Here is a 57,671-nt window from a genome sequence, read left to right as displayed (position 1 = left end):
TTCATAATGATGTAGTGTTAGTATTGTCTTTTTGAAAGTAAATGTAAATGCAGTAATAGCAGATTAAAATTCCAGAAATCGGAATTACGAGATAAATAATCCCTAGTGGGATACTTAGTGCAGCTGAGTTTTGCTCGAATTGAAACGAAAGTATACATAAACGAATTCCTCCTATAATCATTATCGCAAAAGCAAATAGACAGATAGCGCCATAAACAATACCATCATAAAGAGACCTTTTTTGTTGTACAATTGCAGTCGGAATTAAATCAATAGCTAGATGTAATTTTTGACCGGTAGTATATGCCGCTCCAAGCAAGCCGAGCCAGATTAAGGAAAAACTAGAAAGTTCATCAGTAATCGTACTTGGTGATTTTAAAATGTATCTGGAAAAAACTTGCCATACTACACTAACTAGCATAACAAACAGTAAAAAAATTACTGTTTTTTCTAAAATAATATCTATACGATTTTTCATTTAATACGCTGATTTTATAATTTTGACGAGCTTTAAAACCTCTGATTGATCTTTAAAAGTTGTAATGACTTCTTGGGTTTTTTGTTCAAAAAGAGATTTATCGGGACGTGTAATTTGCACTCCGGCTTCAATCACTGCATCTAATGATTTTTTTTCTGATGCGGCCCAAAGTTTACGTTGTTCTATTTTAGATTCGGTACTGGCTTCTTGTACCCATTTTTTTTCTTCGTCGCTTAATCGTTCCCAGGTATCAAGACCAATTAATAACACATCCGGAATAGTGGTATGTTCATCTAAACTATAATATTTACAAATTTCGTAATGTTTTGAAGTGTAGAAACTAGGAGGGTTGTTTTCTGCGCCATCAACTACGCCTTGTTGCAAAGCAGTATATAACTCTCCCCAAGAAACAAGAGTAGGAGCTCCTCCCAATTGATTAACCATATCTATGGCCATATTACTTTTCATTACACGTATTTTTTTACTCTCTAAATCTTGGGGTGTAGTAATTGGTTTTTTTTTGGTGTAAAAACTTCTACTACCAGCATCATAAAAAGTGAGTCCTCTTAATCTGAATTTTTCTCCCTGAGTTAACATTTCTTCTCCTAGCTTACCATCTAATACAGAAAATGCATGTGACCTATCTCTAAATAAATATGGTATTCCAAAAACACGATATTCCGGAATGAAATTTTCTAACACTGCAGCTGAGACTTTGGTGATATCTAAGCTTCCTATTTGTAGCAGCTCTAAACATTCACGTTCGCCTCCTAATTGACTACTTGGATATATTTTTAATATTAGTTTTCCGTTAGATTTTTTTGCCAGGCGTTCTCCCAAAATTTCCATGGATTTATGCACAGGGTGTTGGGTGTCCAAAATATGAGCTAATCGCAGTACTTTTACCTTTTTTGAGCCACTGCAGGAGATTAGTACTACTGAGAGTATAATAAAAAAGAGCTTCTGTATTCTATATTGATATAAACTCATCTTATTTTATGATTATGGGATGAGAAAGTTGGTCTAAGGTCTCTGCTATCTTTTGTGTAAAACCTTCTGGTTTTGCGAATTCTTGACTTGAGGCTTCCCAACCTGATAAGAAATAGAAAGGGATAGTAGTATTGTTTTCAGTATTAAAAACTACATAATGAGTATTTGTAATTCCATTTTCTTTTTTAGTAATAGTCTTATGAGTATGGTAAAGATCTTTGTTTAATAGTAACGCCATGCCAAGATGATCTCCGTTTTCAGATTGCTTACCATGAGAATATAGACTGAACAGGCTATTACGTTCTTTGATATATAGTTGATTTGGTTTTAAATTTACGATCCCTGCAACCAGTTTCATTTCTTGAGTTATTCCTGATAAAGAAACTTCACTTTTATAATACCATTGTCCCTTATAAATCGAAATCTTATGGTGTACCTGTATAGGAATTCCATGAATAGTATCATTGATATAATTCATTTCAAAAGAAGCTTTAATAGGACCTTCTTCTATAACTTTATACCTAGCACCATTTTTACCTGTTATTCTATACAATGAATCATTTAATTGTATGGCAATAGATCCTGCCCCTAGAGAATTACCAACTTTAAGGATATCCATTCCCCAAGTTTCTTTAGTATGATAGTCTCCATTAATTCCAACTTGGGATAAAACTAAATCCTCTGTTGTTTTACCAAAAATATCAATCCCATTTCTTGGGTCAAAATACATACGAAACCCAACTTTATCATTTTCCCAGGCTGGCCCTTCCATTTGAAAGAATTTTTTGTCTGCTGCATTTCTGGGATCTCCATTACGTTTATAATTTTTTACTTCTGTAACGTCTCTTGAGTTTGAGCCAACTCCAAAATGTATGTCTGTAGCTTTAGATACTATGGGAGTCTTTTCTCTTTCTATAACATCAAAGTATATTTTTTTTATCTCTTTTGGCTTAAAATCAGTAACAAAAATTAATTGATCCCATTTCTTATCATTATCAATATCTTCTAATTGAAATGGAATAAATTCCTTATTTTGGTTATAAATAGCAAGTATAGATTCATCTTTGATGTCTAGAATATGAGTGTCAAACTTCGCTATCGGAATACGCACTAATTCATCTATACGTTCTATGTTTAATGTGTTCTCAATAGTGATCACATTTTTTGAAGAAGGGCTGCATCCAGATATGGTGAATAAGGTGGTCAAAGAAATAAGAATATATAGTTTCATCTACAAAATTTATTTGATCGTGATTGTAAATTAATCTTCATTAGAAGGTTTACCTATGGTTGCTAAGATCCCACCATCAACATATAAAATATGGCCATTTACAAAGTCGCTTGCTTTTGAGGATAGGAAAATAGCTGCTCCTGCAAGGTCACTTGGATCACCCCATTTTGCTGCCGGAGTTCTACCTACTATGAAATCATTGAAAGGATGACCATCTACTCGTATAGGAGCAGTTTGAGAGGTAGCAAAATATCCAGGACCAATACCATTAACCTGGATATTGTATTTGGCCCATTCTGTAGCCATATTTTTGGTTAACATTTTTAATCCACCTTTTGCTGCAGCATATGCGCCAACTGTATTTCGGCCTAATTCTGTCATCATAGAACAGATATTGATAATTTTTCCTTGTTTTCTTTCTATCATTCCTCTAACTACATGTTTAGAAACAATAAAAGGGCTAACAAGATCAATATTAATGACTTGTTTAAAGTCATCTACTTCCATGTCAATTAATGGAGTTCGTTTTATAATTCCGGCATTATTAATTAAAATATCAATGTAGCCTATTTCGGTTTCAATTTTTTTAATGGTAGAGATAACTTCTTGTTCATTAGAAACATCAAATTTGTATCCAATAGCATGTATCCCTTCATTTTTATACTCAGTTACGGCGTTATCGATTTTTTCCTGGGATGAATTCCCGTTTACTATTATAGTGGCTCCGGCTTGACCTAATCCCTTTGCCATAGCCATTCCTAGTCCGTGTGTGCTTCCTGTGACTAATGCTATTTTTCCTGAAACATCAAATAATGAATTTGTCATGATAAGAGTGATTATTTTAGCTCTGTAATTTTTGCAGTATCCATATCGCTATAGTCCAGATTTTCACCTGCCATTCCCCAAATAAAGGTATAGTTACTTGTTCCGGATCCAGAATGAATAGACCATGGCGGAGAAATTACAGCCTGATGATTTTGCATCCAGATGTGTCGTGTTTCATTTACAGGTCCCATAAAGTGACAAACAGCCTGTTCTTCGGGGATTTCAAAATAAAAATAGATTTCCATTCTACGATCATGAACATGGGCAGGCATAGTATTCCATACACTACCTGGTTTAAGCTCTGTCATTCCCATTTGTAACTGGCAAGTTTCTACCACTCCGCTAAGGATCATTTGGTATACTGTTCTTGCATTAGCAGTTTCCATCGCTCCAAGTTCTAACTTTTTAGCTTGTTCTTTAGTTACGGATTTGGTAGGGAATGCATGATGTGCAGGAGCTGAGTTTAGATAAAACCTAGCCGGATTATTAGCGTCATCACTATTAAAAACTACATTTTTACTGTCCTTTCCAATATATAATGCGTCTTTATACCCTAGTGAATAGGTAGTTCCATCTACATTTATAGATCCTGGCCCTCCTACATTGATGGCTCCAAGTTCTCTTCGATCCAGAAAATTTTTAGCTTTTAAAGGATCGATTGCTTCCAGTGTTAAGCTTTTCTTTATAGGTACGGCAGAACCAACCATATAGCGATCATAATGAGTGTATACCCAAATAATAGTATCTGATTGCATGAGATTATGTATCAAAAACTCATCACGTAATGCTTTGGTATCATAATGCTTTACAGATGCAGGTCCGTTGGCGTATCTGGTTTCATATATTGTATTATTCATAATATTTTTTATTCGAATGAAATGATATGTTTAGAATTATCATTTTTCATGATAATTATTTGCTTATTGTTTTTTTCTGATTCTATTTTTTTGATAAAAGATAATTCTTCGATGGTAAAAGGTGTTCCCGACTTTTTCCATAGCATTATGGTGATATAGGTATTATCTTTTTGACTAGGTTTATACTTTGCTCTGGTGTTGATTACTGTGCTTTCTTTTGCTTCTGGATGTAAACCAGAAGTAGTTTTGGTAGTTACAACATTCCACCCTTTTATTGGAATTACAGCAAGTTGATATTGACCGTTATCAATAATCTGAATCTCTTTGTTTTTTATCTTTTGAACTGATTTTTTAATATATCCATTAATATGGGGTAGACTATAATGCCCTAAAATAAAATCCAAAGGTTTTTTGGCATTGATTTTATCTACTCGTAAAATTCCATTTTTCAAGGGAATATCTGCCAGGTTAATCAGAACGTCCTCAATGATTTCAGATTTTAAATCTCGATAGTAAACACCATTTTTAAACTTTTTAAAAGTATATAACCTTCCAGGTTCATATGGGATAGTATCCACTTCGGTCTTAAACATATAATTCATTGATACAATACCGCTAGGATCATCAGCTTGCCATGGAAAAGCACTATTATACGCTAGTTTATTATAATTTTCGCTTCCGCGGAAAGGCTCTTTAACTCCAGTAATGGGAACATTACACCAGGCTCGGATTTCTGTAGCTCCGATATCGGGATAATTGGTTAACATAATTTCTGAAGTTTTGAAAAACTTGTTATATGCCTTTCCTTTGGTTAATTTGTTATCCCATGCACCATCGTTTTCTGTAGCATTCCAAAACTCATTATCTTTAGGTAATAGTAAACTAAGAAAGGCTTTTCCCATCCAGTATACACTTCCTCGACAACTGTAATATTGAGTAGCAGGGTCAAATTCTCCATAAAACCCTAATGTTGGGACACCATCTTTTAAAAACTTGGGATGTTGTAAAAATTGAGATAATACTCCAGAAGAAATACGTCGCATCCATCCCCAATTTATACCTTTAGTTTCTTCTGGATAGAACCCTAAAAAAGGAAAAGGACTTATAGATGCGATGCGATAACTTATACTTCGTCCCCACATAATCATTTTACCATCTTTACTAAACATATAAGGATAGCTATCTTTTATATCTAGAAAATTTGTTTTGAATTTTTTAGCAATTTCTGGATAGTATTTATTGCCAAATACTTCAGACCAATAGGCTGCATACATCTGAAACGCCCACATACTATAATAATCATACGCGGGATTATCATTGTACCAGCCATCTCCGCGATAATGATTTAAACTCTTATTGAGATAGTCAACTAATAATTTTTCATTAACATCATAGCCTTGACTTTTAAAAAAACTGAGAACAAAAATGTTAAAAAATTTCCAGTTAGAAGGTACGGTTGCTCCATCCCCGTAACTAATCATTTTACGAGCTAAAATATCTTTTTGCTCTTGTGTGAGTGGCTCCCAAACGACTTCGGGGATAGTAAAAAATGAAATGGCCAATGCACCAAACTCAACTAAGGTTTGTCCTGGCCAATCTTTTTCCTTGTCTTTTATAAATGAGGGGTGGTTTTCATCAATTAGGTTTAATATGTTATGACGATAATAATCTGCAATTTTGATGTTATTAATGGTTAAGTCTGGATTTTCTTTTAATAAAGGAGCAGCAACAAAAAGTGTTCTACATAAACCTTCTAATTTTTCTACCGGTATTTGCCAATCACCTCTTGGATAAGATACATCCCCTAATTTTGGAAACTTAAGAGGGTCATCGATATCGTTTACATATGAAAAAGCACCTTCTAAAATATATTGTGCCATATCTAACCAATGTTCTCTAGTCATTCCCGTTTTTGGACTTTTTATATAATCAGGATTTGAAATCTGGTATATTTGTTGTCCACCATACATGGTGTACACCTCAGAACCTGCAGCAAGAAAAGCTCCGGTACCATACACTTCAGTTTGATCTTTAAATGATTTATCGGGACCAGCTCCTATAGGTTGTACATAACCTAGCATACCCTCGGGGGTAATATGACTGTTTAATGCATTCCATGCTTTTTTAATATGCGGTTCGTAGGTTGCCCTATCCAATACACCGTGATTTACACCCCATGCAAGTCCAAATGTAAAAAATGATGTCCCGCTGGTCTCAGGAGTGGGGTAGTATTTTTGATTAAGTAAACTCATGGACCAGTGGCCTTGTGGCGTCTGAATCTGAATGAGCTTTTTTGCCATTTTCAGGTAAATTTCCTTAAAGTATTCATAGGGTTTAGAACCAGGTTCATATTCATCCATTAACAGTGTTAAACCACCAAACACCCATCCGTTGCCTCTTGACCAAAATATCTTGTTATCATGATCAAGTTTATCAATAAAACTATTGTCTCGATAAAATAAATGATCTTCTTTGTCAAAAAGATGTTGTCTGGTAACCTCATACTCTTTAAGCATCCAATCTGTATATTTTTGTTCGCCTGTGATTTTTGCGAGTTTAGCCCAAACAGGAGGTCCCATAAATAGGGCATCACACCAGGTCCATCGCTCTAGATGTTTATAGTTATCTAAAGTAATAGGTTGCTGACTTGGGTTTTGCATGATCCAGTCTAAACGTTCTTTTGTAGGGGTTATCATAGTGGAATCTTTAAACTTTTTGAAGGATTCCAAAAACATTTGACCTACAACATGATCATCAGCCATATATTTTCTCCAGTGTAATTGCCATTTTTGTGTTGTGCCAATTTCTTTTAACCATTTCCAATATCGATCATCCTTAGCCATTTTGGCAAATTTGGTCATACCCACATAGAGCGCTCCATTTGTCCAATCAGCAATATGATGAGGTTTATCCCTTCCACTGTATTTCTCACGAAAATGTATGATTTGCCAATCAGCAACCCGTTGCATTTGCTTGTATACTGATGTTGGAGTTATCTCTTGTTGATGATTTGAATCTATTATTTGGGCATTACTAACAAAGCAAAAACAGATAAATAAAATGAAGGTTATTTTGAGAATTATCTTTGTTGTATTTTTTTTCATATTTGTTGTATTTACTTTCATTTCTGAGTAGAACATCATTAATATTTAGTATTAATGAGTTTATAGATTTCGGTAGCTGCAAGGAGAAAAGCTCCACTTCCATAAGATTCTGAATCATCAAAACTCACGTCTGTAGGAGAATCTCCTACTTCTTGTACATATCCAAATGTCCCATCAGTGTGTATTGCCTCAGTCAAAAAATCCCACCCCTTTTTAATTATAGGCATGAATTGATCTTTTGGTAATAATCCATTATTGACTCCCCAGGCCATTCCATGTATAAAAAATGCAGTACCACTGGATTCTTTCTGTGGGTAAAATTTAGTATCTAGAAGGCTTTGACCCCAATATCCTCCTTCGGTTTGTATTGCACTCAGACGGGTACACATTTCGATGAATTGTTGTTCGAATTTTTTACGTTCAGGATGATTTTTTGGCATATAATCCAATACTCTGGTTAATCCTCCGATAACCCATCCATTACCGCGAGACCAATATATTTTAGATCCGTTTTTTGATTTTTTATTAAAAAAACGGTCATCTCTAAAGTATAAATGCTCTTTTTTATCATATAAGTAATCTGATGTGTCCCACCATCTTTCTGTCATAAAGTTCAGGTACTCAGGGTTATTTAAAACTGCTGCAGCTCTTGCATATGCTGGAGGAGCCATAAATAGAGAATCACACCAACTCCACCATTCCCACCAGTATTTATTTCCATCGAATGTGACATCATTTTCAAGTCTTCTTCTTAAAGGCATTTCTAACATAAAATTTGATCGATCAATTATATGTTTATCTTCTTTTATTTCATAAAGTTCGTAGAAGACCTGTGTAATTGCATATACATTCGCATCATATGGTCGTGCTCTTGGAGTCCAATTCACGCTATCTCCCATTTCTACAATTGCATTGAGGTATTTTTCATCTTTGCTTATTGTATATAATTGCATTAATCCAATATAAAATGGAGCATAATCCCAAGTGTTTAATCCTTTACCTGTTGGATTAGCTAGTTGCCAATCTGCTACTTTCTTCATGAGTTGAAGCACTTGGTTTTGATCTATTGAACTTCTTTTTTCTATGCAATCTTTGGTGTTTGCAGATAGATGAGTAGTTGTACAAAAACTAAAAAGTAAAAGGCAGATAGTACCTGATAATGTTTTGACTAAATAGTTTTTCATGAAATTTTGATATTCGTTATAGTTTAAAATTATTGGTGTTATATTGATGTATAGAAGGAACAAAAAAGCTTTGATGATTCCTTTCATTTTTGTTGCAATTAGCTTCGGATTATACAACAATCTTATCCTTAATGGATTTCTTAATCTTTTTAGAAAAATGCTATAAGATTCTTAGCCAAATTACTTAAAAGTCATAATAATAGTTATATTTAACCTTCAGTTAACGGTATTTGTAACGGTTAAATCTTACTATTTTTGGATGATAAAATTTTGTAGTGATGAAAGATCTCTTAGATGATGAGAAAAAAAGAATACTCGAATGTATTCTTAGTAGTAAGGGTTTTTCTAAGTCTCCTACAAGTACAAATTTGCTTCGTTTTCTTGTAGAAGCAACATTGTCCAAAAAACAATTGAAAGAAACAACAATCGGAATCGAAATTTTTGGGAAACAATTTCTTGAACAAAATAATTCTTCCAGTATTCGAGTGAATATCTATAACCTGAGAAAAAAATTAGAAAAGTATTATCAGACAGAAGGAAAAGATGAACCATGGAAAATAGTAATAGATAAGGGACAATATTATACTTCATTTATTCAGAACACTACATTTAAATCCGAGGAGAAAAATTACAAGAAGTATTATAAAATACTTGGATTTACTTCTATCTCATTATTTGTAACACTAGTATTTGTTGTATCTAATTTGTTATATAAAAAACCAGTTGCATTATGGAATTCATTTTTAACAAATGGAAAAGAAACCACTTTGGTTGTTGGAGATTTCTTTGGATTTATGGCAAAAACCAAAACAGGAAGAATAGGCTGGAATAGAGATTATGAAATCAATTCATTAGATGATTTTTATGAACTACAAAAAAAGAACTCTGAGTTTAGAGATAATGTATTTCCTGCAAATTACTCATATGTAACGGGTATGGGATCTATTGCTGTATATCATTTAACTAAACTTTTTGAAAGTAATGGTAGAGATTTTTCTATTCGATTTTCTACCAAATCAACCTATGATGATATTAAGGAACATAATTCTGTATATATAGGTCCTACAAAGAATAATAATAAGTTTATTCAATATTTTAACGAACAAAATGCGCATTTCTCTATTCAAGGTAGAAAACTTAAGTATAAAAATCGTATTAAAAACAGAGATACCATATTTAATCTTGACATTGAAGGATTAGCTTCTGAATATGCTATTGTCTCTCGGTTAAAAGGAGTGGATGGTACAGAACAGTTTTTATTTTTCTCTGATCATGATATAGGGGTAATTGCAACAGTAGAACTTTTTTGTGATCCCCAAAAGGTAGAACAATTTAAAAAAGAGTATATGAAGGATTTAGATACTTTTACCGCACTTTTTAATGTAACAGGTAAAGAAAGAACAAATCTCAATTTGGAACTAATAGCTATAGATGATACTAGTTTTAATACAGAAAATTAATACCTAGTAAATGCATGCTTTTGGTTTGTTTTTTACAAAATAGCTTTTATAATTTTTTGCTTTAATATCCATGCAACCACACAAATCCAGTAATTTAATGTTTTTAAAATCTATGGGGTGACTTTCTGCTTGCAATGCGATGTAACCTTCTGTTAATATGGTACCTGCTTTTGACATCCAGTAGTCTAGATCTCTTTGGATTCCGAAATTTCCTAAATTCGTTTCAGAACTATTAGCACTGTATTTTCCACCTGTTATTTGTGGTTTTGTGAATTTTAGGACAGAATCACCATTTACCATAAATTCCATATACTCGCCACCCATAATTATTGCATCGATGTGTACCCATTGATCACCATGATAGGTTTTAGAGGTAGAGTTTATACAATGGGTATAATCAACAGTGCTGTTAATTTCTACTGCGGTTCCCGGAGTACAAACATTAGCTGTCGTGCGCTCTCCTTTATTTAACCCTCCTAAGGTTTGTAGTTCTATCGAAATAGGAAAATCTTGTTGGAGTTCATTACTTTCTGCAGATTGCGAATGTAGCATCACACCGCTGTTCCTTATATTCCAATGCACACCACCTTTTAATTGTTCTCCTGTAAACCGATAATCAAAGCTTAATTTATAATAAGAAAAAGGTGTTTTGTAATATAAATGCCCAAAAGCATCATCAAATGTTTCATAATTGTCATATCGAATTCGAATCATACTATCCTGAACTATAAAAGTTTCTTTATAATTGTCATTTAATTCGTAACCAGAAATTTTTACATCCCATCCAGAAAGATCTTTACCGTTAAAAAGAGAAATCCATTCCTCTGTATTGATATCTTTTTCTGATTTGGCAGATGTACATGAATTTAAAACAGATAGTATTAATATCGAAAGGAGTATATATTTGAACATTTTGAATGAATTATTTACATATTGGTATTTATATATTTTTATTGATTTTGTATCTATACATTCAATTCTTCCTTGCGAAAATTCCCAGGAGTTTTTCCTGTAAAACTTTTAAAAACCCTGGAGAAATATGATAGATTTTCTAAACCAACTTTTTCGGCAATTTGCTTTAAAGAATTATCTGTAGTAAGCAATAGCAATTGAGCTCTTTCGACTCTTTTTGATTGGATATATTTATTTGGTCTCATACCAAACTTTTGTTTGAATATTCGGGAAAAATAATCTGTACTTAAATGACAGTATGAAGCTAGTTCGTTTATGGTAAGTTCTTTGTCTAGATTTTCACTGATATGACTTAATACTTGACTTAAATTATTACGAGTAGTATTTTTTATAACCAGACGATTATGATCTTTAATAAATTTTGATAGAAGAATACGCAGCAATCCATTAGTTTCAAGGTAAAAAGCAGATGATAGTTTTTCGTTTTTCTTTTTAAAGGTTTGTAAAGTAGGTCTGTTATCATAAACCTCGGGATCATCATTGACTAATGCACGATTAGGATTAATTTCTAGTAAACGTTTAAAATAGGCAATATCAGTGTCTTTAGCTTTGAGTTCATAGACGAAGGATTTTAAATTAAAAATGGATAATCCATTTTTTATCTCCTCAAAGAAACTTATATAATATTGTTCATGATATTCATCACACTTATATCTACTATAAGTAAAACTAGGTATTAAATACATATACCCCGGTTTTAAATCAAAAGTCTGATCATTGTGATATACCTTGGCAGAACCTTTAGAAATATAGTACATTCTGGTAAATGGACTTACTACATTATCATAATTCCAATGTTTGTCCAGATGTGCATAACCAACATTGAGTAAAGAAAGTTGTAAAGATTGTAAGACTTTATGCATTAAATAAATTTCATCAACCGTAATATACAGGGAAAAATAAAGAATTTTCTGATAAAAGTCGTTTTTGTTGTAAAAAAATATAGCTTTTTATATAATTATGTCGGAAATGTACATTGTATAGTCTTTTTTGAGCAAAGATTTGTTGAACTTAACTTTTAAATTTGGAAGTATATAAAAAATTATAATTTTAATGTCGTTTTTTAAAAGTATACCCCTATTCTTATTTACTGTTGTTATTATTTCTTGTGGAGGTCCTGATTTGCCAGAATTGGTTGAGATCGAATATCAGCAACTTCCAGAAAAATTAGATTTTAATCAACATGTAAAACCTGTATTATCGGATAAGTGTTTTTTGTGTCATGGTCCGGATAAAGCAAAAATATCTGCTGGTCTGCAACTTCATAGTTCAGAAACGGCATATGCAGAACTACCAGAGACTCCAGGTAAGTTTGCTATTGATCCAGGTAATCTTAAGAACTCTGAAATGTTTAGAAGAATCATGACAGAAGATCCAAAAGAAATAATGCCAACACCAGAGTCGCATTTGAGTCTTACAGAACGAGAAAAAGCGATTTTGATTAAATGGATTGAAGATGGAGCAGAATATAAAGATCATTGGGCATTTATTCCAATTCAAAAAACGACACCTCCCAAAGTAAAAAAGAAAGGATTAATCCAAAATCCTATTGATAATTATATTCTTTCGGTTTTAGAAGATCAGAAATTAACATTTGCTCCCGAAGCAGATAAAGAAATTATATTACGTCGTTTATCATTTGACCTTACAGGAATGCCGCCAACAGTAAAAGAGATAGATGATTTTTTAGTTGATAAAAGCGAAGATGCTTATGAAAAACAAGTCGATCGTTTGCTTGCCTCAAAACGATATGGAGAACAAATGGCTCTAGAATGGATGGATGTAGCTCGTTTTGCTGATACTCATGGATATAGTGTAGATCGGTATAGAGATATGTCTCCCTGGCGTGATTGGGTAATTGATGCATTTAATAAAAATCAACCTTATGATGAATTCGTAACATGGCAGCTTGCAGGAGATTTAATGGAGAATCCTACACGTGAGATGAAGTTAGCAACAGCTTTTAATCGTATTCATCCTCAAAATATGGAAGGAGGTATTGTAAATGAAGAGTTTCTTATCGAATATGCTGGGGATAGAGCAACTACAACAGGACAGGCCTTAATGGGGCTTACTGTAGCTTGTGCAAAATGTCACGATCATAAATATGATCCTGTTTCCCAAAAAAACTATTATGAAATGACCACTTTTTTTAATAATGTAAATGAATCTGGTCAAATTTCATGGAATGATGCAATGCCAACTCCAACCATGCTATGGACTAATGAAGAAGAGGAGAAAATGTTGACTTATATGGAGAATCTGGTTAAAGAAACAGAAGTTGATATAGAAAATACAATACAAGAAATCTCGCCAGAAATTGATACGTGGATTGCCAATAAAAAATATGCTTCGGTAAAGCTTTCTAAAAAAGGCTTAATAGGCTCATATAACTTAAATAATAATTCCTTGACTAATAGTATAAATCCATCACAAAAAGCTACAATGAAACGTGAGTATACTGAAGGTCAACCGGTGGATTTGGTCGCTGCTAGAAAAGGAAAAGGAGTGCAGTTTAATGGAGATACCTGGTTGGACCTAAGAGAAGTAGGTGTTTTTGGTCGTCATCAACCATTCACTGTTGGAGTTTGGGCAAAAATTCCTAAAGAAGTGACAGACGGAAATATTTTTCATAAAAGTGATGGAGCAATTCTACATGCCTGGAGAGGATATCATTTAAAAATTGTGAATAATAAGCTAGAATTATTAATGGCACATACCGGACCAGATAATGCAATTAAGGAACATACTAAAATTGATATTCCTAAAGAAGTATGGACACATTTTGCAGTAACATATGATGGATCAAGTAAAGCTGCGGGATATAAAGTTTATGTAAACGGAAAAGAACTTGAAACAGAAATTATTGATGATAACCTCTATAAAGATATTCTTTTTGGCAGAAAAAAAGAACCTGCACTTCAGTTTGGAGCACGATTACGAGGAAAAGGTATTGCCGGTGGAATCATAGATGATATCAATGTATATAACAGAGAACTATCTGGTATAGAAATGCTTCAGTTAGCAGAGAATGCAGGAGTGAATACATTATTAGCAAAAGTTCCAGAAGCATTAGATGTATCTGAAAAAAAACTTTTACAGCAGCATTATATCATGCATGCTCGTCCAATAAAAGAACAATATACAAAGCTTGTTAAAGTAAGAAAAGCCTATGTTGATAGTATAGAGCCTATAAAAGAGGTTATGATTATGAAAGAATCAGAACCAGTACAGGCATATGTATTAGAAAGAGGAGTTTATGATGCACGAGCAGAAGAAGTGTATCCTAATACTCCAGAATTTTTGCCTCCAATGGTAGAGGGTGCTCCAAAAAACCGTCTTGGATTTGCACAATGGTTATTTAAAAAGGAGCACCCTTTAACTTCTCGAGTGACAGTAAATCGTATGTGGCAACATTTCTTTGGTATGGGGTTAGTGAAAACTTCAGAAGATTTTGGAAATCAAGGAGAAATGCCAAGTCATCCAGAGTTATTAGACTATTTAGCATCACATTTTATGGAAAAAGATTGGGATATGAAAGCATTTAACAAGATGATTGTTATGTCTCGCACATATCGTCAGGATTCAAGAGTTTCTGAAGAGTTAAGAATGATGGATCCAGAAAATAGACTATTAGCACGAGGACCAGCAAAACGCATGACAGGTGAAATGTTAAGAGATAATGCATTAGCAGCAAGTGGTCTGTTGAATAATGAAATAGGAGGTGAAAGTGTAAAACCATATCAACCAGAAGGTTTATGGAAAGTGAACAATGCGACATATGAAGAAGATACAGGAGAAAAATTATATCGCAGAAGCATGTATACCGTTTGGAAACGTTCTGTACCACATCCTACACTAGCCACTTTTGATGCTCCCGCAAGAGATGTATGTACAGTTAGAAGACAAGAAACAAATACTCCACTACAGGCGCTAGTGCTTTTAAACGACCCTACGTACATAGAATCGGCCAGGGTTCTGGGAAAGAAAATGACTGATTCTGCTGATGCAAAAAAAGGGATTATGAATGTTTTTAGAAGTTTGACTGGTAGGAAACCCACAAAACAAGAATTGGACCTACTACTCGAACTAAAAAATAATGAATATAAGAAGTTTGCTTCCAACGAAGCTAAAATGAAGGGGTGGTTAAACTCCGGAGAATTCCGAATAGAAGAAAATGACGATAAAGCACTAATAGCAGCTAATGCTGTGGTTGCAAGTACGATTATGAATTCGGATGCTACAATAACAAAAAGATAAGCTATGTGTGATCACCATGACAAATTAAGGTCAAATAATAAGGACCTCCAGGAAGTAGAAAAAATGTTTGATCGTAGAGAGTTTTTAACAAAAACCTCTTTAGGATTAGGGGCTATTGCTTTTGGATCATTACTCAATGCCGATAAAGCATGGAGTAATGTTAAAAATAATAGGAAACCAGACCTCGAGATGTTTAGTAGAAACAGTCTTGGTTTACCCCATCATATGCCAAAGGCTAAGCGTGCAATTTATTTGTTTCAAAGTGGAGGACCATCACAATTAGAATTGTTTGATTATAAGCCAAAGCTAAAGGATATGTTTGGTAAAGATTTACCTGCTTCAATCAGAAAAGGACAACGACTTACGGGTATGAGCGCTGATCAGACATCATTTCCGATCGCTGCTTCAACATTAGAATTCAAACAATATGGAGAATCACGTGCCTGGGTAAGTGAAGCAATGCCGTATTTATCAGAGGTAGTTGATGATATTTGTTTTATTAAATCAATGCAAACAGATGCGATCAATCATGATCCGGCAATTACCTTTTTTCAAACAGGTAGTCAGCAACCAGGTAGACCTTCAATAGGTTCCTGGTTAAGTTATGGTTTAGGTTCTGACAATGAGAATCTACCTACTTTTATTTCGTTGGTCTCAAAAAATGGAGGAGGACAGCCATTATATTCTCGTTTATGGGGTAATGGTTTTTTACCAACAGAGCATCAAGGTGTACAATTCAGAAGTGGAAAAGATCCAGTATTATACTTATCAGATCCAGAAAATTATGATGGGCATGATCGTCGTCATATGCTGGATTATCTGGGTAAGCTAAATAATATTCAGAATGATTCTTATGGTGATCCAGAGATTAATGCAAGGATGTCACAATATGAAATGGCATTTCGTATGCAAACATCAGTACCAGAGGTTACAGATATGAGCGACGAACCAGAGTATATTTTTGAAATGTATGGCGAAGATAGTCGTGATCCTGGGACCTATGCAGCCAATTGTTTGTTGGGAAGAAAATTGCTAGAAAAAGATGTAAAGTTTGTACAGTTATATCATCAGGGATGGGATCAGCATTTAGGATGTCCAGGAGGGGTAATGATGAATTCGAGAAAAACAGATCAGGCAAATGCGGCTTTGATAAAAGACTTAAAACAGCGCGGAATGTTTGAAGATACTCTGATCATTTGGGGAGGAGAATTTGGGAGAACAGTATATTCTCAAGGAAAATTAACCGCAACTGATTATGGTCGAGATCACCATCCAAAAGCCTTTACTATGTTTATGGCTGGAGCGGGTATAAAACCTGGATTTACATATGGAGAAACCGATGATTTTAGTTATAATGTCGTAAAAGACCCTGTGCATACACATGATTTTCAAGCAACATTAATGCACTTGTTTGGTATTGATCATGAACGTCTAATCTATAAACATCAAGGACGTCGTTTTAGATTAACAGATGTACATGGACATGTAGTAAAAGATATTCTTTCTTAGATGAATAAAAATCTATAAAAGAACATACCATTTAAATGCTAATGATTAGCTATAAATAGTACAATAAACAAACAATATACATGAGCTCAAGAAGAAGTTTTTTAAAGAATACGATTTTAGTAGGAACAGCAATTTCTACTGTACCTTCTTTTGGATTTAATATTATAAAAGGAATTGCTCCAGACGATAGTCAGATTATTGGGCATGGTGATTATAAATATAAAATACATCGAGACTGGGCAAAGATGAGCGTTAGTCAGAATCCTATTTTCAATTGCCACGAAATGCAAATGGATTCAAAAGGCCGTCTATTAATGCTTGGAGATCATACAGCAAATAATATGTTTGTTTTTGATAAATCAGGAAAATTACTAGATGCGTGGGGAACAAGATATCCGGGTGGACACGGACTCACTTTGCATGATGAGGGAGGAGAAGATGTGCTCTATATATGTGATTCTGGTTGGGGACAAGATAAAGGCGGCGTATGGTTCGAACAAGCAGGAACTGTACATAAAACTAAGATTGATGGAAAGTTGATATTTACTTTTCCAGATCCAAGAACAATAGGTGTATATACTCATGATATGAAATATATGCCAACAGAAACATGTGTTGGGCCCAATGGAGATGTTTATATAGCTGATGGGTATGGATCAAATTATGTATTACAGTTTAGCCATAAAGGTGAATTCATTCGCAAATTCGGAGGAATGAAGAATGAAAATAAAGAGCATAATCTAAATCAGACACATGGTGTAGCGATTGATTATCGAGATAAAAACAATCCAGTTTTGGTATGTACTTCTCGCAATGAACATTCATTTAAGTGGTATACGTTAGATGGAAAATATATAAAAACAGTTCATATGCCTGGTGCTTTTGTATGTCGACCGGTATTAGATGATGACAATATCTATGCAGGAGTATGTTGGTCAACAACGCGCGAAGGAAAAAATTGGGTTCGAGATACAGGATTTGTGACCATTTTGGATGGAAATAATAAAGTAGTTTCTAACCCGGGAGGAGAAGCACCTGTATATAAAGATGGGGTTTTACAACAAATGTATCAAGCGCCAAAGCCAACTTTTAATCATGGGCATGACGTATTTGTTGATGAAGATAAAAATTTATATATCTGCCAGTGGAATGCGCATAGAACACCACCAATAAAATTAGAAAGAGTATAATAATTTAGATGTATAGGTCTTTAAAGATCTAATATGACCCAAAATATAAATTACGAAATGAACGAAGTATCAGATATCATATTATTTTTCGGTAGATTTCACCCACTAGTTGTACACTTACCCATTGGATTCCTTTTTTTTGCTTTTATCCTGGAGGTTTTTGCTCGTTGGAAGAAAAATGATACTATTACGGCTGCTGTGCCATTAGCATTATTGTTGGGAGCACTTAGCGCTTTGGTAGCCTGTATTTTGGGATATATGTTATCACTTAGTGGTGATTATGAAGAAGGAGCATTAGATACCCATTTTTGGTTTGGTGTAATCACAACTATTATCGCCTTTTTAGCTTGGTTAATTAGTGCTGGAAAACTGAAGATAAAAGCTTTAAAACAAGGAAAACCATATATGGCTACCCTTACATTGATTGTGATTTTATTAAGTGTTACCGGACATTACGGAGGTAATTTGACACATGGATCTGATTATTTAACGGCATACATGCCTTTTGGTAAAGAAAAGAAAGAAGATCTGGTAGCAGTAACTTCACTCGAAGAAGCTGTTGTTTTTGATCATTTGGTAAATCCAATTTTGCAGAATAAATGCGCTAGTTGTCATAATGAATCAAAGAAAAAAGGGCAATTATCATTTGCTAGTAAAGAAGCTATATTAAAAGGGGGAAAGACTGGAGCGACATTTGTTGCAGGAGATGCTTCAAAGTCTGAAATGATCCGTAGAGTACTGCTAGATGCTCATGATAAAGAATTTATGCCTCCGGAGGGTAAAACTCCTTTGACAAAAGAAGAAATTGCTATTGTTGAACATTGGATTGAAGTAGCCCAAGGTGATTTTGAAACTAAATTTGGAGCTATAGAATCTAATGAAGAGATAAAAGAAAACGCAGCCATAATGTTAGGGTTGGATGCTAATTCTAAAGCTAGTGCGGCTTTGGCTAATGTCCCTGCACCGGCAGAAAAGGATGTCAAAGCTTTAATTGACGCAGGTTTTAAAGTGAGAGAACTGGTTGCAGAATCAAATTTGTTTGATGTGATTCTACCAACAGGTAAAATCAAAAAAGAAAATTCAGAAGAACTATCATCTAAATTAGCTTTGCTTCAACCTTTAAAAAATAACATTGTATGGCTTTCTGTCGGAGGGAATCATATCACAGATAATGAGTTAAAAGTGTTTAAAGGATTTGAGAATTTACAATTATTAAAATTAGAACGAAACCCTATCACAGATAAGGGAATATCATCTTTTCCAGAATTGAAAAATTTGACATCCCTTAATCTATTTGGTACAGAAATCACTAAGTCTTCATTAACACAATTAGATAAATTTCCAAAATTAAAAAAAGTGTATGTTTGGAACACAGGCATAACAAAAGAAGATGTAATGGCATATGAAGCAGCAAATGATACCGATATAACAGTGAACTTATAATAGAAAAATTGAAAGCCCGATTTTGATCTTTATATTCAATCACTGGATTATATATTTACGAAAACATTTTTATGATTTTAAGTAAAAAAAGCTCATAATATTTGAAGTTTACAAGATATAGCCTGTTTCTTAGTGTTTAATTCTTAGAGATTAAGTTTTCATGAATACATCAAAATATCACTAAACAATTAAAATAGGGCTTATGAATTTTTATATAAAAATGTTGAGTTACTGCTCGGTGATTTGGCTTTTTATGAGTTGTCAGGATAAACAGGTTACAATAGCAAAAACTATAAAAATTAATGACAACTGGAAATTTGTTCAAGAAGATATTCCAAAAGCAAAAGAAATTGATTTTGATGATTCTAGGTGGGAGACAGTAGACTTACCACATGATTGGAGTATATCAAAACCTTTTTCTCAAGAAAACCCTTCATTTTCTCGTGGTGCTTGGCTTCCTGCTGGAATTTCATATTACAGAAAGAATATAGATTTATCTGAAATCGGGGAAAATCAAAAGGTATTTATTCATTTTGAAGGTGCTTATCGTAATGCAGAAGTATGGATTAACAATCATTATTTAGGGAAACGTCCTTCTGGATATGCAGCATTTGAGTATGAATTAACACCATTTATTTCTAGTGAAAATGAAAATATAATCAAGGTTAAATTGGATAATTCAGAGCAACCAGGGTCACGTTGGTATTCTGGTAATGGAATTTATCGTGACGTATATCTAATTACTAAAAATGATATATATATACCTACATGGGGAACTTATGTAACTACACCAAAAGTAAATTCAAATAGTGCCATAATAAACGTTGAAACGTCATTAAAAAACACAAAAGTAACGGATGAAAAAGTAACACTTAAAATTTCAATTATTGATGATGAGGGAGTAGAAGTAACCAAGAAACAAAAAGAGGTTATATTAAAACAGGAAAGTGAGCAAAAAGAAAAGATTGAATTAATATTAAATACTCCAAAACTATGGGGCGTCAATTCACCAAATTTATATACTGTTAAGGTTGAATTATTAGAAGGTAATATAATTATTGATACCAAAACAGTAAAAGCAGGTATTCGTAGTATGGTATATACTGTTGAGGACGGTTTTGTACTTAATGATAAACCACTAAAAGTAAAAGGCGTTTGTTTACATCATGGTGCGGGTCCTTTGGGTGCGGCAGCTCGTAAAACCAGTTATGAGCGTCAAATTAGAATATTAAAAGAGATGGGAGCTAACGCTGTTCGTACGGCTCATAATCCTTTTGATATAGAATTTTTAGAGACTTGTGATGAAATGGGAATGCTGGTGATGAACGAAGCATTTGATGAATGGGAAATAGCAAAAGAACCACAAACATTTAGAGAAAAAGGAAACAAAATAAGGATTCCGGTCTCTTATTATGCCCATTTATTTAAAGAATATAGTGATAAGGATTTGACTGATTTTGTGATACGTGATCGTAATCACCCTAGTATTTTTATGTGGAGTATTGGTAATGAAATTGATCAGATGCACGATGAATCCGGGGTTGCAATAGCCAAACGATTATCAAATATTATTCATAAATATGATTACCGCCCAGCTACTTGTGGTGTAAATGGATATGGATGGGATAAATGGCCTCATGAGCCTGCTGTTGCTCAAATAGATGTACCAGGATATAATTATGCAAAAGGCAAAAATTATGATAAAGAACACGATGATTTTCCAAACCGAAAAATGATTGTAACAGAACATACTTCTGCACAAATGATAGCGAATAGAGGAGAGTATTATCCTTTTAAAAATAAAGATCAGGCATTACAATTGGATTTGCCGATAGAGCATCCAGATACTGAGAAATTCCTAAAGAGTAGAAACTTTTATGCAGGAGGTATGCAAGCTTGGCAGGATGTAAAAAATAGATCATTTGTTATGGGGGCTTTTATCTGGACAGGTTGGGATTATTTAGGAGAAACAATTCCTTATGCCTGGCCTGCACGTTCCTCTAGTTTTGGAGTGATTGATTTAGCTGGTTTCCCAAAAGATGGCTACTATTATTATCAATCAGAATGGTCAGATAAACCGATGATACATACTTTTCCACATTGGAATTGGAAAGGTCATGAAGGAGAAAAAATAAATCTAAATGTATTTTCTAATACTAAAGAAGTAGAGCTTTTTGTAAATGGTGTTTCCCAAGGGAAAAAGATTAATAATTCGAATAATGCGGATATGCTTAGTTGGGAAGTACTTTATCAGCCTGGTACAGTAAAGGCAATTGGATATACCGATGGTAGAAAGATAATTGAAGAGGAAATTAAAACTGCTGGTACTACCAATAGCTTACAACTAGAAGTAACAGATAGTAGTGAGGTTACCTATATAGAGGTAACTGCTCTTGATGTAAACGGTATTTTTGTAGCAACCGCAGAGAATTTGATCAATTTTGAGGTTGAAAACGCAAAAATTATTGGAGTAGGTAATGGAAATAATAGAAGTTTGGAGCCTTTTGTAGCAAATTATAGAAAATTATATAATGGAAAATGTGTTGTCATACTTCAAAAGCAGGATAATCATTCCAAAGCATTTTTAAAAGCTACACTTTCTGAAACCAAAATAACACAAAGCATAACTTTTTGATAATGAGTAATAATACTGTAAAAGCAATTATAATAGGACTAGGAATCCTAATAACTAGTTGTGGAAAAAAAGAAGATCCAATAGTAAAAAATAATACAATAATTGCTTGTATTGGAGATAGTGTTACTTATGGGGGAGAACATGGATATGTAGAATATTTACAAAAATATATGAATGATAGTGTTCCTGAAAAAAAAGTGACATTGTTAAACTGGGGAAAAAATAGTGAAACTATTACCCATCTTACTGAAACAGGACATCCAGGACCAAGACCCTTTTTATTTGATAGATTAGATAGTTTGCTAACATTATCACCAAAACCGGATATAGTAACTTTTTGTTATGGAATGAATTGTGGAATATATGGACTTCCTTCAGAGGAACTTTTTATGACCTATAACAATAGATTGATATTATTTTTGGACACCATGAAAGGGCAGGAGATAGATGTAATACTAATGACACCACCACCATTGGCCCTGGATGCGGCAAATACACATGGAAGAATTGCTTCATCAGAAGAAGATGTGTATAGTTGGAAAAACCCTTATGAACGATATGATGAGGAAGTAATTCAGAAGTTTAAAGATATTATTCTAGAAACCAATCATCCCGCTGTGATTAAAAAAATAGATATTCATACTCCATTACTACAGCAGGCAGATAAAGCCTATGATAAAGACCCAATTCATCCTAATGCTAATGGTTATCGTATTATAGCAGATACAATATTCAAGTTTTTATTATAGATTGAAATGTAATTTCTGATCATTTGTGATACAGTATAAATCAACATTTTTAGACGATTATCATTGAATTTATAATCTTTGACATAGATATTTATAGCTCTACATTATGCAAAAAACCACTTATTTTTATATAGTCATATCATTTTTGATAATAACTTTAGCTTCTTGTAAACAAGAAACTAAAACAACTTCTACAGCCAAGAAACCGAATATAATTTATATTATGGCAGATGATCATACTTCTCAGGCTTTTGGGATTTATGGAAGTCGACTAGCTAGCCTTAATCCAACTCCTACACTGGATAAATTAGCTAATCAAGGGATGATTTTTGATAACTGTTTTGTCAATAACGCCATCTGTGTTCCTAGTCGAGCTGCTATTATAACAGGACAACGAGCACAAACTAGTGGAGTAATAGATCTTGAGGGAATATTACCTCCAGAAAAACAGTATTTACCTAAGGAAATGAAAAAATTAGGATATCAAACTGCAATTGTTGGTAAGTGGCATTTACATGAAGAACCAGCAGCATTTGATTATTATAAAGTATTACCATCTCAAGGAAAGTATTTTGATCCAGATTTTAGAATACGTGGAGATCAACCTTGGCCACAGAATGTAGTGAAAACCAATGGACATTCTTCTGATGTGATTACAGATATTACATTAGATTGGTTGAAAAATAAAAGAGATCCTAATACCCCGTTTTTCTTAATGCACCATTTTAAAGCACCACATGATGATTTTGAAAATGCCCCTAGGTATGATGAATATCTTAAAGATACTTTTATTCCAGAACCAGCAAGTTTATATGATAATGGTAATAACGGATCAATAGCGACTAGAGGTAAGAATGATTCCCTAACACGTATTATTGCTTCTTCAGTTTCACATCGAAATGTAGTTAGAAATCAGGCAATGAATATCTATCCAGGAACCAATGTCTATAAGAAATATAAAACGGCACAAGAAATCCCGGTTAGTGAACATCAAAAATTTGAGAATACTGCAGAAGAAAAAGAATATACGAGTAGTGTATATCAAGACTACCTTAAAAAATATTTACGTTGTGTAAAAGGAGTAGATGATAATGTAAAACGTTTATTAGATTATTTAGAATCAGAGGGGTTACTAGAGAATACAATTATTGTATATACAGGTGATCAGGGATTTATGCTAGGAGAACATGATTACATAGATAAACGATGGATGTATGAAGAATCATTGCGAATGCCTTTTTTTATACGATATCCTAAATCGATTAAAGAAGGTAGCCGAACAAATGCTATAATTAATAATACAGATTTTGCACCTACACTTATAGAAATGGCGGGAGGAGATAGACCGGGTTATATGCAAGGAAAAAGCTTTAAAACTATTTTAGAGACTGGAAAAGAGCCAGAAGATTGGCAAAAAGCCACATATTATAGGTATTGGATGCATATGGCACACCGCCATGCTAATCCAGCACATTTTGGGATTAGAACCAAAGCGTATAAATTAATCTTTTATTATGGTAAATATTGGGTAGATACTGATGATCCTAAAGCAGAATGGAATAAAGAAAGTTGGGGGAACGATTTTACCAGACATACCCCTGTGGCTTGGGAGTTTTATGATCTGAAAAAAGATCCTAAAGAAATGAACAATGTCTATAAAGATCCTCAATATGATTCTGTGATTGCTGATTTAAAAGAACAATTAATTAGGATGAGAAAAGAGCTAAATGAAACAGATGTAAACTATCCTCATATCCAAAAAGTAATTGATAAGCATTGGGATGATTAGTATTATGAATTATTTTGATTCCGTTTTCATCATCATATTTAAACAAAAAGTGATTACCAGTAAGGTAAGCCGAAAACAAACTCTTAGGTTGAATTAACATTACTACACTTAAACAGAAAAACATCCTATTTGTTTTTTAGTTAGATTTGTTTCAAGGAAATTAAAGAAAATTAGTAATAGAGGATATTCTAAAAGGAAATCGTAAGGTGTTTCAATGTTTTTTTAATAAGAATTATATTGACTTTGTTATCTATCAACGAATATCTTTTGGCCAGTAAATTAATAGTAAAATCCAATATAAAATTTATGTCTGGTCTAATAATTCAATTTAGAGAGTTGAGATAATATGAAAAAAAGAACTTTTAAAAAAGAACTTTTGTTTGGCTGTAAGTGGTTATCATTTATAGTATTATTTAATATGAATATTATGTTAAGTAATGCTCAAAGTTCAAAAGAAATACTTAAAACAGAGCATATAAATGATTGCCCTTATATTTTTTATGAAGACAATAATACTGTAGAAGTAAAATGGATAGTCAATGGAGAATTAAAGAAGAAAACATTTTCTAACAACGGTTTTAAAAAACTAAAAATTAAAACTTGTGAGGAATTTAAATCAAAATATATAAAGATTAAACCATCAATTCGCATAGATAATGACCAAAAATTTAATGGAGTTTCTAAAATTGCTGTTTTAAGTGATATACATGGGCAACATGATTTATTCATTGAATTGTTAAGGTCGAACAATGTTATCAACAATAAAGGAGAATGGTCTTTTGGAAAAGGTCATTTTGTAGTTGTAGGAGATGTTTTTGACAGAGGAGATAAGGTAACAGAAACACTATGGTTCTTGTATAATTTAGAACAACAAGCTAAGAAAACAGGAGGCAAAGTACATTACCTTTTAGGGAATCATGAAGTTATGATTTTAGCAGGAAACGATAAGTATGTACATGATAAATATAAATGGGTTTCTCAACAAATGGGGATACCGCATAAAGAATTGTTTGGAAAAGAAACACTTCTTGGTGAGTGGATCAGAACAAAACCTGTTGCCATATCAATTAATAATATTGCTTTTGTACATGCTGGATTCTCACCAGAATTTACTGAAGGTAAATATGATATTTCTACTGTAAACCAATTATTTCATCATGATATTATTGATCATGATAAGGAAACAGTATTAGAGAATGATGACTTAAAATTTATGCTAAAGAAAAAGGGACCTATCTGGTATAGAGGCTACTTTCGAGATAAGGATTTTACTAAAGAAAAAGCTCAAAAAATTTTGGAAGAAATGGGTATGAAACATATTGTTGTGGGACATACTTCTATGAAAAGAGTATTGTCACATTTTGATGGATTAATATATAGTGTTGATTCTAGCATGAAAAAAGGAAAATATGCAGAGCTTTTGATTTGGGAAGATGATCAATTTTTTAGAGGTACTTTGACTGGTGAGTTAACAAAAATTTGATTTAATAGTACATGAATACATAAATGAAAACCCTCTATAAATATGTTATTTATAGAGGGTTTTTAAGAGTAGATACTGTATTTACTGTTGTCACTAAAATATAGTTTTATTAGTTTACAATACTCGCAGTATTATCAACTCCATTACTCCAATGCCAGATGTTACTGCTTTGGACATAAAAATTAATACCTCTAATAGTTGGTCTCGGATTTGAAAATGTATTGTTGTTTATTGTGATTCGTTGGGCATATTCTCCTGCTATTCCGGATTTACAATCACCTTTAAATTCATTTCTTCTAATAGTAATATCTCTACAACCATTTTCTAATAAAGGTGAGTTCCCATAATCTCTAAATGTTAGTATTGAGATATAACTATGATTTTGGTTGGATAAACCTTCATTGTAAATTTTATTATCCTCTATAATTATATTATGTGTTTCATGTTCTAAGTTAATTGCTTCTCCATATAGAATACTACCTGTATTTCCTTTTAAAGTATTATTAAATATTTTAATATTCCAGGCTTTGGCAATTGCAATATTATATTTACTAGCTTTTTCGAATGTTGAGTTTTTTATTTCCATTCCATCCATATTAGTAACCGTGACAGTAGCTTCAGCAGCACCAGGTAACCCTCTACGAAATACAACACCATCTATTCCATCATTACCACAATCAATACTTATTCCTGCTGCTTGAGTACCACCAAACCAACATGCACTAATCGTTACTTTTTTAACCCATGGGGCAGGGGTTTGACTATATTGTCTGTTAAAATTAATTCCATGATCACAATTATAAAAAGAACAAGCAATCGCAGTTAGACCTGCTGGGGTCAGTCCTTTACCATTATCTGAAGTTCCAGTGCCAATTGATGCATTTACTAAACCTACATTATATAAATAGATATCTGATTTACCGTTGGTGTTAATGGCACAAGCTCCATATTGCATCTTGTTTTGTGCATCAACTAATAACTCAGTAAATGCCGTTCCATTTGCATTAATGTTAATAAAACCTGGAGTTGGTCCTGGGTTTTTAGTCAAAAATATTTTAGTCTCGAATTTACCTCTACCTTTAATAGTTGTTTTAATACCCGCAGGTAGTGTAATTGTACGATCAGAATAATAGTTGCCGGCTTCTAATTGAACAGTACCACCATTGCCAGCTTGTCTAACTGCATTGATTAGTGAATTAGCAAATGTACTTGGATTTCTATCAGTAACTCCCACTGTGGTATTTTTTGAAAGACTTATAGTTTCTGACTCAGCATATATAGATTTCATCACAAGTTCATGATTAAGAGCAGAAGGTGCTAATTCTATATTTTCTACATCTAATGATTCATTTTGACAAGAAAATAATGAGAATGCCAATGTTGAAACCACAAATAGTGATTTGAATAATTGTTTGTTCATGTGACTTTGTGTTTTAGAATAGTTAAAAGCAAACCTAAAATAAATTAAAAACACATCGCACTACGATTTTATCATTTAATTACACAGTATTGTCTGATAATCATAAAAAATTAATAGTTATATTGTTATATTCTAAAAAAAAACAATTGAATTAAAGTTTTTATAAGCGCAGATATACAATTAGAAATCTCTATATCTCATTAAAAACATATAAAATAACTTATATTTTTTATTTGCTGATGAATAGGTATCAAAATAAATAGGGACAATGTGTTAAGAAATTACATTGTCCCTATTTTATTTTACTAGTTTATTTCTTATAATTTAAAAACCTGTTCCATCATAATCCATTTTTCTCCGTCTTTTGCCCATGGTAACCCTTGTTGGTATTTCCACATAAGTTGTTCCCATTCTTGTACTTTAGGATTATCAGCGTCCATTGCTGCTTTTTTTTCAGGATCAAATGTTTCATCAACTTCCATAATCATAAACATACGATTACCAGTCAGGTAAATTTGCATGTCTATAATTCCGGCATCTTTAATACTTTTAGTAATTTCTGGCCAGGCATTTCCTTCTGCATGATAGTTTTTATATTCTGCAATAAGTTTAGGATCATCTTTAAGATCACAAGACAAACAAAATCTTTGTGTTTTCATTTAATCGTTTTTTTGAATTTTAGATACAAAAAGGCCATACAAACCTACCACTGCGACACATAATAGCGGTACTATGAATGAAAATTTAACTTCTGGCACTCCAGCAATTAGGGTGTCATCTAATTTATCTCCACCTATATCAATAATTGAAGCCTGAATTAACGGGAAAAAAGCTCCTCCCACAATAGCCATAACCAAAAAAGCAGAACCTACTTTGGCTTCATCTCCCATATCTTTTAATGCAATACCATAAATTGTTGGGAACATAATAGACATAAATAAAGAAATGCATACCAGTAAGATTAAACCAGGCATGCCCGGAATTAAAATGGCTCCAGTACAACATATTATCGCAAATAAGGCAAATAAAGATAATAGTCTTGGGGCTTTTAATTTACTTAACAAAATTGTCCCTAAAAAACGACCTCCTAAGAAAATCCCCATAGCAATCATATTCCAATATGTAGCATTGAGTTCTTCTCCCGGAGCCCTTCCTTGGTTGATATATTGTACGTATTGAAAAATTGCAGTCCAACACATGATCTGTGCACCAACATAAAACATTTGAGCAATTACACCAGGAAAGAATGCCTTTTTAGCAAATATTTTCCTGACTGATTCCCAAAACCCTAATGAGACATGCTCTTGAACGTTTGGTATTTTTGTTCTTAATATTATGATCAGGATAACAAGTACTACGACTCCTACACCCAGGTAAGGATAACTAATTATACTAAGATCCTCTGTTTTTATAGCAGCTTTGGTCACTTGATCCAATGTAGCATATGCTTCATCGTCATATTTTGCAGATTGTATTTGTCCTAGCACTACAAATTGTGCTACCATCATCCCGGATAGAGACCCTATAGGATTAAATGATTGTGCAAGATTTAAACGTTGCGTAGCAGTTTCTTTGGCCCCTAAAGAAAGAATTAATGGATTAGAAGTAGTCTCTAATAATGCTAATCCACAAGTGATTATGTATAAAGAGAATAAAAAGAAACCATAGCTTTCTAATGAAGAAGCTGGATAAAACATAAAGGCACCAGCCGCATAGAGTATTAAACCTAAAACAATTCCAGACTTATACCCCTTCCAACGCAAAAATAATGCAGCAGGAATGGCCATACAGCCATAACCAAAATAAAAAGCAAATTGCACTAAGTAGGCTTGGAACCAACTTAATTCGGGCATTACTTTTTTAAAAGCGGTTACCATTGGATTAGTTACATCATTGGCAAAACCCCATAGTGCAAAAAGTGAAGTGATGATGATAAATGGAAAAATCAATTCTTTACGAACTATAGGAATTTTTTTCTTTATGTCCATGATTTCAAGTTTAGTTATTCAATTATTTGTTTAGTGTTCGAAACTGATGTTGTCAAATAGAAATACAGTTTCTTTTTTAATGTCTCAACATCTTAAACATGTTAAGGACTATTTATTCTGTTAAAAGAGATCTGTCAAGATGAACATAACCCCCATCGATAGTAATAAACTGTCCTGTAGTATGTGAGGACTTTTCTGAAATTGTGAATAGACAAGCATCTGCTATCTCTTCTGGAGTTGTCATACGATTACCTAGCGGTATTTTTTTAACAATAGATTGTAATTTTTCTTCTCCATTTTCTAAGGTTTTTATCCAGTTGTCATAGGCAGGAGTCCAGCTTTCTGCAATAATGATAGCATTAGACCTAATTCCATCTTTGATCAAATCTACAGCCCATTCTCTTGTTAACCCTAATACTCCACCTTTGGAAGCTGCATATCCAGAGGTTCCTCCTTGACCTGTTAAAGCTACCTTAGATCCTATATTAAGGATATTTCCTTTTACCTTTTTGATATAAGGCAAAGAGAATTTGGTCATGGCAAAAAAGCTTACCATATTCAATTTTAAAGAATACATAAAATCATCGATAGAAGCATCTAAACCTGCACCGTCATTTACTCCAACATTATTAATTAAAGCATCTATTCGACCATATTTTTCTCCTATTTTCTTTACCGCAGCTTCAATCTGATTGGCATCAGAAAGGTCTGTTTTTACAAACAAAGAATCGATACCTTTTTCCTGTAGTTCTTTTTCATATCCAAATCCACGATCATTACGACATACAATCACAGGAATAGCTCCTTCATTAGCCAAAGACTGTATAATCGTCTCTCCAATACTTCCTTTTATACCGGCAGCTCCAGTAACGACTACTACTTTATCTTTTAGTTTTAAATCCATATTCTTTTTTTTATAATGAGGTTAGGAAATTTTATAAAAATGAATTGCATTCCCACCCATGATTTTTTGTTTTTCTTCTTTGCTAAAATCACTTATATATTGATCAATGATACCTTTAACGGCAAAATAGTTACCACCTAATAAGCACACAGGCCAATCAGAGCCATACATGATTCTATCATTACCAAATGCTTTAAAAATGATATCTAGATAGGGTACGAAATCTTCATACTTCCAACCAGACCAATCCGCTTCTGTAACCATTCCAGAAACCTTACAATACACATTTTTGTGAGTGGCAATAGCTTGCATAATTCTTTGCCAATCATCTATTAATCTGTCTTTTATTTTGGGTTTTGCAATGTGATCGATAACAAAACGATGTTCAGGAAATTCCTCTATCAATTTTAATGAGGCTTCTAATTGATGCGGAAAAATTAAAATATCATAAGCAAAACCATATTGGTTTAATAATGCAATTCCTTTTTTAAATTGATCTCCGATAATAAATTCTGGATCTGGTTCATCTTGAACTACATGCCTGAATCCTTTTATAATTTTATGATTAGAATAATATTTTAAACGATCTTCTAAAGTATCTGATCGTAAATCTACCCATCCAACTATTCCTTTTATGAACGTATTCTTTTTAGCCAGGTCTAATAAAAATTCAGTTTCTTTTTCAGATTGATCAGCTTGGACAGCAATGCATCCATCAATGTTAGCCTCTTTATAAAGTTTTTTTAAATCTGAAGGTAAATAATCTTGTTGTAGTACAGACATTTCGTCATTAATCCAACTGTGTTTTACCGGATCATATTTCCAAAAGTGTTGATGTGAATCTATAGTCATACTAAAAATTTGTGATCTGTAATTTGTTTAATAACACTTCTTACCCCGTGTTGTTCTATAGCTCTCAAGTTTTCTGTTACCGCTTCAGATAAACCATTAATTGCATCAAGGTTTTCGCCCCAGATAGCTATATCTCTTAATAAAAAAGATACCATTTGTTGGTAAGTAATAGTTTCTGTTAAATGTAGTTTCCACTGTTTTTTAAAAGAAGCTAATGCAACTGGGTTATCATTTAAAGGAATAGTTTCACCATCATAAACTCCCTGATAAAACCTAAATACGCAAGACAGCGCAAAAACAATACGTTTTGGTAATTCATTATAAGTGACAGTATATTCTTTTAATGCTGGTAATAATCGAGAGACAAACTTAGATGTACTGTTAAGCGAAATACTTATCAGGAAATGCTTTAATGTCGGATTTCGAAATCGATCAAGCGTAGTATTTACAAAATCATTAAGCTCAGAAGTTGAAAAGTCTTGAAGTGTTTTTGTGATTTCTTCTGACAAGATTTCACTAACAAATTGATTTGTTAAAGGATCATCCATTACTTCCTTGACAGTACGTAATCCTGATAGATATCCAACAGGTACCATTGAAGTATGCGCACCATTAAGAATTCTAACCTTCATCTCACGATATGTTTTTATATCATCAACAAATTTTACGTTTAATGAGGTATGTTCAAAAGGCAGCTCTTTTTGTATAATTTGATTTCCTTGAATTACCCAACTGTGATAATCTTCTCCTGCTACTAAAAGACTATCCTCGTATCCTATTTTTTCCAAAATAGTTTTAGAACGCTCTTTTGGATACCCAGAAACGATACGATCTACTAGAGTATTATAGAAATAATTAGACTCTTTAATCCAAGATGTAAATTTAGTTCCCAAATTCCAATGAGCAGCATATTGAAGAACAGTAGCTCTAAGAGTATCTCCATTTTGTTCAATAAGTTCACATGGGAGTATAATGCAACCTTTATCTATAGCACCTTCAAAATGTTGAAATCTATGATATAACCATATTGTTAATTTGGCAGGAAACTCTTTTGGAGGAGCATCTTGAAATGTATCAGATTCAGAAAATTTTATACCAGCTTCTGTTGTGTTAGAAATAATAAAACGCATCTCTGGATCTTCTGCAAGACTTAGATATTCATTCCAATGTGTATATGGCTGTATAACACGACTTATACTTTTGACTAAAGTAATTTCTGAAATTAAAGTATCTTTTCTTACGCCATCAATAGCAACGTGAAATAAACCGTCTTGTTCTTTTAATGCGGTGTAGTCTCCTTTTTCTGTAGGTTTTATGATAACAACACTTCCATTAAAATCTGTTTCTTTATTTAATACATCAATAATCCAATCGGCAAATGCTCTTAAAAAGTTTCCTCCACCAAATTGCATAATTCGCTCAGGAGCTTTTAAGGTAGTACTTGATGTAGTTCTATTTAGTGGTTTCATTTAAAAACTATTTCTTTTTAAGATTTTGATTTATAATGATATCCCTCGTTTCCAGGGGATAAAATCATTTTGCCCTTTCAGTTCTGCTTTTGCGTCTATTTCACCATTTGCTACCTGAATAATATATTCTAACACTTTTTCTCCCATGGTTTCAATGGTATCTTCACCACTAATTACTGTTCCGGCATTGATATCAATAAGATCATTCATCTTTTCTGAAAGCGTAGTATTACTTGACATTTTTAAAACTGGTGCAATTGGATTTCCTGTTGGGGTGCCCAAACCAGTAGTAAAGACAATAATGTTACATCCGCTACCCGCAAGACCTGTCGTGCTTTCTACATCGTTTCCTGGTGTACATAGTAAATTCAGCCCAGCCTTAGTTACTTTTTCGGTGTAATCTAATACATCAGTTACAGGAGAAGTTCCTCCTTTTTTTGCTGCTCCAGCTGATTTCATTGCATCTGTGATTAATCCATCTTTTATATTACCAGGAGAAGGATTGTTCTCAAATCCAGAACCCACAGCAACTGCTTTAGCAGCGTATGTTTTCATAATTGAAGCAAACTTTTCTGCATCTTCTTTTTGTTCACATCTATTAACAAGTTCTTGCTCAACACCATTAAGCTCAGGAAACTCGGATAATACCGGAGAACCTCCTAAAGCAGTAAGTAAGTCTGAAGCATATCCTAATGCAGGATTTGCAGAAATACCAGAAAAACCATCTGATCCTCCACATTCGAGACCTAAAATAAGTTTGCTAATTGGTGCCGGTTTTCTCTCAATAGTATTGACTTGGGTCAATCCAATAAAAGTATGTTTTACAGCTTCCTCGATGAGATGGCGTTCACTTTGACTTTGTTGTTGTTCTAGATAATGTATTGGTTTAGCAAAATTAGGATCGCGATCTTCTATTGCTTTTTGAAGCATTTCTATTTGTGCATTTTGACAACCAAGACTAAAAATAGTTGCTCCTGCAACATTAGCGTTAGTAATATACCCAGCTAAGAGATGACACAGTGTTTCAGAATCCTGTCGAATACCTCCACAACCTCCATCATGTTTCAAAAATTTAATACCATCAACATTTGGAAATAATCGATTTTTATGAATCTCTTCCTGGGTAGCTACAATATCAGTATTAAAAAGTTCTTTTGGAGAAGCACCAGCTTTATACTTGTCTATAAGAATTTGAGTGTTTACCGCAAAATCTTTTTTAGTTTGATATCCAAGTACATCTAATAAAGCACCTTCTAATACATCAAGGTTTCTGTTTTCACAAAATGTAAGAGGAATAACCAACCAATAATTGCGTGTTCCTACACTACCGTCTGCTCTATGAAACCCATTAAACGTTCTGTTTTTAAATTTTGAAACATCAGGAGCAGTCCAATTAAATTTTTCTTGATTTGCATTAAATGAAGCTGAGGCGTGTTTTAAATTTTCTGTGGTAATTGCAGCACCTTGTTTGATTGATTGTATTGCTGTACCTACAAGTACTCCATACATGAACACTTCATCTCCAGTATTAAAATCTTGTAAGGCAAATTTATGTTTCTGCTGAATATCTTCTGCAAGGGTAAATGTCTTACCTGCAATATCGATAAACGTATTTTTTGGTAGCGAATCTATCGCTACAATAATATTATCCTTAGGATCTATTTGGACATAATTGTGTACCATATGATCTATGCTCTAATTTTTTTAATGGTTAGCATTACTTCACTCACTTTGGATTCAAGTTTTTTGTAGTCTTTATTTGCAAGAATTTCTTTACTGATTAATTGAGATCCCATACCAACACAAGTAACACCAGAATCAAACCAATCTTTAAGATTGCTTTCTTCTGTAGTAACACCACCTGTTGGCATAATATTGGTCCATGGCTGAGGTCCTTTAATTCCTTTTACGAATTTTGGACCATAGATATTACCTGGAAAAAGCTTTACTATTTCACAACCTAATTCTTCTGCTTTTGAAATTTCAGTTAACGTTCCACAACCTGGTGACCAAAGAACTTTTCTTCGATTACAAACTATAGCTATATCTTCTCTTAACACAGGAGTGATTATAAAATTAGCTCCTAACGCCATGTATAAAGAAGCAGAAGCAGCATCAGTAATTGATCCAACACCTATTACCATTCCCGGTAACTCTGCAATTGCATATTTTATTAAAGCTGAAAAAACTTCATGAGCAAAATCTCCTCTGGCTGTAAATTCTAATAACCTCGCACCACCATCATAACAAGCTTTTAGAACGTTTTTTCCCAATTCTATATCTTGATGATAGAATAAAGGAACCATCCCTGTTTCTTTCATTATTGTTGCTACCTCTATTCTGGTATATTGTGCCATCTTTTAATTTCTTATTTAAACTAATAATTATCGATCTACTTTTGCCGACCCGTTAGTACTGATAAAGTTGAGTATTTCTTCTTTGGTTACTCTGTTTATATCTCCAAAAATAGAATGCTTAAGTACGCAAGCTCCTGTTGCAAAAGAGACAACTTTTTGCATATCATCAGGAAATTTTAATAACCCATATAATAGTCCGCTCATAAATGCATCTCCAGACCCAACACGATCTAAAACTGGAGTTACTTCATGCTGTTTTGCTCGATATAATTTATTGTCTTTATAAAGTAGTCCTCCAATTTTATAATGAGAAGCAGTGATAACATTTCTTACCGTCATTGCTATAGTATGAATTTTTGGAAGCATTTCTATAATATGACTAAAGCTATCTCTTATTAGAGTTTCATTCTGATAATTAGGATCTATTTTTTCCTTTCCTAGCATGAACCTTGCAGTGTCAATGTCAGTCAAAATAACATTACTATAAGATAGTAATTTTGGCATTACTTCGTTTGGCTGTTTGCCATATTTCCAAAGTTTACTGCGATAATTAAGATCAGTAGATATTGTAAGTCCCATTTTACTTGCAGTTTGAATAGCTTCTAAGCAAGCTTCAGCTGCATTTTCTGATAAAGCAGGGGTAATACCACTCCAATGAAACCAATTAGCATCTTTAAAGACAGACTTCCAATCTATATCTCCTTTTTTAACTTGAGAAATGGAAGAATTAGCACGATCATAAACCACCTTACTATTTCGATTAGCAATTCCATTTTCTAAAAAATAAATTCCTATTCGATCTCCTTTTCTCAATATATTTTTATACCCGACATCATAACTTTTGATTGTTTTGATGGCACATTCTGCAATAGGATTTTGAGGTAAAATAGTTGCGAAATCAGTATTAATACCATAATTAGCAAGAGAAGCAACTACATTAAATTCTCCTCCTCCATAGGTAACATCAAAACCTGATGTTTGATTAAACATAAGGTTATTAGGAGGAGACATCCGCATTAATATTTCACCGAATGTAACTACTTTATCCATACGTCGTATAGTTTAGAAATCTATAGTGGCCTTAATTACTCCTGTTTCGGGTTTAGTCCAACTATCAAAATTATTTATCATTTCGGTAAAACCAACATTGTGTGTAATAAATGAAGTTGTTGGAAACTGATGTAATACGTCAATTACATGTTCAAAATCTTCAAGAGTTGCATTACGACTACACATGATGGTAGTTTCTTTTGCGTGTATTTTTGGATGTGTAAAAACTAATTCTCCTTTAGAAAGCCCAACTAGCACATATCTACCGCCATGTGCCATATAATCTGGGCCTGTTTCTAATGCTCCTTTATGACCAGTTGCATCAAAAACTGCGGTAGCCATATCTCCATTAGTAATTTCAGAAATTTTTTCTACCGGATTATCGAGAACATTAAGTACGTAATCTGCACCAATTTCATTTTTGGTGTACTCAAGCCGATTATTATTTGTGTCAAGAGCAATAACTTTAGCACCTGCAATTTGTGCTAGTTTTACAATTCCAATTCCAATAGGTCCGCATCCAACGACTACTACAATTTCATTGGGTTGTATATTCGCTCTGCGAATTGCATGAGCCCCAATGGCTAAGGGTTCTACAATAGCCATTTCATCATGAGATAGTTGATTTGCAGGTAATAATAAATCTGTTCTTACCGTAATTTCTTCTTGCATTCCTCCATCTGTATGTACTCCTAGCACTTCAATATTAGTACAACAATTAGTTTTTCCATTACGACAAGCAATACATTGACCACAACTTATATATGGCATAATAACAACTTTGTCACCTGCTTTAATTCCTCTGTGGTTATCTCCTATTTCTAATACTTCTGTCGCCAATTCATGCCCTAGGATTCTGGGATATTTGAAAAAAGCCTGATTACCAGAGTATGCATGTAGGTCGGTGCCGCATACTCCGACTTTTTTGACTTTTAGTAAAGCTTCATTATTCTTACGAATAGGAGCAGGTTTTTCTTTTAAAAGAAATTCACCGGGTTTTTCACAAACAATATATTTCATTGATTATATATGTTTTCTTCAATTCATTTATACAATTCTTTTACTATTAAAATTTTAGTAGTAAAAGAATAATTTATAGTATTGCTCAGATACATTTACTTATTATTAGATACCTATTTCTAGTACATGAGCATGATTTCCTGTTTTTTGATTAGGTAATTGTACTTCTAAGGATTCTCCTTCTTGAGCCCAAGTTAATTTTGAATCATCACTACCTAATAATTTTATATTCTTAATATTTATACCTTTAGCATGTTCAGAGTTTTTGGCTAAAGATTTAATCTGAACTATATTATTTTCTGGCCAAGCCATAAGTATCGCATAAAGTTTATCTCCTTTTTGGGTAAATCTGATATCTTGTCCTGTAAATTCTTTATTGTTCTTTTCTGAATGATGACCTTCTTCAACTCCAGTAGGTCCCTCACCAAATGTTTTCCAATATTTGGTATCGTATATTGCCTCTCCGTTAATGTCCAGCCATTCTCCGATTTCTAATAGAATTTGCTTCTGATCATTAGGAATTGTACCATCTGATTTTGGACCAACATTTAATAATAAGTTACCATTTTTGCTTACAATATCAACTAAGTCATCAATAAGTTGATTTGCAGTTTTAGATTCCCAATTAGATACATGACTCCATGAGTTTTTACCGATAGAAGTATCGGTTTGCCAAGGTAGTTTTCGAATACCAGGTAATTTTCCTCTTTCTAAATCATAAATTACAGTTCCTTCTGGAAAGGCTTCATGACTAAAGTTTTTATCTTGAAGAACTACTTCTTTTCCCCATTCTATACCTTTGTTATAATAATATGCGGCTAACTTTGGTCTATACTCTTTAAAATCAGGGATATCTACATAGAAATCTAACCAAAGAATATCAGGTTGGTAATTATCAATAATATCTTTTATTCTTAACCACCATCTCTTTTTGAACTCTTCTGAAACTGGTTGTTTTAAATCTTTACCTTTAGAACTGTATAGGTCTGCAAATTCTGGGTCTGTAGTATCAAAGTGATCTTTTTTGTTATAAAAAGACCAGTTGAAAGCAAAATGAGAAGAAGTACCCATAATCATTCCCTGATCTCGTCCTTGTTTAAACAACTCTCCTAAAACATCTGTTTTTGGCCCCATGTCTACGGCATTCCACCTTGTAGTATTTGATTTATACATGGCGAAGCCATCATGGTGATCAGCTACTGGAATTACGTATTTTGCTCCAGCTTTTTTAAACAAACTTATCCATTCTTTGGCGTCAAAGTTTTCTCCTTTAAACATTGGGATAAAATCTTTATATCCAAATTTTTTATGATCTCCCCATTTTTCTTTATGATGTTTAAATTCTTTCGTAGAACCTTTACTATAGTGTTCTAAACTAGCACTAAAATTAGCAGTATCCATGTACATTTGTCTTGGATACCACTCAGAACCAAATGCAGGGACACTGTATGCGCCCCAATGCACAAAAATTCCAAATTTTTGATTATTAAACCATTCGGGATCTTTATAGTTTGCTTTAATTGATTCCCAATTAGGTTCGTATTTGGTGCTAACAGTATCTGTTGTTTTTTGGTCTGTATCTTGAGCTAATTTCTTATCTTTTTCGGGGCCACATGATGCCAAGAAGACTAGTGTCAGCAGTAAAATAAATATAGGTTTTCTAAATATCATTTCTAAGTGTATTATAATATGAAAAAATAATGGGGTGTTTTTTGATTGGCTAAATTGATATTTTTAAGAAGTATGTGAAATGACGAATGTCTTAAAAACTGCAACAAATGGTTATTTTGAAGAAGGAGGTCGAAATTGCTGCAATTACGCATTGTTGTGGAGGGAAATAAAGGATGAATTCTATGTGGTTTTTTTTGGAAACTTCTGTTTTTTATTAATGATTATAAGAGGTTCTAAAAATATTATTCGAATTTGGGGAATAGGCTTGGATGTTGCTTGTATGGTATGTAATTAGACATATGTTCTCTCTTTAAGAACATAAGTTGTAAGATTCTTAGGGTTTGCTTTCTATTTTTGTTAAAAAAATATTAAATATGATAGCCCCACGAAAAATTTTACTATTTACTTTATTTAATTTAATATCATTTCTTTCTTTTTCCAGAGATATTTATGTGGCAAAAGGAGGTAACGATTTAACAAATACAGGAGCGATTGATAGCCCATATGCTACTATTACAAAAGCAGCAGACGAAGCTGTAGCAGGAGACATAGTATATATAAGAGAAGGAACCTACGAAGAAACATTGCGTCCTGCAAATTCTGGAACTGCTGGAAATCCTATCGTTTTCACATCATTTCCAGGAGAAAAAGTGATTATTTCTGCAATGCAATCATTAAATGGTTGGACAAATGATTCTGGATCAATTTATAAAACCACAATACCTTTTGCTTCATTAGGACAAGAGAATTTTGTGATGAACGAGAATACAGCTATGGATTTAGCACGTTGGCCAAACAATGAAGATGGTTTGCCATTTACCCTTAATTCGAGACGTAACTCAGGAGGTAGTGATGGATCTGATGCAACTTTTAATGGAAGAGTTGGATTTTTGACCTCTGGCGATATTCCTAATATTGATTGGACAGGTGGTTCACTTTTCTTTTATGGAGATAGACCAGGATCAGGATGGTTAGCATGGAAAGAGTTCATTACTAGTAGTAGTTCTGGGCGAGTTAATTTTAACATTACTAAAAACTCTGGAATAAAGTGGATTTATACTTTTCATCCCCCAGCAGATAAAGGAGATTTCTATTTAGAAGGAGTAAAAGGAGCTCTTGATTATCAAAATGAATGGTGGTTCGATACAGTAACAAGTGAATTATTTATTCAGTTACCAGGGGGAGCTGTTCCTCAAGATGGTTTGGTAAGAATGAGGCGAAGAAGACAAACAATTAACCTTAATAGTAGGAATTATATAGAAATTAGAAACCTGGCAGTGTTTGGAGGTACGATTGAATTGAAAACGAATTCTAATAATAACAAACTATATGGTGTTTCTTCTTTTTATGGAAATCATACTCAAGGAATTTTTACAGGTTTTAATGCTGGTAAACCTAGTGTAGAGGTTAACGGAACCAGAAATATTATTGAAAAATGTGAGATTGCATTTAGTGCAGCTACTGGTATGAGAATGGCAGGTAGTTTTAATGAGTTAAAAAATAATTATATCCATGATTTTAATTATCTGGGGTCTTATGATGCTCCTTTAGTTGCAAGAGGAGGTAATGATAATAAAATTATGAGAAATACCATTTTTAATGGTGGAAGAGATGGAATAAATTATAATGGACAACGATGTGAGATTGCATATAATGATGTTTCATATAGTAACCTTATAGCCGATGATTGCGCTTTATTTTATACAGTAGGAAGACAACCTAATACAGAGATACATCACAATTGGTTTCATGATGCAGCTTCTAGTGGAACAAAAACAAAAGCCGCCGGGATTTATTTAGATAATGACGCCGAAAGTTTTTCTGTTCATCATAATGTTGTCTGGAATACCGAATGGACGGCAGTACAGATCAATTGGGATGGTAAGGATATAGATATTTTTAATAATACGTTTTGGAATAATTCTGGAGAAATGGGAGCATGGCATTTGGCAGGTACTGCTTTTTCAAATGTAAACGTATGGAATAATCTAGGAGATAAGGGAGAATGGGAGCCACAATCTGATAAACAAAACAATTTAGTAGTGACTTCAGATGCGTTTGGGAATGCTTCTAATTCGAGCTTTATTTTAAAATCTAATTCAGAGGCTGTGGATGCAGGAAGAGTAATTGATGGTATAACGGACGGATTTAGTGGAGATAACCCAGATGTAGGTGCGTATGAATCTGGAGGAGATAATTGGGTCGCAGGAATTGACTGGAATACTAAATTAGGACCGGCAGGATTAGGATGTTATGGTTTACCAGGAGAAGATTGTATTGCTTTACCAGAAAATGATGATGATAAAGATGGAGTGGACAATGCTAATGATGTTTGTCCTAATACTCCTGTAAATGATACGGTAGATAGCAACGGATGTACCATATTTACACTACCACCTACTAATTTTAGTATTTTGAGTGCAGGACAGAGTTGTGTTAATGGTGCTAACGGTAGTATAACAATTACCGCTAACGAAAACCATAATTATACTGCAGAAATTAAAGAAAACAGTGCTACCAAAGCCTTTGTTGCTAATACAGCAACTGTATTTGATGGTTTAAGTGGTGGGACATATACAGTATGTATTAAAGTTGACGGACAAGCTAGTTATGAACAATGCTTTTCTGTAGTTGTTAATGCACCAACAGATCTAAAAGTAGCTTCCAAAGTAGACACTTCTCTAAAAGAAATTTCGCTTAATCTAGAAGGAGGGAAATTATATAGAGTCGAATTGAATAATGAAGTTATCGTAACTGATAAAAATCAAATAACACTTGTATTAAAAAATGGAAAAAATACTCTTTTAGTAAAAACGGATAAAGACTGCCAGGGAATACATAAAGAAAGTATAAATGTTGGAGGCAATGGAGGTGTATATACGTTCCCTAATCCGGTAAAAGATATACTTAATATTGTTGTTGCCGAAAATGGACTTGGGGGAGATAGTGTAACGTGGGAGCTTTTCTCTTTTCAAGGGAAACGTATTCTATATGGTCAACAACATGATATTAATGCAAATATGACAATCGATATGTCTGTGCTTGCCAATGGAAGTTATATCCTTAAAGTTTCTAGTTCTGATATGGTAATGCATGAGCAAATAATAAAAAATTAAAACACTCATTCGCGTCAATAAAATTTAATGTGAATAGTTTAAAAAATATTACATATGAAAAATAATATAAAATTAATTCTGGCAATTTTTGTTTTAGCCATGCTAGCAAGTTGTGGAGGTAGTGATGATGGACCAGATGGAGAGCCAGATGGCGGTGATGGAGAAGGAACGGTGAATATTCCAACAGCAGCAGCTTTGATTTTTCCTTTAAAAGATGCAGAATGTAATGCAGGAAAGATTGTCTCTAATAGGGAGAGTACAGTCATTTTTGAATGGAATGCTTCAGATTTTACTACAAAGTATACATTACAGCTAACAAACCTTAATACACAGGAAGTCGAAACTTTTGAAACAATAAATACAGAGTTAGAAATTACATTATTATTAGGAACACCGTATTCATGGAAAATAACATCTTCTTCAAGTGCTACTGCAAGTACAGCAGAAAGTGAAGTGTGGAAACTTTTTAATGCAGGGCCGGGAATAGAAAACTATGCGCCATTCCCTGCAGAACTAGTTAGCCCACCAATGGGGCTAACGATTACTAACCCTACGACTGTAGATTTGTTATGGAAAGGTAGTGATGTAGATGGTGACATTAGTGAGTATGAGGTGTATATGGATAATAATAATCCACCAGTAACCTTAATTAATACTGTTACAAAGTCGGAAATCAAAGATGTGACTTTACAAGCAAATAAAATATATTATTGGCAAGTTGTCACTAAAGATTTACATAATAATTTAACTAAATCATCCGTATTTGAGTTTAGAACCAAATAGGAATAATTTTACAGATTAATTATTAGTTAGTTAGCCAAATGAAGAGGCTGTTTGAAATATAATAATGAAATTTAAGATTGATATCAATTTTTCATTATTTTAAACAGCCTCTTTTTATAGAATAAATTTATTTTAATAAAACTTAAAAAATTGTGAAGCAGTATTTTATTTATTTCCATTTTGGATTGCTTACTATTTTTAATCTTCTTTCATTAGAAGCACAGGAGAGTAAAAAATATGAACCCACTTGGGAATCTTTAAGTCAATATAAATCTCCAAAATGGTTTCAAGATGCGAAACTTGGTATATTCATTCATTGGGGAGTATATGCAGTTCCAGAATATGGTAATGAATGGTATGGATATCAAATGTATCGTAAAAAGAAAACCAATCATAATACAGGAAAAACTTACCAAGAGGATAATCCTACATATCAATACCATGTTAAGACCTATGGAGAACCAAGCGAGTTTGGATATAAAGATTTTATCCCAATGTTTAAAGGAGAAAACTTTGACGCCAAAGAATGGATAAGTTTGTTTAAAAAAGCTGGAGCAAAGTATGTTGTTCCGGTAGGAGAGCATTGTGATGGTTTTGCCATGTATAATTCTTCTCATACAAGATGGAATGCCGTAGACATGGGGCCAAAAAGAGATGTTCTAGGTGAATTAGCTGTCGAAGCACGCAATGAACACCTTAAAGTAGGAAGTTCATCTCATCTGGCATTTGGATATAAGTGGTGGGCATATGATAAAAATTTTGATACAACAAATCCTGAATTTCAAGATTTTTATCTTAAACCTCATGGATATCTTGATCCTCCTACACCTGAGTTTTTGGATCTTTTTTACAAAAGGAGTATGGATATGATTGAAAAGTACAAATTGGATTTAATGTGGTTTGATTTTGGATTTTGTGCACCAGAATATGAAGAAAACAGGTTAAAGATTCTGTCAGATTATTATAATCTGGCAACCCAATGGAATAAAGAAGTTGTACTTAATTATAAAAAAATAGGATGGGAACCCATTCCTGATGGAGCCGCAGTTTTAGATCTTGAACGAGGAAAATTAGATAGAATTAGAGAATTGCCTTGGCAAACCGATACTTCTATTGGGCGTAATTCCTGGTCTTATGTAAAAGATTGGCAAACTAAACCTGCAGGCGAACTTATAGATGATTTTGTTGATATTGTAAGCAAAAATGGTAACTTATTATTAAATGTTGGACCTAAGGCAGATGGTACAATCCCTAATGATCAGAAACAAGTATTATTAGAAATAGGAGAGTGGTTACAAATAAATGGCGAAGCCATTTATGAAACACGTCCTTGGATTATGTATGGGGAAGGAAAAACACGCTCAAAAATGGGAGATCATACAGAATATGAAGTACATACGATGACTGAAAACGATATTAGATTTACTGTTAAAGGAAATACTATTTATGCTTTTGTAATGGATTGGCCAACAGCTGATATATTAATTACATCGTTTTCTACTCGATTGACTAGCCTTGCAGATCCCATTAAAAATATTAGTTTTTTAGGATCAAACGAAAAAATCAGTTGGGAAAGAAATGAGAATGGACTAAAAATACATAAGCCACAAACAAAAGTAGGTAAACATGCTTTTGCTTTTAAAATAGAATTAGAAAAAGCATTTGATGGTATTTACAGAGGTAATAAAAACTAAGATTAGTCTTTTAAAAAAAAACTAGTATTACTAAAAGAAATTTGTATTGATAGCGTTTCTTTTCATCCATATTATAGTGATAAATTTTGCATTAACTTCAAAAGTGTTAAACTAACTTCACAAATCTTAGGAATTAGAGAAATACTTGGAGATAATATGTGATTTTGGTAAAAAGAAAAGCCCCTTACAAACTTTGAAGAGGGGCCATTCGTATTATAATGTTATGTATATAGATTGTTAGTTAAAAGGTTTAATAGAAAGAAATATCCACAATAAATCTTTGATATTTAATTTTTGCTCATCCTCTCCACATTTAAAATAACAGAACTTACATGTCCTCCAGTATCCGGAAAAGTGACTTCAATCTTATTTGTACCAGAAGATGTATGTTCTATATCAATAGGAATATTAATTACTCCAAAAAATTGATCTCTACTTGCTTGGTCATAACCTGCCCAATTACTTGGGATTTTGGCAATATGGCCATTGATCGTTATTTTTGGACTTTTACTTAATTCATGTGCTCTCCCTATTCCCATTTTTATAAATGCTCTCCCTTTTTTAGCTGTTTCTACATTATCAATATCAAAGCTTATTGTTTTATTAGCTTCAATTTTTTGTAAGTAAGTTTTAGAATAGGAGTTGTTCTCGATTATAGAATTAGAAAACTGAATTGTATCAATATCACATTCTAGTATTACAGTCTCTCCTGGTTTAAGATCGATATTTTTCATGACTGAAAGGTCAGTGAAATAGATTAATTTAGGGATGCCAGAAGTATTAGTGTATAATCTTCTTAATGTAATATTTTTTATATGATCAGCACTTTTGTTAAGGAAATTTAATGCTATTGATTGTTCTTTGTCGTGCAGATTATTTAACGCAACGTAAGCTTTTTCTGGTTTTAGAAAAGCATTAACCTGTATATCTGGATTATTGGAAGTAATATCGATTCTTTTTCCGGATACATTTTTCCATAATTCATAGAATTTTTTAAGATCTGTGAATTTTTTAACTCCATCTTTGTTTTTTCTTAAGATTACCCATGGGTACGGATGACCATCAGGATTATTTTTTTTATCTTGATAAAACCAATTACCATCTCCAACTATAAAAGGAATTGATTTTAATAGTCGATCTGGTTTGTCTAGAAGGGACATTAAGATATTATTGTAAGAGGTTAAACAAGTACCACTTAATTCAGGAGAATAAGGTTTTCCTAGTAATCCTTTAGATGTATACCCATACTCTGATATTAAATGGGGTTTTACAACTCCCCATTTCTTATAACTATATGATTCAATTAAATCTAAAATTGCTTCAGAATTACTTCCTGACCTATAGTTAAAGTCACCCGCAACATTCCTCCCGTCATATAGATGTGTGGCAAAGAATTTCATACTTTCTCCAGCAGTATCCATGAATAACTTCATTCTTGTATTCCAATGATCAAAATCTTTTCTATCGACCTCTGGCCATGCAGAAGAATACCCACCTACCATTATATCAGGAATTTCTGCATGTATTTTATCTGCAACTACTTTATGTAGCTTAGACATTTCTAGAATAACACCACCTGTTTCTGCCCAGGTTTTAACATAATCTTTGGCATGTACAAAAGGTTCATTCATTACTTCATAATACTTAGGCATAACTGGGAATGCATTCTTTATATATTCAACATTATATGCTGCTATTTTATCATAATCAGTATTAAGCTGAAATGCACTTCTGGGATGATCAGTAATGATAAGATCATTGGTTTTGTATTTATTAAATAAAGGAGCATTTTTCCAATGTTTTACAGTATTGGCTCCATTTGTTTTAGCTACACTTGGACTGGGGATTTCGGTTTTAGATTTACGAAAAGGTGCAGGTCCGCCAAAAGTTCTACCAAATTTTATATCCAATTGATCAAAAAGATAATCAGCTTCAGAGGCTAAACCCCAATTTGAAAAAGAACTATGAATATTAAAATACTTTTCTCTTTTCAATTCACTTTCTGAGCCAATGTATTTTTGTGTTGTAAAGTCAATTGATACTTTAGCATTTTGAGAAAAAGAGGTAATTGAAATTAGTAGAGAAATTGATATAATTTTTATCTTGATATTCATTACTTTAAAATTTTACAAATTGATAATAGTCATTCTCACTAGTGATGGCAACATAATTACCTTTTGGTAAATCTGACACCTCTATAGAATTTGAATTTTTAGCTTCTTTTGCCAGTTGACCTTGTGATGTAATAATCTGAATAAGTGTATAACTTGGTTTTCCTGGCAGCGTTAAAATATTTGATTCCTTATTAAGAGAAAGGGTAATACTCTTTTCTCCTGAATCTTTTACATTAATTGTTTCCCGTGGTTTTGGAGTTGGCTTTATTGGAGGTTTTGGGGTTATTTCTACTTTTTTTACTCTTTTCGTAGTCCGAATATCTGTTATTGTTTTACTAATTATATATTTATTAGGAAAGCCCTCCTCGGATCCATAATAAAGAGTAAATTTATATTTGTTCCCCTTTGGAGGAGAAGACATTTTAACCTGTATTTCTTTTGTTCCAATTCCTTTTTGAACAGGAATTGTTTCACTTGTACCAATACCCAATCCGTTGTTATGAACTGTAACTACAATTTTTCTTTCTTGACTTGCCTTATATTTAATTTTAAAATCTACAGTTTCTTGGTTAGAAACAATAATAGGACTTAGATGAGAAAAGGAGGCATCATCTATAATTTCCTCAGAGCGTTTTGTGATCTGAATATTATTTATAGATGTTGCAGCTGTAGTAGTTTTTCTATTTCCGCCTCGTTTTCTAATGGCTGCAGAAATAGTATATCCATTTCCAGGTTTGGGCGACTCATTCATATAGATTTCGATCTTTTTATGTCCTTTGCCTTTTTTTACGGGAATTGTTTTTCCTGCCCAAAAATTGTTTGGGCCACCATAAAAATCTATTGCAATATCGCAATCTTTGGTGGCTTCATATCTAACGTAAAATGTATACAGAGAAGAACTTTGTAATTTAATAGGTACTTCTTTGATAAAAACTATTTCATCTTTTTGAGAAAAAGAAATAAGAGTGAATAGTAGGAGTGCGGTTGTTGTTAAGATTGATTTCATTTATCAATTATTTTGGGTTTAAATATTAGCAAAAGTTTTTAGTTATGGTTTTGATTTTTTTCTCGAGCTTATTTTTAGGTTGTGATAAAGCTAATTACCACCTTCTTTAATAGTCGTTTTGAGTTGATAGGTTTTTATTAAGTAAAACCATCAATACTTTGGTGTTTTGAGAAAAGGGTTCATTGAAATAGTTTGTATAATGGAATTCACTTTTTTAAAATTTTATAAATTTATAAGAATCGTTTTTGTTTGTGATCGCAAAATATCCTCCTTTTGGCAGATCTGAAACCTGAATAGAATTAGTGTTTTGACTTTCTTTTAGTATAGAGCCATTCATGGCGATAATTTTAATGAAGCTGTATGGTGCGTCTCCTGGTATAGTCAAAATATCAGAATTCTTATTAATAGAAAGCGGTATACTTTGTTCTCTTAGATCAGATAGTTTGACCGTTTTTTGAGGTATTGCAGTTTGTGCTGTAGTTGTTTCTACTTTTTTCCCTGCTTTTGTAATCTTAATATCTGTAATTTCTTTACTGATTATATATTTATCAGGGAAACCTTCTCCAGACCCATAATAAAGGGTAAACTTGTATTTATCTCCTTCTGGTGGAGGAGACATTTTAACCTGTATTTTTTTTGTGCCACTCCCTTTCTGTACTAGAATTGCTTTACTAGCACCCATCCATTGCCCTTTATTATGAATTGCAACTACAATTTTTCTTTCTTGACTGGCTTTATATTTGATTTCAAAGTCAAATGTTTCTCTACTAGAAACAATATTAGGAGTTAAAGGTGAAAAAGATGCATCATCCAAAATTTCCTCAGAACGTTTTGTAATTTCAATATTACTAATGGATGTAGCTGCTGTTGTGGTTTCCCAATTTCCGCCTCTTTTTCTAATGGCTAGAGAAATTTTATATCCATTTCCAGGACTTGGGGAGTTTTTCATATCGACTTCAATATGCGTGAGCCCTTTACCTTTTTTTACAGGAATTGTTTTACCTGCCCAAAATTTATTAGGTCCACCAGAGAAATCTATGGCAATATCGCAATCTTTTATGGCCTCATAACCGATATGAAATGAATACCTTGATGCGCTTTTTAATTTAATAGGTACTTCTTTAATGAAGATCACTTTATCTTTCTGAGCAAAAGAAATAACAGTAAATAATAGGAATACTGTGGTTACGACGATTGATTTCATTTGTCAATTATTTTAGTTTTAATTATTTGCAAAAGCTTTTCAGCTACAATTTGATGTTCTTCTACCTTTGGATGACCTGGAGTATTTTTGTATGGAACATAACAAGTATATATATCTTTATCGCCTATAGTTTTTACTGCATTTGACACATAACCAGGCCAAGGCGAGTTTTCCTTTGTGATATCCATATTACCTAATAAACAGACGATGCTAGTACCTGGATAATGTTTTCTAATTTTCTTTAAGAATGATTGATACTTATTAATAATTATATCTTCTGTGGGTTTTTTGTTTCCAAATCGCCTTTTAAATTCGACGTGATTGGGTTGATTTACAATCCAGGAATCATTTTGAAAAAGATTGACAACAACAATATCAGGTTTTTTTTCGTCAAAATTCCATTTGCTATTGGGGTCATTAGGGTTTAATCGATCATACATTTCTGGCATAATCATATTGAACCAACTAACCATAATGCCAATACCACCTCTAGCAATACACGAATATTCTGCGTTTAATTCTTTTGCAGTTATTGCAGCATAAGTAGCGTAATTATTAGTGACATCTCCATCTGCTTTATCTTCTCCTGTATAATCTTCATTTCCATGACCCGTTGTAATAGAGTCTCCATAAAATTCTATGAATAAAGATTTATCTTTTGCGACTTCTAAAATTTTGGAGCCTGTTATTTCGAACCCATAAAATAAAGTAGTGCCGAACGTCCATTCGTTTCTTTTTGTTAGTTCTATAGAATGTTTACCATAAGTCAATTTTTCTGTAAGCGAATAGGTATGTTTTCCTTTTTTTAATTTTAATACATCAGTTTTTTTTCCATCAATAATAATATTAAAATAATTCGTACCATTTTGGTCTTCTAAAGTAGTTTTTACCATAGTTCCTTCAAAAACTATTTTAATTGATGAGCCTGACCAATATATTTCTGAGGCTCTCTTTGTTTTATTTTCTCCTATTCTTCCTTCATATGATATATGGTTGTCGTTATAATTGACATTAATGATATCTATATCTTTTGAAGAATTCTTACAACTTATAAAGATAAATAAGGATAGAAAATATAAAGTAGCTCTTGAATTCATTATGTTTTTTAAAATTAATTATTTGATAAGAAGAATTAATTAGACCTTTGTTTTAATACAAGTCCATTTAGCCATAAATCTCGATCTTTTTTTAAATTTTTAAATTCCAGATTAATTGGTGTCTTTCCATCAGAAGATATATTAGATCTAATAAAAAGAGGTTTGCGTTCTCCTGTGGTTTCATTATTGTAATACGCTACGATATGATCATCCGCTTTTTTTATCATTTTACCATTAGCATCTGTAATAACTACTTCAATTTCGTTTGTAATTTTTGTATTCTTTTTAGCAGCATGATGATACGTTTCAATACAATAGTTTCCCTTCTTTAGGTTTGATATTTCTAAAATGAGTTTTTCATCTTTAGTATACAAACCATCTGATGCTATAAATCCAAGTTCACCAGAAACTGAACTGTTTCCATGCCATTTTATACTATCATTTGAGTTTACTTTTATTTCTAATTCTCCATAAAGTTTACTCTTAAATATAATATCTTTATCTGATTTACCTGTCCAGGGAAGCCATTCATGCTGTACTAATTGTTTTTCTCCTCCTATATCAGCCTTTACGATGGGATAATCAAAAATTGGTTTGGCATTTTTCTGTATTTCATTGGGATTAAATTTTGAAGTAGAAATTGTTGCACTTCCATTTTGTAATCCTTTTGATTTAGCGGTTACTGTAATACTTCCAGGAGTGTCATTTGCTTTTATATATATAGAAGCTACTCCATTATACAAACGTGCTGGATTTGCATTAATCTTTCCATTATCAATAATATTACCATCTCCAGAAATAGTGAATTGAATATTGTGAGTTGCAGAAGTAACGACTTCACCATTTTTATCAACTACATATGCATGTGCCAACCGTATATCAGAACCACCTGCGTAAAAAGGTTGATCATTAATATTATAATTTACTTCGATATGATGAGGTTTGCCTTCTTTTTTACGAATATGTTCTGTGATTTTTTGTCCGTTGTTTAACCCTTCAGCTCTTAGAGTGCCTTCTTTCCAGTTAAAAAGAAATGTGTATGAAGGGTGATCTAAATTTACTTTGGTAATATCATTATCGGGTTTTTGTATCCCGATTAATTTTCCATTATGATATAGAGCTACTTCTTGGCAATTGCTATAGACTCTAACTTTTCCATTTTTTGAAGCAGTTTCATCTGCAATATGTACTATTGGGCTTTTAATCAGCTCTGATTGGTACCAATAATATACAGGTTTAGGAACTCTATAAGAACTTAGAACCGCATAGTTAGTCATATAATCACGAGTCCATCGATCATCATTTGGTAATAAGTGATTATAATCAGCACCTAACCATGCAATAGCGGCAATATTTTGTTTGCTTCCTTTATAACGGGAGATATGAAACTGATTTACTTCGGCATTTGGAGAACTACCATGTTCCATAACCATTTCAAAATCACTTTCTGTAAATTCTGTTCTTCTATAATCCATTGTGGCATATACATCTGTAATTCCGGCATTAAGAATGCCATTCCAAGGGCTTGATGCTGAGGCGGTAAGTCTAAATGGGTCTTCTTCTTTAGCGACATACTGCATTCTGGGTACAGGTCCTCTATGATTAATACCGGCTCCCCAAAATATAATTGATGGATGGTTTCTATGATTCCTAATCATCGTTCGGGTTGCTGATTCTAATTTTGAAAACCAGACATCGTCTCCCCATTCGATCCATGTCGGAGGTTCTTCATATACTAACATCCCTAATTCGTCACAAGCTTTTATAAAAGCATCATCTTGAGTATAATGTGATAATCTTATAATATTCATTCCTGCTTTCTTGTATTGTAAAGCTTCATTGTAATGAAATGAATTAGGCACGGCATCGCCTATATTTGGGTAATTTTGATGCCGATTTACCCCAATAAGAAAAATAGGTTCGCCATTTAAAACAAATCCTTTTCCTTTTACAAGTTTAAATGTTCTGAATCCAAAACTGTTTTCTACAAAATCAACAGCCTTTTCCTCATCGTAAATCACAGAATTTACTCTGTATAGGTAAGGTGTATCTGGAGACCATAGACGAAAATCTTCATCTTCTAACCCAGAGGTTTGTCTAAATGTATAATCAGAATTAGGAGCTATATTTATACTTTGGGTTATTTTTTTTAGAACATATCCCTTTGCATTGATAATACGGGTTTCTATTTTACATTTTTTGGGGGTAGAATTTTCATTAGTAACCGTAGTTTTAATTGATACAGTACCATTTCTTTTATTTACTGTGGGTGTAGTAATATGTACACCAGCATCAAATTTTTCCCAATTATATGATACATGCAGTTTATTTGTAGTAACTAGGTATACATCTCGATATAAGCCTCCAAATTTTACATAATCACTTCTGTGTGGATCTGGAGAAATTGTTTCATTAAATCGATTGTCTGCTTTTACTACAATAAGGTTTGCCTGATTAAATTTTACATAATTGGAAATATCAAAATGAAAAGGGATATACCCATTAATTTCATGAGTACCTACTTTCTTGCCATTTACCCAAAGTTCGGTTACATTATGGACTCCTTCAAATTCAAGAAATACTTTTTCTGAAGGTTTTGCTTTTACAACAATCGTTTTTCTATACCAACCAAAATCCCTTAAATACTTTTTTTGAACCCAACTTTCTCCGATACTATCCATTTCATATGATACCAACTGCAGGGTGTGTGGGACAGAAACTTTTTCCCATTTAGAATCGTCAAAATCTATAGCTTCTGGTGTTCCGGATACTTCTCCTAAGTGAAATTTCCATCCAACATTCAAATTTGTTTTAGTTCTGTCTGTGATCGGATACCCTTCTGGTAACTCATTATTTTGAGCAATGGCAGAGGTCACTGATATAGACAAAAAGAGTACAATGGTTTTTAAAATATGGATACTTATTTTCTTTTCCATGTTCTAAAATATTTTACATGAAATTCACCATCAAGTCGATTGTCATCTGGTAAAGCTCCAAACCATTTATTGGATTCACAGTTAAAATTAACTTCCAGAGGTTGATGCCAATGTGTGTTTTTTGCTTCTCTAAACAAGATACCATCAATATAGAATCGTATATAATCTTTGGTCCATTCTAGTCCCCATACGTGATAGTCATTTTGTAGCTCTTTTGGGAAGTAAAATTTCTTGGTTCTCGAAAAATGTTTTTTTACATCACCTTTATCTTTTGGAGATTTAAAAACATGAATATTAGAATTTAAATCATGTCGGTTATATTCAAGGCCAGGTGCATTTTCGCAAATATCTATTTCGGTCCACCAGTCTTTACCTACATTAGTCATCCAAAAGCCAGATACCCACGGAGCATCCATTAATTTACATTCGGCCTCGAAGTATCCATATAAAAACTTGTTTTTACTTTTAATAAAACCTGTACTATGCGTATATCCTTCAGGTAATTTTTCATCTTTATGTTTATTGACACGAATAACCAGTTCTTCATTTTCTAGAGAAACATTTGAACCATGAAAATATGTGGGTTGGCGTCCTTTCCAACCTGGGTTATTAGGGTGCCAAATTTTTTCATTTAGTTTAGATTGATCAAACTCATCAGAATACTTTTTTTGTAACCTCCAGTTTTTAGTATTTGCCTGATCTGAAAGGGGATAGTTATTGTTTAAGCGCTCTACTGTGTTTTCTATTTTTACAGAATCTACATAGTTTTTTGGAGGAATTGTCAAATCCTGAGCGAATGATATTGTTGTAGTACATATCATCAAAAAAGAGAAATAAAAGGCTTTTAGTTTCATTTGTGAGTACTATTTATTTTAGAAATCAATTTATAAAAATGAATGCCTCTCTTTAACTACTATTGTCTTATAGTATAGTACATATGTTTTTATTTTAAGAGTAGAACCTCTATAGTGAGATATCATGTAGTTTGTAAAAGTGTTGTTGCAGGAAGACAAAAATGTAAAGAGCTTTATGATGTATTAATTAAAGTCAATAAACCATTTATTATCTTGTTTTAACCAATAGGTGTAGATTGAAATTTAGGATTCTGACCGATATTTTGAATATTTGTAATTACTAATAATATCTCTTTATAAATATATTATGAGGCATAAAACCAAACTATTTTTTTTAGGAGTATGTGCAATGTTGTTTTCTTGTAATTCAAATGAAACAAAAGCAAAAAAGATCCAGGAAAAACCATCAAAGCCTAATATTGTTGTTTTTTATGTAGATGATCTGGGATATGGCGATTTAGGGTCTTATGGCGCCGTCGGTGTAGAAACTCCAAATGTTGATAGATTAGCGCATGAAGGAATTAAATTTACTGATGCTCATAGTAGTTCTGCAACTTGTACACCTTCACGATATTCTTTATTAACCGGGAATTATGCATTTAGAAATAATGCAGCTGTTTTAAAAGGAGATGCTCCACTAATTATTGATAAGAATATAGAAACATTGCCTGATATGCTTAAAAAAGGAGGGTATAAAACAGGTGTTGTTGGTAAGTGGCATTTAGGACTGGGAGATGGTAATGTAGATTGGAATAAGGAAATTAAACCAGGCCCTTTAGAAATAGGGTTTGATTATAGTTTTTTAATTCCGTCTACAGGAGATAGAGTGCCTTCGGTATATGTAGAGAATCACAAAGTGGTTAATAATTCGGATGAGAATGACCCGATAAAAGTTAGTTACGTCTCTAAGTTTGGAGATATGCCAGATGGTATCAATAATCCAGAATTATTGAGACAAAAAGCCGATGTGCAGCATAGTGGTACAATTGTAAATGGAATAAGTAGAATTGGTTTTATGGATGGAGGAACACCAGCATTGTGGACAGATGAGGATTTTCCTGATGTATTAACGGATAAAGCAATTAGTTTTATAGAAGGAGCTAAATCAGATCCTTTCTTTTTATTCTTTTCTTTTCATGATATTCACGTACCAAGGTTACCCAATAAAAAATTTCAGGGTAAGAGTACTATGGGACCTAGAGGAGATGCAATTGTACAAATGGACTGGATGACAGGAGAAGTAATGAATGCACTGGAAAAATTAAATCTGCTGGAAAATACTCTAGTGATATTTACTAGTGACAATGGTCCGGTCTTAAATGATGGATATGAAGATTTGGCAGAAGAAAAACTTGGAAATCATAAACCTTCTGGGATTTATAGAGGAGGTAAATATAGTGCTTATGAAGCAGGAACAAGAATGCCAACCCTTGCGTTTTGGAAAGGAAAAATTATGCCGGGAATAAGTAATGCACTATGGAGTCAGGTTGATCTATATGCATCTTTAGCTGATTTGATTAAACAACCTATTACTGATAACGCAGCAATAGATAGCCAAAATATACTCCCTGTTTTATTATCATCTCAAGAAAAAGAAGGAAGAGAGTATTTGTTAGAAGAGTCATACACTTTATCCCTAAGAAAAGGCAATTGGAAGTATATTGATCCGTTTCCTGAAGAAAAAACAATACCAGACTTTATAGAAAAAGTTAAAAACATTGAAGGAGGGCATATGTATTCACCTCAGTTATATAACCTTGAAGAAGATCCTTCAGAAAAAAACAATCTAGCTACTCAATATCCGGAAAAAGTAGCAGAACTTAAAAGTGAATTAGAAAAAATAAAGAATAAAAAAAGTTAGTTTTTATTTTTTTAAGTTATTGAATACTAGGGATAATGAAGTTTTGATTTCCTACAATTTATAATAAGATTAAAATGTTACCTATGAATACTTTTAAATCATCGATGTTAATTATAATTCTTACTATAGGATGTTTATTTGCATCTTGTACCAAAGATAAAACGTCAAAAGAACTGTCAGTTTCAGATCAAAACTTTAACTCAGATTGGCTTTTTTTAAAGGATACGGTTGATAATGGACAAAACGTTTCTTTAGACGATTCTAGTTGGAGAAAATTGAATTTACCTCATGATTGGGCAATAGAAGGGCCATTCAAAAAAGGAAGTGATTTGAGAACAGGAGGTTTACCTGTATATGGAGAAGCTTGGTACAGAAAACATTTTACAGTTGATAAGAAATATAGTAGCAAACGAATATCTATAGAGTTTGATGGTGCTATGAACAATGCTAAAGTATGGCTTAATGGAACTTATATAGGAGAAAGACCTTATGGCTATATTGGATTCGAATTTGATTTAACTCCACATATCAAATTTGGTGAAGATAATGTTATCGCAGTACAATTATCACCAGAAGATTTGGCTGCACGATGGTATCCAGGTGCAGGAATCTATAGAAATGTACGTTTAAAAATAAATAGTTTAGTACATGTTCCGCAGTGGGGGACGTATATAACAACTCCAGAAGTTACTGATGAACAAGCTACAGTTAGCATCAAAACGACGATTAAGAATGCAAATATGTCTTCATCAGATATTGTTCTGGAAACTATTCTTAAAGATGAAAAAGGAACAGTGGTGGGTTCAAATTCATCATCTGTAGTAATCCAAAAATCTGCTGAAAAAGATATAACTCAAACTATTAAGATTGCTAAACCTAAAAGATGGGATATTAAAACTCCTGTTTTATATACAGCAAGTAGTAATGTACTTATCGACGGAAATATAGTGGATAGTTATGATAGCGAATTTGGAGTTAGAACGATAGATTTTGATGCTAATAAAGGATTTATCCTAAATGGAAAACAAGTAGAGCTTAATGGTGTCTGTATGCATCATGATCAAGGAGCTTTAGGGACAGCTATTAATTATAGAGCCAAAGAAAGACAGATGCAAATTATGCAAAGCATGGGAGTGAATGCATTAAGAACAAGTCATAACCCACCTTCGCCTGAATTATTACAGGTTTGTGATCGATTAGGAATTGTTGTAATTGTAGAAGCTTTTGATGAGTGGAAAATGGGTAAAGTGCCCAATGGATACAATAAATATTTTGACCAATGGCATGAGAAAGATTTACGAGATATGATACAAAGAGATCGTAATCATCCTTCTGTCATTATGTGGAGTATTGGAAATGAAATATTAGAGCAGAGTAAAGAGGATGGATGGAAATTAACAAAACACCTCAATGACATTTGTCATGATGAAGATAATACAAGGCCTACGACTATCGGATTCAATTATTATCCTGCGCCTTTTGTTAATAAACTAGCATATCAAGTTGATATTGTTGGAATGAATTATTGGCCTTTGAGCTATACCGAAATAAAAGAACAAAATCCAAATATGATTCTGTATGGTTCTGAAACGTCTTCGCAGACAAGTAGCAGAGGAGTGTATCATTTTCCAATCGAAGCTGCAGTACAAAAAGAAACAAACCATGTATCTAGTTATGATGGAGTTGTAGGGCCGCCATGGGCATATCTTCCTGATGCAGAATTTGATGCTCAGGAGAAAAACCCATTCTCTTTGGGAGAGTTCATTTGGACAGGTTTTGATTATATAGGAGAGCCAACGCCATATGCAGGAAAAGATAATAGTACGAATGGACGTTGGACACTGGATTGGCCTTCACGATCTTCTTATTTTGCTCCTGTAGATTTATGTGGTTTCCCAAAAGATAGATACTTCTTATATCAAAGCCAATGGACTACAGAACCTATGGTGCATGTTCTGCCACACTGGAATTGGGAAGGTAAAGAAGGAGATGTTATACCAGTATATGCTTATACCAACTGTGACGAAGTTGAATTAATTGTAAATGGAAAATCGTTAGGTAAGAAAGTAAAAGGGGTGGATACAACAAAAGTTCCTGCAGAGTTTCATGATTTTGA

Annotated in this window: 42 protein-coding genes (2 of these 42 running past the window's edge); 15 read left to right on the top strand and 27 right to left on the bottom strand. The window is 33.0% G+C overall.

What is annotated here, in order from left to right; all coding sequences use genetic code 11:
- The 8 genes in view from DK442_RS15565 to DK442_RS15530 are tightly spaced (at most 38 nt apart) and all read right to left on the bottom strand, a layout consistent with a single transcriptional unit that may run on beyond the window.
- On the bottom strand, positions 1–5 hold the 5' end (the start) of the coding sequence (locus tag DK442_RS15565; RefSeq protein WP_109436818.1) for a TRAP transporter large permease. 1,291 nt of this gene lie to the left of the window's left edge; only the first 5 of its 1,296 coding nucleotides appear in the window; it begins with the start codon at positions 3–5; its stop codon lies off the left edge, out of view.
- Complete coding sequence (locus tag DK442_RS15560; protein ID WP_235010972.1) at positions 2–478, bottom strand: TRAP transporter small permease; 477 nt, start codon at positions 476–478, stop codon at positions 2–4. Before DK442_RS15560 ends, DK442_RS15565 begins: the two co-directional genes overlap by 4 nt.
- Positions 479–1,468: a TRAP transporter substrate-binding protein gene (locus DK442_RS15555; protein ID WP_109436817.1), complete on the bottom strand. Its 990-nt coding sequence runs from the start codon at positions 1,466–1,468 to the stop codon at positions 479–481.
- A 1-nt stretch (position 1,469) separates the two neighbouring features.
- A complete protein-coding gene (locus tag DK442_RS15550; RefSeq protein ID WP_109436816.1) occupies positions 1,470–2,699 on the bottom strand; it encodes a DUF4861 domain-containing protein in 1,230 nt (409 codons plus the stop codon).
- A 30-nt stretch (positions 2,700–2,729) separates the two neighbouring features.
- Positions 2,730–3,524 (bottom strand): gluconate 5-dehydrogenase, encoded by a 795-nt coding sequence (locus tag DK442_RS15545; protein ID WP_109436815.1) that lies wholly within the window; start codon positions 3,522–3,524, stop codon positions 2,730–2,732.
- 11 nt (positions 3,525–3,535) lie between these two features.
- The gene (kduI, locus tag DK442_RS15540; protein WP_109436814.1) at positions 3,536–4,381 is read right to left on the bottom strand and encodes a 5-dehydro-4-deoxy-D-glucuronate isomerase; all 846 of its coding nucleotides are present in this window, start codon (positions 4,379–4,381) and stop codon (positions 3,536–3,538) included.
- A gap of 8 nt (positions 4,382–4,389) precedes the next feature.
- The gene (locus DK442_RS15535; RefSeq protein WP_160114210.1) at positions 4,390–7,485 is read right to left on the bottom strand and encodes a DUF2264 domain-containing protein; all 3,096 of its coding nucleotides are present in this window, start codon (positions 7,483–7,485) and stop codon (positions 4,390–4,392) included.
- A 38-nt stretch (positions 7,486–7,523) separates the two neighbouring features.
- Entirely contained in the window at positions 7,524–8,669 is a 1,146-nt protein-coding gene (locus DK442_RS15530; RefSeq protein WP_160114209.1) for a glycoside hydrolase family 105 protein, read from the bottom strand.
- 278 nt (positions 8,670–8,947) lie between these two features.
- On the opposite strand from DK442_RS15530, the gene DK442_RS15525 reads away from it, so the two are divergent.
- The gene (locus DK442_RS15525) at positions 8,948–10,129 is read left to right on the top strand and encodes a helix-turn-helix domain-containing protein (RefSeq protein WP_109436811.1); all 1,182 of its coding nucleotides are present in this window, start codon (positions 8,948–8,950) and stop codon (positions 10,127–10,129) included.
- Between the two features lie 3 nt (positions 10,130–10,132).
- Here the strand turns inward: DK442_RS15525 and DK442_RS15520 are convergent, their stop codons facing one another.
- Together DK442_RS15520 and DK442_RS15515 are read right to left on the bottom strand one after the other, a co-directional pair.
- Positions 10,133–11,041: a DUF1080 domain-containing protein gene (locus DK442_RS15520; protein ID WP_109436810.1), complete on the bottom strand. Its 909-nt coding sequence runs from the start codon at positions 11,039–11,041 to the stop codon at positions 10,133–10,135.
- 53 nt (positions 11,042–11,094) lie between these two features.
- The gene (locus DK442_RS15515) at positions 11,095–11,964 is read right to left on the bottom strand and encodes an AraC family transcriptional regulator (protein ID WP_109436809.1); all 870 of its coding nucleotides are present in this window, start codon (positions 11,962–11,964) and stop codon (positions 11,095–11,097) included.
- A 190-nt stretch (positions 11,965–12,154) separates the two neighbouring features.
- Here DK442_RS15515 and DK442_RS15510 point away from each other — a divergent pair, with 190 nt between their 5' ends.
- The 8 genes from DK442_RS15510 (at position 12,155) to DK442_RS15475 (ending at position 26,159) form a co-directional block, all read left to right on the top strand.
- Positions 12,155–15,361, top strand: a complete 3,207-nt coding sequence (locus DK442_RS15510; RefSeq protein ID WP_109436808.1) for a DUF1553 domain-containing protein — start codon at positions 12,155–12,157, stop codon at positions 15,359–15,361.
- Positions 15,362–15,364: 3 nt separating this feature from the next.
- Complete coding sequence (locus DK442_RS15505; protein WP_109436807.1) at positions 15,365–16,870, top strand: DUF1501 domain-containing protein; 1,506 nt, start codon at positions 15,365–15,367, stop codon at positions 16,868–16,870.
- 80 nt (positions 16,871–16,950) lie between these two features.
- The gene (locus DK442_RS15500; protein WP_109436806.1) at positions 16,951–18,060 is read left to right on the top strand and encodes a 6-bladed beta-propeller; all 1,110 of its coding nucleotides are present in this window, start codon (positions 16,951–16,953) and stop codon (positions 18,058–18,060) included.
- 57 nt (positions 18,061–18,117) lie between these two features.
- A complete protein-coding gene (locus DK442_RS15495; protein WP_109436805.1) occupies positions 18,118–19,503 on the top strand; it encodes a c-type cytochrome domain-containing protein in 1,386 nt (461 codons plus the stop codon).
- A gap of 202 nt (positions 19,504–19,705) precedes the next feature.
- Complete coding sequence (locus tag DK442_RS15490) at positions 19,706–22,138, top strand: glycoside hydrolase family 2 TIM barrel-domain containing protein (RefSeq protein ID WP_109436804.1); 2,433 nt, start codon at positions 19,706–19,708, stop codon at positions 22,136–22,138.
- Between the two features lie 2 nt (positions 22,139–22,140).
- On the top strand, positions 22,141–22,887 hold the full coding sequence (locus tag DK442_RS15485) for a GDSL-type esterase/lipase family protein (RefSeq protein WP_109436803.1): 747 nt from the start codon (positions 22,141–22,143) through the stop codon (positions 22,885–22,887).
- Between the two features lie 223 nt (positions 22,888–23,110).
- Complete coding sequence (locus DK442_RS15480; protein WP_370444664.1) at positions 23,111–24,676, top strand: sulfatase; 1,566 nt, start codon at positions 23,111–23,113, stop codon at positions 24,674–24,676.
- Between the two features lie 346 nt (positions 24,677–25,022).
- Positions 25,023–26,159 (top strand): metallophosphoesterase, encoded by a 1,137-nt coding sequence (locus tag DK442_RS15475; RefSeq protein ID WP_109436801.1) that lies wholly within the window; start codon positions 25,023–25,025, stop codon positions 26,157–26,159.
- Positions 26,160–26,268: 109 nt separating this feature from the next.
- On the opposite strand, the gene DK442_RS15470 is transcribed toward DK442_RS15475, so the two are convergent.
- The 11 genes from DK442_RS15470 to DK442_RS15420 all read right to left on the bottom strand — a co-directional run bounded on the left by DK442_RS15470 (position 26,269) and on the right by DK442_RS15420 (position 38,890).
- Positions 26,269–27,579, bottom strand: coding sequence for a right-handed parallel beta-helix repeat-containing protein (locus DK442_RS15470; RefSeq protein WP_109436800.1), 1,311 nt, complete (start codon positions 27,577–27,579; stop codon positions 26,269–26,271).
- Between the two features lie 317 nt (positions 27,580–27,896).
- A complete protein-coding gene (locus DK442_RS15465) occupies positions 27,897–28,238 on the bottom strand; it encodes an L-rhamnose mutarotase (RefSeq protein WP_109436799.1) in 342 nt (113 codons plus the stop codon).
- On the bottom strand, positions 28,239–29,567 hold the full coding sequence (fucP, locus tag DK442_RS15460; RefSeq protein WP_109436798.1) for an L-fucose:H+ symporter permease: 1,329 nt from the start codon (positions 29,565–29,567) through the stop codon (positions 28,239–28,241).
- Between the two features lie 112 nt (positions 29,568–29,679).
- Positions 29,680–30,471, bottom strand: coding sequence for an SDR family oxidoreductase (locus DK442_RS15455; RefSeq protein ID WP_109436797.1), 792 nt, complete (start codon positions 30,469–30,471; stop codon positions 29,680–29,682).
- Between the two features lie 21 nt (positions 30,472–30,492).
- Positions 30,493–31,323: an amidohydrolase gene (locus tag DK442_RS15450; RefSeq protein WP_109436796.1), complete on the bottom strand. Its 831-nt coding sequence runs from the start codon at positions 31,321–31,323 to the stop codon at positions 30,493–30,495.
- A complete protein-coding gene (locus DK442_RS15445) occupies positions 31,320–32,792 on the bottom strand; it encodes a tagaturonate reductase (protein ID WP_109436795.1) in 1,473 nt (490 codons plus the stop codon). Before DK442_RS15445 ends, DK442_RS15450 begins: the two co-directional genes overlap by 4 nt.
- A 30-nt stretch (positions 32,793–32,822) precedes the next feature.
- Positions 32,823–34,475 carry a UxaA family hydrolase gene (locus DK442_RS15440; RefSeq protein ID WP_109436794.1) on the bottom strand — a complete coding sequence of 551 codons (1,653 nt, stop codon included), beginning with the start codon at positions 34,473–34,475 and terminating at the stop codon, positions 32,823–32,825.
- A gap of 5 nt (positions 34,476–34,480) precedes the next feature.
- Complete coding sequence (locus tag DK442_RS15435; protein WP_109436793.1) at positions 34,481–35,149, bottom strand: bifunctional 4-hydroxy-2-oxoglutarate aldolase/2-dehydro-3-deoxy-phosphogluconate aldolase; 669 nt, start codon at positions 35,147–35,149, stop codon at positions 34,481–34,483.
- A 27-nt stretch (positions 35,150–35,176) separates the two neighbouring features.
- Complete coding sequence (locus tag DK442_RS15430; RefSeq protein ID WP_109436792.1) at positions 35,177–36,199, bottom strand: sugar kinase; 1,023 nt, start codon at positions 36,197–36,199, stop codon at positions 35,177–35,179.
- A 12-nt stretch (positions 36,200–36,211) separates the two neighbouring features.
- On the bottom strand, positions 36,212–37,219 hold the full coding sequence (locus DK442_RS15425) for a zinc-binding alcohol dehydrogenase family protein (RefSeq protein ID WP_109436791.1): 1,008 nt from the start codon (positions 37,217–37,219) through the stop codon (positions 36,212–36,214).
- Between the two features lie 105 nt (positions 37,220–37,324).
- On the bottom strand, positions 37,325–38,890 hold the full coding sequence (locus DK442_RS15420) for an alpha-L-fucosidase (protein WP_109436790.1): 1,566 nt from the start codon (positions 38,888–38,890) through the stop codon (positions 37,325–37,327).
- Between the two features lie 79 nt (positions 38,891–38,969).
- Here DK442_RS15420 and DK442_RS15415 point away from each other — a divergent pair, with 79 nt between their 5' ends.
- From DK442_RS15415 to DK442_RS15400, 4 genes are all read left to right on the top strand, one after another.
- Positions 38,970–39,185, top strand: coding sequence for a hypothetical protein (locus DK442_RS15415; protein ID WP_109436789.1), 216 nt, complete (start codon positions 38,970–38,972; stop codon positions 39,183–39,185).
- A 79-nt stretch (positions 39,186–39,264) separates the two neighbouring features.
- Positions 39,265–42,006, top strand: a complete 2,742-nt coding sequence (locus DK442_RS15410; RefSeq protein WP_109436788.1) for a right-handed parallel beta-helix repeat-containing protein — start codon at positions 39,265–39,267, stop codon at positions 42,004–42,006.
- A gap of 54 nt (positions 42,007–42,060) precedes the next feature.
- Complete coding sequence (locus tag DK442_RS15405; RefSeq protein ID WP_109436787.1) at positions 42,061–42,789, top strand: hypothetical protein; 729 nt, start codon at positions 42,061–42,063, stop codon at positions 42,787–42,789.
- 152 nt (positions 42,790–42,941) lie between these two features.
- On the top strand, positions 42,942–44,483 hold the full coding sequence (locus DK442_RS15400) for an alpha-L-fucosidase (RefSeq protein ID WP_200825116.1): 1,542 nt from the start codon (positions 42,942–42,944) through the stop codon (positions 44,481–44,483).
- Between the two features lie 287 nt (positions 44,484–44,770).
- Here DK442_RS15400 and DK442_RS15395 read toward each other — a convergent pair whose 3' ends face one another.
- The 6 genes from DK442_RS15395 to DK442_RS15370 all read right to left on the bottom strand — a co-directional run bounded on the left by DK442_RS15395 (position 44,771) and on the right by DK442_RS15370 (position 53,694).
- Positions 44,771–46,597, bottom strand: coding sequence for a beta-agarase (locus DK442_RS15395; protein WP_109436785.1), 1,827 nt, complete (start codon positions 46,595–46,597; stop codon positions 44,771–44,773).
- A 4-nt stretch (positions 46,598–46,601) separates the two neighbouring features.
- On the bottom strand, positions 46,602–47,603 hold the full coding sequence (locus DK442_RS15390) for a hypothetical protein (protein WP_109436784.1): 1,002 nt from the start codon (positions 47,601–47,603) through the stop codon (positions 46,602–46,604).
- Between the two features lie 214 nt (positions 47,604–47,817).
- Positions 47,818–48,807 (bottom strand): hypothetical protein, encoded by a 990-nt coding sequence (locus DK442_RS15385; RefSeq protein WP_109436783.1) that lies wholly within the window; start codon positions 48,805–48,807, stop codon positions 47,818–47,820.
- Positions 48,804–49,904 (bottom strand): SGNH/GDSL hydrolase family protein, encoded by a 1,101-nt coding sequence (locus DK442_RS15380; RefSeq protein ID WP_109436782.1) that lies wholly within the window; start codon positions 49,902–49,904, stop codon positions 48,804–48,806. The genes DK442_RS15385 and DK442_RS15380 overlap by 4 nt, the downstream gene beginning before the upstream one ends.
- A gap of 35 nt (positions 49,905–49,939) precedes the next feature.
- Complete coding sequence (locus tag DK442_RS15375; RefSeq protein WP_109436781.1) at positions 49,940–52,840, bottom strand: glycoside hydrolase family 2 TIM barrel-domain containing protein; 2,901 nt, start codon at positions 52,838–52,840, stop codon at positions 49,940–49,942.
- Positions 52,825–53,694 (bottom strand): family 16 glycosylhydrolase, encoded by an 870-nt coding sequence (locus tag DK442_RS15370; protein ID WP_109436780.1) that lies wholly within the window; start codon positions 53,692–53,694, stop codon positions 52,825–52,827. Before DK442_RS15370 ends, DK442_RS15375 begins: the two co-directional genes overlap by 16 nt.
- Positions 53,695–54,001: 307 nt before the next feature.
- Between DK442_RS15370 and DK442_RS15365 the strand changes: the two genes are divergently transcribed.
- Entirely contained in the window at positions 54,002–55,555 is a 1,554-nt protein-coding gene (locus DK442_RS15365; RefSeq protein WP_109436779.1) for a sulfatase-like hydrolase/transferase, read from the top strand.
- Positions 55,556–55,638: 83 nt separating this feature from the next.
- Positions 55,639–57,671, top strand: the 5' portion of a protein-coding gene (gene galB / locus DK442_RS15360) for a beta-galactosidase GalB (protein WP_109437009.1). Its footprint extends 460 nt past the window's final position; only the first 2,033 of its 2,493 coding nucleotides appear in the window; the start codon lies at positions 55,639–55,641; its stop codon lies beyond the right edge, outside the window.

Source organism: Aquimarina sp. AU119, from assembly GCF_900312735.1.
Classification (GTDB): Bacteria; Bacteroidota; Bacteroidia; order Flavobacteriales; family Flavobacteriaceae; genus Aquimarina; species Aquimarina algiphila.
The sequence above is the reverse complement of the archived record's forward strand: the minus strand, read 5'-3'. Positions and strand labels throughout refer to the sequence as shown.

What these genes read in the sequence shown, in the direction of transcription:
- DK442_RS15560 (WP_235010972.1), bottom strand. Translation starts at nt 478, where the DNA reads ATGAAAAATCGTATAGATATTATTTTAGAAAAAACAGTAATTTTTTTA.
- DK442_RS15555 (WP_109436817.1), bottom strand. Translation starts at nt 1,468, where the DNA reads ATGAGTTTATATCAATATAGAATACAGAAGCTCTTTTTTATTATACTC.
- DK442_RS15550 (WP_109436816.1), bottom strand. Translation starts at nt 2,699, where the DNA reads ATGAAACTATATATTCTTATTTCTTTGACCACCTTATTCACCATATCT.
- DK442_RS15545 (WP_109436815.1), bottom strand. Translation starts at nt 3,524, where the DNA reads ATGACAAATTCATTATTTGATGTTTCAGGAAAAATAGCATTAGTCACA.
- kduI (WP_109436814.1), bottom strand. Translation starts at nt 4,381, where the DNA reads ATGAATAATACAATATATGAAACCAGATACGCCAACGGACCTGCATCT.
- DK442_RS15535 (WP_160114210.1), bottom strand. Translation starts at nt 7,485, where the DNA reads ATGAAAAAAAATACAACAAAGATAATTCTCAAAATAACCTTCATTTTA.
- DK442_RS15530 (WP_160114209.1), bottom strand. Translation starts at nt 8,669, where the DNA reads ATGAAAAACTATTTAGTCAAAACATTATCAGGTACTATCTGCCTTTTA.
- DK442_RS15525 (WP_109436811.1), top strand. Translation starts at nt 8,948, where the DNA reads ATGAAAGATCTCTTAGATGATGAGAAAAAAAGAATACTCGAATGTATT.
- DK442_RS15520 (WP_109436810.1), bottom strand. Translation starts at nt 11,041, where the DNA reads ATGTTCAAATATATACTCCTTTCGATATTAATACTATCTGTTTTAAAT.
- DK442_RS15515 (WP_109436809.1), bottom strand. Translation starts at nt 11,964, where the DNA reads ATGCATAAAGTCTTACAATCTTTACAACTTTCTTTACTCAATGTTGGT.
- DK442_RS15510 (WP_109436808.1), top strand. Translation starts at nt 12,155, where the DNA reads ATGTCGTTTTTTAAAAGTATACCCCTATTCTTATTTACTGTTGTTATT.
- DK442_RS15505 (WP_109436807.1), top strand. Translation starts at nt 15,365, where the DNA reads ATGTGTGATCACCATGACAAATTAAGGTCAAATAATAAGGACCTCCAG.
- DK442_RS15500 (WP_109436806.1), top strand. Translation starts at nt 16,951, where the DNA reads ATGAGCTCAAGAAGAAGTTTTTTAAAGAATACGATTTTAGTAGGAACA.
- DK442_RS15495 (WP_109436805.1), top strand. Translation starts at nt 18,118, where the DNA reads ATGAACGAAGTATCAGATATCATATTATTTTTCGGTAGATTTCACCCA.
- DK442_RS15490 (WP_109436804.1), top strand. Translation starts at nt 19,706, where the DNA reads ATGAATTTTTATATAAAAATGTTGAGTTACTGCTCGGTGATTTGGCTT.
- DK442_RS15485 (WP_109436803.1), top strand. Translation starts at nt 22,141, where the DNA reads ATGAGTAATAATACTGTAAAAGCAATTATAATAGGACTAGGAATCCTA.
- DK442_RS15480 (WP_370444664.1), top strand. Translation starts at nt 23,111, where the DNA reads ATGGCAGATGATCATACTTCTCAGGCTTTTGGGATTTATGGAAGTCGA.
- DK442_RS15475 (WP_109436801.1), top strand. Translation starts at nt 25,023, where the DNA reads ATGAAAAAAAGAACTTTTAAAAAAGAACTTTTGTTTGGCTGTAAGTGG.
- DK442_RS15470 (WP_109436800.1), bottom strand. Translation starts at nt 27,579, where the DNA reads ATGAACAAACAATTATTCAAATCACTATTTGTGGTTTCAACATTGGCA.
- DK442_RS15465 (WP_109436799.1), bottom strand. Translation starts at nt 28,238, where the DNA reads ATGAAAACACAAAGATTTTGTTTGTCTTGTGATCTTAAAGATGATCCT.
- fucP (WP_109436798.1), bottom strand. Translation starts at nt 29,567, where the DNA reads ATGGACATAAAGAAAAAAATTCCTATAGTTCGTAAAGAATTGATTTTT.
- DK442_RS15455 (WP_109436797.1), bottom strand. Translation starts at nt 30,471, where the DNA reads ATGGATTTAAAACTAAAAGATAAAGTAGTAGTCGTTACTGGAGCTGCC.
- DK442_RS15450 (WP_109436796.1), bottom strand. Translation starts at nt 31,323, where the DNA reads ATGACTATAGATTCACATCAACACTTTTGGAAATATGATCCGGTAAAA.
- DK442_RS15445 (WP_109436795.1), bottom strand. Translation starts at nt 32,792, where the DNA reads ATGAAACCACTAAATAGAACTACATCAAGTACTACCTTAAAAGCTCCT.
- DK442_RS15440 (WP_109436794.1), bottom strand. Translation starts at nt 34,475, where the DNA reads ATGGTACACAATTATGTCCAAATAGATCCTAAGGATAATATTATTGTA.
- DK442_RS15435 (WP_109436793.1), bottom strand. Translation starts at nt 35,149, where the DNA reads ATGGCACAATATACCAGAATAGAGGTAGCAACAATAATGAAAGAAACA.
- DK442_RS15430 (WP_109436792.1), bottom strand. Translation starts at nt 36,199, where the DNA reads ATGGATAAAGTAGTTACATTCGGTGAAATATTAATGCGGATGTCTCCT.
- DK442_RS15425 (WP_109436791.1), bottom strand. Translation starts at nt 37,219, where the DNA reads ATGAAATATATTGTTTGTGAAAAACCCGGTGAATTTCTTTTAAAAGAA.
- DK442_RS15420 (WP_109436790.1), bottom strand. Translation starts at nt 38,890, where the DNA reads ATGATATTTAGAAAACCTATATTTATTTTACTGCTGACACTAGTCTTC.
- DK442_RS15415 (WP_109436789.1), top strand. Translation starts at nt 38,970, where the DNA reads ATGACGAATGTCTTAAAAACTGCAACAAATGGTTATTTTGAAGAAGGA.
- DK442_RS15410 (WP_109436788.1), top strand. Translation starts at nt 39,265, where the DNA reads ATGATAGCCCCACGAAAAATTTTACTATTTACTTTATTTAATTTAATA.
- DK442_RS15405 (WP_109436787.1), top strand. Translation starts at nt 42,061, where the DNA reads ATGAAAAATAATATAAAATTAATTCTGGCAATTTTTGTTTTAGCCATG.
- DK442_RS15395 (WP_109436785.1), bottom strand. Translation starts at nt 46,597, where the DNA reads ATGAATATCAAGATAAAAATTATATCAATTTCTCTACTAATTTCAATT.
- DK442_RS15390 (WP_109436784.1), bottom strand. Translation starts at nt 47,603, where the DNA reads ATGAAATCAATCTTAACAACAACCGCACTCCTACTATTCACTCTTATT.
- DK442_RS15385 (WP_109436783.1), bottom strand. Translation starts at nt 48,807, where the DNA reads ATGAAATCAATCGTCGTAACCACAGTATTCCTATTATTTACTGTTATT.
- DK442_RS15380 (WP_109436782.1), bottom strand. Translation starts at nt 49,904, where the DNA reads ATGAATTCAAGAGCTACTTTATATTTTCTATCCTTATTTATCTTTATA.
- DK442_RS15375 (WP_109436781.1), bottom strand. Translation starts at nt 52,840, where the DNA reads ATGGAAAAGAAAATAAGTATCCATATTTTAAAAACCATTGTACTCTTT.
- DK442_RS15370 (WP_109436780.1), bottom strand. Translation starts at nt 53,694, where the DNA reads ATGAAACTAAAAGCCTTTTATTTCTCTTTTTTGATGATATGTACTACA.
- DK442_RS15365 (WP_109436779.1), top strand. Translation starts at nt 54,002, where the DNA reads ATGAGGCATAAAACCAAACTATTTTTTTTAGGAGTATGTGCAATGTTG.